General features: G+C 42.7%; 48 protein-coding genes (1 of these 48 running past the window's edge). 16 read left to right on the top strand and 32 right to left on the bottom strand.

Features of this window, described 5'->3' with window-relative positions; translation table 11 throughout:
- Positions 1-806 precede the first annotated feature (806 nt).
- Entirely contained in the window at positions 807-1301 is a 495-nt protein-coding gene (locus tag IEW93_RS06530) for a hypothetical protein (protein WP_188738173.1), read from the bottom strand.
- A gap of 347 nt (positions 1302-1648) precedes the next feature.
- On the opposite strand from IEW93_RS06530, the gene IEW93_RS06535 reads away from it, so the two are divergent.
- Together IEW93_RS06535 and IEW93_RS06540 are read left to right on the top strand one after the other, a co-directional pair.
- Positions 1649-2605 (top strand): IS1595 family transposase, encoded by a 957-nt coding sequence (locus IEW93_RS06535; RefSeq protein WP_188738175.1) that lies wholly within the window; start codon positions 1649-1651, stop codon positions 2603-2605.
- A 76-nt stretch (positions 2606-2681) separates the two neighbouring features.
- Positions 2682-3644 carry an integron integrase gene (locus IEW93_RS06540; protein ID WP_223418772.1) on the top strand — a complete coding sequence of 321 codons (963 nt, stop codon included), beginning with the start codon at positions 2682-2684 and terminating at the stop codon, positions 3642-3644.
- A gap of 115 nt (positions 3645-3759) precedes the next feature.
- Here the strand turns inward: IEW93_RS06540 and IEW93_RS06545 are convergent, their stop codons facing one another.
- The 12 genes from IEW93_RS06545 to IEW93_RS06600 all read right to left on the bottom strand — a co-directional run bounded on the left by IEW93_RS06545 (position 3760) and on the right by IEW93_RS06600 (position 16967).
- Positions 3760-4530: an ABC transporter permease gene (locus IEW93_RS06545; protein ID WP_188738176.1), complete on the bottom strand. Its 771-nt coding sequence runs from the start codon at positions 4528-4530 to the stop codon at positions 3760-3762.
- A complete protein-coding gene (locus IEW93_RS06550; RefSeq protein WP_188738397.1) occupies positions 4530-5465 on the bottom strand; it encodes an ABC transporter ATP-binding protein in 936 nt (311 codons plus the stop codon). The genes IEW93_RS06545 and IEW93_RS06550 overlap by 1 nt, the downstream gene beginning before the upstream one ends.
- 199 nt (positions 5466-5664) lie before the next feature.
- Positions 5665-6195, bottom strand: a complete 531-nt coding sequence (hpt, locus tag IEW93_RS06555) for a hypoxanthine phosphoribosyltransferase (protein ID WP_188738178.1) — start codon at positions 6193-6195, stop codon at positions 5665-5667.
- Between the two features lie 7 nt (positions 6196-6202).
- Positions 6203-6862 carry a flavin prenyltransferase UbiX gene (locus IEW93_RS06560; RefSeq protein ID WP_188738181.1) on the bottom strand — a complete coding sequence of 220 codons (660 nt, stop codon included), beginning with the start codon at positions 6860-6862 and terminating at the stop codon, positions 6203-6205.
- Between the two features lie 25 nt (positions 6863-6887).
- Complete coding sequence (gene mpl, locus IEW93_RS06565) at positions 6888-8282, bottom strand: UDP-N-acetylmuramate:L-alanyl-gamma-D-glutamyl-meso-diaminopimelate ligase (protein WP_188738183.1); 1395 nt, start codon at positions 8280-8282, stop codon at positions 6888-6890.
- Positions 8283-8374: 92 nt separating this feature from the next.
- On the bottom strand, positions 8375-8683 hold the full coding sequence (locus IEW93_RS06570) for an AzlD domain-containing protein (protein ID WP_188738185.1): 309 nt from the start codon (positions 8681-8683) through the stop codon (positions 8375-8377).
- Positions 8680-9468, bottom strand: coding sequence for an AzlC family ABC transporter permease (locus tag IEW93_RS06575; protein ID WP_373284883.1), 789 nt, complete (start codon positions 9466-9468; stop codon positions 8680-8682). Before IEW93_RS06575 ends, IEW93_RS06570 begins: the two co-directional genes overlap by 4 nt.
- A gap of 141 nt (positions 9469-9609) precedes the next feature.
- Positions 9610-10290 carry a Fe2+-dependent dioxygenase gene (locus IEW93_RS06580; RefSeq protein ID WP_188738187.1) on the bottom strand — a complete coding sequence of 227 codons (681 nt, stop codon included), beginning with the start codon at positions 10288-10290 and terminating at the stop codon, positions 9610-9612.
- A gap of 80 nt (positions 10291-10370) precedes the next feature.
- Positions 10371-12680 (bottom strand): TonB-dependent receptor, encoded by a 2310-nt coding sequence (locus tag IEW93_RS06585; protein ID WP_188738189.1) that lies wholly within the window; start codon positions 12678-12680, stop codon positions 10371-10373.
- Between the two features lie 260 nt (positions 12681-12940).
- Positions 12941-13327 (bottom strand): SMU1112c/YaeR family gloxylase I-like metalloprotein, encoded by a 387-nt coding sequence (gene gloA2, locus IEW93_RS06590; RefSeq protein ID WP_188738191.1) that lies wholly within the window; start codon positions 13325-13327, stop codon positions 12941-12943.
- Positions 13328-13474: 147 nt separating this feature from the next.
- Positions 13475-15538, bottom strand: a complete 2064-nt coding sequence (locus IEW93_RS06595) for a PhoX family protein (RefSeq protein WP_188738193.1) — start codon at positions 15536-15538, stop codon at positions 13475-13477.
- A gap of 181 nt (positions 15539-15719) precedes the next feature.
- Positions 15720-16967, bottom strand: a complete 1248-nt coding sequence (locus IEW93_RS06600; RefSeq protein ID WP_188738195.1) for a DEAD/DEAH box helicase — start codon at positions 16965-16967, stop codon at positions 15720-15722.
- Positions 16968-17070: 103 nt separating this feature from the next.
- Between IEW93_RS06600 and IEW93_RS21995 the strand changes: the two genes are divergently transcribed.
- A complete protein-coding gene (locus tag IEW93_RS21995) occupies positions 17071-17295 on the top strand; it encodes a hypothetical protein (protein WP_229706634.1) in 225 nt (74 codons plus the stop codon).
- Positions 17296-17342: 47 nt separating this feature from the next.
- Positions 17343-17513, top strand: coding sequence for a hypothetical protein (locus IEW93_RS06605; protein WP_188738197.1), 171 nt, complete (start codon positions 17343-17345; stop codon positions 17511-17513).
- On the opposite strand, the gene IEW93_RS06610 is transcribed toward IEW93_RS06605, so the two are convergent.
- Complete coding sequence (locus tag IEW93_RS06610) at positions 17510-18001, bottom strand: GNAT family N-acetyltransferase (protein WP_188738199.1); 492 nt, start codon at positions 17999-18001, stop codon at positions 17510-17512. The genes IEW93_RS06605 and IEW93_RS06610 overlap by 4 nt on opposite strands.
- 82 nt (positions 18002-18083) lie before the next feature.
- Here IEW93_RS06610 and IEW93_RS06615 point away from each other — a divergent pair, with 82 nt between their 5' ends.
- Positions 18084-18521, top strand: coding sequence for a DUF3429 domain-containing protein (locus tag IEW93_RS06615; protein ID WP_188738200.1), 438 nt, complete (start codon positions 18084-18086; stop codon positions 18519-18521).
- 45 nt (positions 18522-18566) lie between these two features.
- Here IEW93_RS06615 and IEW93_RS06620 read toward each other — a convergent pair whose 3' ends face one another.
- Positions 18567-21614, bottom strand: coding sequence for a transglycosylase domain-containing protein (locus IEW93_RS06620; protein WP_188738203.1), 3048 nt, complete (start codon positions 21612-21614; stop codon positions 18567-18569).
- Between the two features lie 214 nt (positions 21615-21828).
- Between IEW93_RS06620 and IEW93_RS06625 the strand changes: the two genes are divergently transcribed.
- From IEW93_RS06625 to IEW93_RS06635, 3 genes are all read left to right on the top strand, one after another.
- Entirely contained in the window at positions 21829-22734 is a 906-nt protein-coding gene (locus IEW93_RS06625; RefSeq protein ID WP_487250663.1) for a DUF72 domain-containing protein, read from the top strand.
- Between the two features lie 105 nt (positions 22735-22839).
- Positions 22840-23721, top strand: coding sequence for a 23S rRNA pseudouridine(2604) synthase RluF (gene rluF / locus IEW93_RS06630; protein WP_188738207.1), 882 nt, complete (start codon positions 22840-22842; stop codon positions 23719-23721).
- Positions 23722-24249: 528 nt separating this feature from the next.
- On the top strand, positions 24250-27654 hold the full coding sequence (locus tag IEW93_RS06635) for an EAL domain-containing protein (RefSeq protein ID WP_188738209.1): 3405 nt from the start codon (positions 24250-24252) through the stop codon (positions 27652-27654).
- An 84-nt stretch (positions 27655-27738) separates the two neighbouring features.
- Here IEW93_RS06635 and pyrC read toward each other — a convergent pair whose 3' ends face one another.
- Positions 27739-28776, bottom strand: coding sequence for a dihydroorotase (pyrC, locus tag IEW93_RS06640; RefSeq protein WP_188738211.1), 1038 nt, complete (start codon positions 28774-28776; stop codon positions 27739-27741).
- Between the two features lie 215 nt (positions 28777-28991).
- Here pyrC and IEW93_RS06645 point away from each other — a divergent pair, with 215 nt between their 5' ends.
- The 4 genes from IEW93_RS06645 (at position 28992) to IEW93_RS06660 (ending at position 32839) form a co-directional block, all read left to right on the top strand.
- Positions 28992-29996: a WD40 repeat domain-containing protein gene (locus IEW93_RS06645; protein ID WP_223418776.1), complete on the top strand. Its 1005-nt coding sequence runs from the start codon at positions 28992-28994 to the stop codon at positions 29994-29996.
- Between the two features lie 321 nt (positions 29997-30317).
- Entirely contained in the window at positions 30318-30599 is a 282-nt protein-coding gene (locus IEW93_RS06650) for a DUF134 domain-containing protein (RefSeq protein WP_188738213.1), read from the top strand.
- 45 nt (positions 30600-30644) lie between these two features.
- Positions 30645-31076: a transcriptional repressor gene (locus IEW93_RS06655; RefSeq protein WP_188738216.1), complete on the top strand. Its 432-nt coding sequence runs from the start codon at positions 30645-30647 to the stop codon at positions 31074-31076.
- Positions 31077-31129: 53 nt separating this feature from the next.
- Positions 31130-32839: an FAD-dependent oxidoreductase gene (locus IEW93_RS06660; RefSeq protein ID WP_188738218.1), complete on the top strand. Its 1710-nt coding sequence runs from the start codon at positions 31130-31132 to the stop codon at positions 32837-32839.
- A 95-nt stretch (positions 32840-32934) separates the two neighbouring features.
- On the opposite strand, the gene lysS is transcribed toward IEW93_RS06660, so the two are convergent.
- The 6 genes from lysS to ohrR form a co-directional block, all read right to left on the bottom strand.
- Positions 32935-34437: a lysine--tRNA ligase gene (lysS, locus tag IEW93_RS06665; protein ID WP_188738220.1), complete on the bottom strand. Its 1503-nt coding sequence runs from the start codon at positions 34435-34437 to the stop codon at positions 32935-32937.
- Between the two features lie 55 nt (positions 34438-34492).
- A protein-coding gene (gene prfB, locus IEW93_RS06670) for a peptide chain release factor 2 (RefSeq protein WP_188738222.1) occupies positions 34493-35591 on the bottom strand; the annotation gives its coding sequence in 2 pieces (ribosomal slippage) (positions 34493-35515 and positions 35517-35591; 1098 coding nt in all).
- Positions 35592-35806: 215 nt separating this feature from the next.
- The gene (locus IEW93_RS06675) at positions 35807-37471 is read right to left on the bottom strand and encodes a methyl-accepting chemotaxis protein (RefSeq protein WP_188738224.1); all 1665 of its coding nucleotides are present in this window, start codon (positions 37469-37471) and stop codon (positions 35807-35809) included.
- Between the two features lie 116 nt (positions 37472-37587).
- Entirely contained in the window at positions 37588-38739 is a 1152-nt protein-coding gene (gene chrA, locus IEW93_RS06680) for a chromate efflux transporter (protein WP_188738226.1), read from the bottom strand.
- A gap of 149 nt (positions 38740-38888) precedes the next feature.
- Positions 38889-40022: a 23S rRNA (uracil(747)-C(5))-methyltransferase RlmC gene (gene rlmC / locus IEW93_RS06685; RefSeq protein ID WP_188738228.1), complete on the bottom strand. Its 1134-nt coding sequence runs from the start codon at positions 40020-40022 to the stop codon at positions 38889-38891.
- A complete protein-coding gene (ohrR, locus tag IEW93_RS06690) occupies positions 40012-40479 on the bottom strand; it encodes a transcriptional regulator OhrR (RefSeq protein ID WP_188738230.1) in 468 nt (155 codons plus the stop codon). Before ohrR ends, rlmC begins: the two co-directional genes overlap by 11 nt.
- A 173-nt stretch (positions 40480-40652) precedes the next feature.
- On the opposite strand from ohrR, the gene IEW93_RS06695 reads away from it, so the two are divergent.
- Positions 40653-40844, top strand: a complete 192-nt coding sequence (locus IEW93_RS06695) for a cytoplasmic protein (protein WP_188738400.1) — start codon at positions 40653-40655, stop codon at positions 40842-40844.
- A 62-nt stretch (positions 40845-40906) separates the two neighbouring features.
- On the opposite strand, the gene IEW93_RS06700 is transcribed toward IEW93_RS06695, so the two are convergent.
- Both IEW93_RS06700 and IEW93_RS06705 read right to left on the bottom strand, forming a co-directional pair.
- The gene (locus tag IEW93_RS06700; protein WP_188738232.1) at positions 40907-41287 is read right to left on the bottom strand and encodes a SpoIIAA family protein; all 381 of its coding nucleotides are present in this window, start codon (positions 41285-41287) and stop codon (positions 40907-40909) included.
- Between the two features lie 137 nt (positions 41288-41424).
- The gene (locus IEW93_RS06705) at positions 41425-41979 is read right to left on the bottom strand and encodes a TMEM165/GDT1 family protein (protein WP_188738234.1); all 555 of its coding nucleotides are present in this window, start codon (positions 41977-41979) and stop codon (positions 41425-41427) included.
- 467 nt (positions 41980-42446) lie between these two features.
- On the opposite strand from IEW93_RS06705, the gene IEW93_RS06710 reads away from it, so the two are divergent.
- Positions 42447-43649 carry an aromatic amino acid transport family protein gene (locus IEW93_RS06710; RefSeq protein WP_188738235.1) on the top strand — a complete coding sequence of 401 codons (1203 nt, stop codon included), beginning with the start codon at positions 42447-42449 and terminating at the stop codon, positions 43647-43649.
- 134 nt (positions 43650-43783) lie between these two features.
- Positions 43784-45940, top strand: coding sequence for a S46 family peptidase (locus tag IEW93_RS06715; protein WP_188738237.1), 2157 nt, complete (start codon positions 43784-43786; stop codon positions 45938-45940).
- Positions 45941-45976: 36 nt separating this feature from the next.
- Here IEW93_RS06715 and IEW93_RS06720 read toward each other — a convergent pair whose 3' ends face one another.
- The 7 genes from IEW93_RS06720 to IEW93_RS06750 all read right to left on the bottom strand — a co-directional run bounded on the left by IEW93_RS06720 (position 45977) and on the right by IEW93_RS06750 (position 55733).
- Positions 45977-46678: a 23S rRNA pseudouridine(2604) synthase RluF gene (locus tag IEW93_RS06720; protein WP_188738240.1), complete on the bottom strand. Its 702-nt coding sequence runs from the start codon at positions 46676-46678 to the stop codon at positions 45977-45979.
- Positions 46679-46709: 31 nt separating this feature from the next.
- Complete coding sequence (locus tag IEW93_RS06725) at positions 46710-47354, bottom strand: DUF998 domain-containing protein (protein ID WP_188738242.1); 645 nt, start codon at positions 47352-47354, stop codon at positions 46710-46712.
- 180 nt (positions 47355-47534) lie between these two features.
- Positions 47535-48878, bottom strand: a complete 1344-nt coding sequence (locus IEW93_RS06730; RefSeq protein ID WP_223418780.1) for a Na+/H+ antiporter NhaC family protein — start codon at positions 48876-48878, stop codon at positions 47535-47537.
- A 596-nt stretch (positions 48879-49474) separates the two neighbouring features.
- Positions 49475-52669 (bottom strand): bifunctional proline dehydrogenase/L-glutamate gamma-semialdehyde dehydrogenase PutA, encoded by a 3195-nt coding sequence (gene putA / locus IEW93_RS06735; RefSeq protein ID WP_188738244.1) that lies wholly within the window; start codon positions 52667-52669, stop codon positions 49475-49477.
- Positions 52670-53037: 368 nt separating this feature from the next.
- Entirely contained in the window at positions 53038-53619 is a 582-nt protein-coding gene (locus IEW93_RS06740; protein WP_188738246.1) for a TIGR04211 family SH3 domain-containing protein, read from the bottom strand.
- 140 nt (positions 53620-53759) lie between these two features.
- On the bottom strand, positions 53760-55028 hold the full coding sequence (locus IEW93_RS06745) for an inorganic phosphate transporter (protein ID WP_188738248.1): 1269 nt from the start codon (positions 55026-55028) through the stop codon (positions 53760-53762).
- Positions 55029-55052: 24 nt separating this feature from the next.
- The gene (locus tag IEW93_RS06750) at positions 55053-55733 is read right to left on the bottom strand and encodes a TIGR00153 family protein (protein WP_188738250.1); all 681 of its coding nucleotides are present in this window, start codon (positions 55731-55733) and stop codon (positions 55053-55055) included.
- A 236-nt stretch (positions 55734-55969) separates the two neighbouring features.
- Between IEW93_RS06750 and IEW93_RS06755 the strand changes: the two genes are divergently transcribed.
- Complete coding sequence (locus IEW93_RS06755) at positions 55970-56953, top strand: CYTH domain-containing protein (protein WP_188738252.1); 984 nt, start codon at positions 55970-55972, stop codon at positions 56951-56953.
- A gap of 457 nt (positions 56954-57410) precedes the next feature.
- Here the strand turns inward: IEW93_RS06755 and katB are convergent, their stop codons facing one another.
- Positions 57411-57671, bottom strand: the final stretch of a protein-coding gene (gene katB / locus IEW93_RS06760; RefSeq protein ID WP_188738254.1) for a catalase KatB. 1200 nt of this gene lie beyond the right edge of the window; only the last 261 of its 1461 coding nucleotides appear in the window; its start codon lies beyond the right edge, outside the window; the stop codon is at positions 57411-57413.

Consider the following 57671-nt stretch of genomic DNA (forward strand, 5'->3'; position numbering starts at 1 on the left):
GTAGGTGAATAATATCTATTAGATCACAGGCATCGATACACCGCAAGCTCAAAAAACAACCAACTTGTTTTTTAGTAAATAGACGTTAAAAACGTCTATTTTGGAGAAATTCTACAGCCTCAACGCCCAATTAAGGGGTGAGCAACGCTACCACCCAACCTAAAGCACTGTTCCGTAACCACTAAAAATGAAGTAGAAGCAAAAATGCCAAGCGTTGGGAATCCCTCTTAAATTGTTTGTTATGTTTACCACAACCACATGATTTAATTGAGAAAGAACTGCGATTTATAACGTTTTTTATGAGCTAGACCACAACGCAAGAACCAACTTGACCGCCAAAGGCGATAAACCAGCAACAAGTAATGCCACTTCCCTGCCCAATGAGGCAACCCGCCGAAGTAACAACAAGCGCCCTTTCTTTCCAATCACAGCGCAAGACAATGGAAAATTGCCGAGGCAACTGCCAAGCAAATTGCTGATTGACCAAGAACCTCACAGCGACTTTAAGCCAGAGAACTAAAACCTAGCCAGCTCGACCTGAAAATGAAGCAACCCACGAATATTGGCATGTTTTACAGCCGAAGAAACTAAAGAACTTAGGCCGATAATGCCGATTTGCTGAGGCAACTCGGACGAATGGCCAAAGGGACAAAGAACAGAGTTCAAAGAGTTTTTAAGCCACTGAAATACAAGTAAACATAACGCCCCATTCAGGGGCTGATAATAGCTTGCTAAAATGTGAAGCGAAGCGGAACCGAGCAAGCTGTTAGCAGTCCCGTTACTGTAATGGCTTGTTATGTGGCTATTTATTTAAACCACTGTCCTATGTTTTCTTCATCAGCAGATGGGTGTGAAAATATACCTTCATCTAACGCTGCGACAAAATAATCAGCATCTTCTGGGTTTAAACCAGTATCAGAGTAATTTAACACTTTAATATTGTCGACCAACGCAAAAGGCTGTGCATTATACATTTGGTATAACTCCATAGGCTTTGACATCCCCTTAGCCCAAGCTTTGATAAAATAGACATCTTGCTTACTTCCGTTTTCAAGAGTTATTAATCCATCCTGCACATATGCCCAGCTATCGGATTTTTGCGATAAGGTGTTTAAAAATTCTTGTCCAAGAATAACCGCATTTTGCTGGGTGTCTGCTTCAAAGGTTTTAATTTCTCGGTTTTCACCTTGATAGTAAATAACTAAAGGAACTAATAATTCACCTTCTTGTAAATCACTGCCAATCAAAACACTATGTGCTAATACTAGACCTATAATTTTTCCTACTGCTCCAGATATCAACTTCTACTCCTTGTCACATAACAGCTTATTGAAGGGCAAAACAAAATTAAAGTCGCCCTTTAAGTTATTGATTATTAACATCCTACATTTACTATCTTATTGATGTAAAGCGATTTAATTTAACTCCACTGACAAATAAAAGCGAGCTTGCACGTTAAAAGTGGACTTAATATTCGTCAAAGATTAAAAGTGCATTAATTTCAATGCATTAAAAAATAATCAAATTATTTCCCGTACGACTTTAGTTTACTTATTAGCCGATTTAGCTTGAAAACACGTCAAAACCCATTATAACTGTATATAAACAAGGGCTATCCATTTAGCGCCACCAGTGTCAATATGTAGTAATGAAAACTTCATCGTATTTATTAAAAGCTGGCGTTGATTACCCTACAAGTTGGGACGAGTTTGTAGATTGGTTTCATGATGAACAATCTTGCATCAGCTACCTTTACGCACTTCGTTGGCCAAACGGATTCATTTGTCCAAGCTGTTCAAGCCATCAATCACCTTATCAGTTAAGTAATGGCAAGTTAAAATGTCATGCTTGTCGTTCTCAGTGTTCAGTAACATCAAGTACACTTTTTGACAAAACAAGAACCCCCATGAAAAGTTGGTTTGCTGCGGTCTGGTTTATTACAAATCAAAAAAATGGTGTCAGCGCTCTTGGAGTTCAAAGGCTATTAGGTCTTGGGAGTTATCAAACCGCTTGGTCATTAATGCACAAGTTAAGACATGCCATGGTTGATCCTGAAAGGGATAAGTTATCCGGCATCGTAGAGGTTGACGAAACACTAATAGGTGGCGTCGTTCCGCAATCATCTATTAAAAATCAACAGGGTAAGCGTAAGGCTGTAGTTTTGGTCGCTGTTGAGCTGCTATCACCCTCTGGATTTGGTCGGATACGTTTAAGGCAAGTGGAAAGTGCAACTAAAGAACATATCCATCAATTCATTCAAGATGTAATTGAACCTGGTAGTACAATTTGTAGTGATGGCTCTCAAGCATACAAACAAATAGACAAGAAAGGATATAAGCATAACCGAATAGTGCATTTAGGTTCATCTGTACCTGCACATGAAACAATGGCTGGGGTACATCGAGTCTCATCATTATGTAAAAGATGGCTTTTAGGTACATATCAAGGCGCGGTAAAGGCTAAGCAACTTGATTATTATTTAGATGAGTTTACATTTCGCTTCAACAGAAGAAAGTCAGATTCTCGGGGATTATTATTCTACAGGCTGCTTGAACAAGCAGTGCGTTCTAAGCCGATAACGTACCAATCAATTAAAGATCGATAACCACAATATATAGTGGTTGGTTGTGCTAAGTGGATAGCCCTTATATAAACACAGTGCAGGTAACATAAAGGGGGAAATGATGGCAGGAACTGGATATTTAGAAGCGATTAGACAACAAATTAGAGTACGGCATTACAGCTATCAAACTGAAAAATCTTATTTGTATTGGAATCGATATTTTATTCGCCATTTTCGTTTTTCGACGGCAAAGCAAATTTCCCCTAGCCATATTGAACAATTTTTATCATTTTTGGCAAACAATAAACACGTATCAAGCAGTACACAACAGCAAGCCCTTTGCGCCCTTGTTTTTGCGTTTAAACATGTATTAGCTATCGATACTGATAATTTACAGTTCCCATATGCTAAACCTCCAAGTCGTATTCCGCAGGTATTAAATGATGTTGAGGCCAAACAGGTCATTGATAATTTACATGGTAAATACCAACTGATTGGCTGTTTATTATATGGCGCGGGGCTAAGATTAACTGAAGCGTTAAGTATTAGACTTAAGGATATCGATTTTGAAAATCGCACACTTTTTGTATTTAGAGGTAAAGGTAAAAAAGATAGAGTTTGTATTTTACCTAAAATGACCATTGACCCCATACAGCAGCAGATGCACCTTGTGCGAGAGACTCATGCTCACGACTTATCTCAGGGATTAGGGATGGCTTCTTTGCCTCCTAGCTTACTCAAAAAGTTTGGGACAAGCGCCAAACAATTACATTGGCAATATCTTTTTCCTTCGATTCACTGTGTGTCACATCCTGTTAATGACTATAGATGCAGACATCATATTGACCCAACAACATTTAGAAAGGCATTAAAAAAAGCAGTTCAGAAAACGACTATCACTAAACGCATTACCGCTCATACTTTTAGGCATTCCTTTGCAACAAACTTACTGAGACGTGGTCACGATATAAGAACCGTGCAGGAATTACTCGGCCATAATGATGTAAAAACAACCCAGATTTATACCCATGTTGCAGGTTTGCACCAAACAGGTGTACAAAGCCCAATGGATTACAGTTAGCAATAATAATTACTTAGTCCGAGATAAAACCTATTGAGTAAATCCCTGTTAAATAACGCCCACAAAAAAAGGCCCTTCCGAGCCCTTTATCAATGCTTTTTGTGCTTGGTATGTATTAACTTCGTAAACCAATCCCACGAGATATAAGATAATACGCCAGCGTCCATAGGCTGGCACAAAAGCCCACCATAATGGCGATTGATAATGGCACACTAATGTCGGCAAAGCCTAAGAAGCCGTAGCGAAATACGTTAATCATATACACAACAGGGTTAAGCGCTGACACGCCTTGCCAAAAGTCTGGTAATAACGATAACGAATAAAAAACGCCGCCCAAATAGGTCAGTGGCGTTAGAATAAATGTAGGGATAATACTAATATCGTCAAAGCTTTTAGCAAACACCGCATTAATTAACCCGCCCAGCGAAAACAACACTGAGGTTAAAAATACTGTAAGTATGACTAAACCTACATGGTGTAGAGTGATGTTCACAAACAACATCGCCACTAGGGTTACGATTAAACCTACACACAAACCACGAGCAACACCACCGCCAACATAACCGGCAATTAACACGTAATGCGGGACAGGCGCGACCATGATTTCTTCAATGTTGCGTTGAAATTTGGCACTGTAAAACGACGATGCCACATTAGAATATGAGTTAGTGATAACCGACATCATGATTAAGCCTGGTGCGATAAACTCCATATATGACACGCCGCCCATTTCACCGATCCGGCTGCCAACTAGGTTACCGAATATTAAAAAATACAAGGTCATGGTGATAGCTGGCGGTACTAACGTTTGCACCCAAATGCGGGTAAAACGGTTAATTTCTTTGGTTAAAATACTTTTAAAAGCCACAAAATACAGACTATTCATTATTTTGACTCCTTGGCTTTTTCAACCAGCTCTACAAATAATTCTTCTAGGCGGTTGGCTTTATTGCGCATTGATAACACCTCGATGTTTGCGGCGCTCAATTGAGCAAATAGCTCATTAATATTGTGCGATTTAGCCACGTCCACTTCTAAAGTATGACGGTCTGTTAAGCGGCAATTCATATTAGCCAATTGCGGCGCGGTCTCTAAGTCATGGCGCAAATCTAAAATAAAGGTCTCCACATCAAGCTTGCTGAGTAGGGCTTTCATGGTGGTGCACTCCACCAGCAAACCTGTGTCAATAATGCCAATGGTGCGGCACAGCATTTCGGCTTCTTCTAGGTAGTGAGTGGTTAAAATAATGGTCACACCTTGCTGATTGATTTGCTTTAAAAAATCCCACATTGAGCGGCGCAGTTCAATGTCTACCCCTGCGGTTGGTTCATCTAAAATAAGCAGTTTGGGCTCGTGCATTAACGCACGCGCAATCATTAAACGACGCTTCATACCGCCCGATAACTCGCGGGCTTGGGCATTGCGCTTTTGCCATAAATCAAGTTGAGTTAAGTATTTTTCGGCGCGTTGTAATGCCACATCTTTAGGCACACCGTAATAGCCTGCTTGGTTAACCACTATTTGTTGTACGGTTTCAAACTGGTTAAAGTTAAACTCTTGCGGCACTAATCCAATACACAGTTTGGCTTGTTCAAGCTGCTTGTCGATATCAAAGCCAAATACAGACACAGAGCCAGAGGTTTTTTGCACTAACGAGCTGATAATGCCAATTGTGGTCGACTTGCCAGCGCCATTTGGGCCAAGCAGGGCAAAAAAGTCGCCCTGCTTTACCGTCAAACTGATCGACTTAACCGCTTGCACGCCGCCTTTATAGGTTTTTTTAAGGTTTTCGATCACCAATGCATTGTTGGTGTTACTCATTGCCATACCTCTAATCCATGAATTGCGCATTAAACACTTCTTATTACGTACTGCTAAAGACGTTATAAAAATGAAAAAAGATGCAAAAATCTTTAGACACTTAAAACAATACTCCCGCCGAAAAGCGGGAGTGTATACCCAATTAACCAGAATATGCTCGATGTTGGCAAGTATGGATAGGGAATGTAAAAAGCCCCACTTAATCTAGCGGCACCACTTTAGCAATGTAAGGCAGATTGCGATATTGCTCGGCATAGTCGATACCGTAACCCACAATAAACTCGTCAGGAATGGTAATACCGATAAAGTCGACTGGCACATCAACTTCGCGGCGCTCTGGTTTGTCGAGTAACGTGCACAGCGCAAGACTTTTTGGGTCACGCAGTAGTAGCATCTCGCGTACTTTGTTTAGGGTGTTGCCTGAGTCAATGAGGTCTTCAACTATAAGTACATCTCGGCCTGCAATATCAGATTGTACGTCTTTAAGTACCTTAACATCGCGCGAGCTACTCATGCTGTTGCCGTAGCTAGACACAGACATAAAATCGATTTCAACATGACCTTTAATACGACGACACAAATCGGCCATAAACACGACAGAGCCTTTTAGCAGGCCAACCATTAATAAGCGCTCGCTGTTGGCATAATGTGCATTAATACGCTCAGCTAGCTGGTCTAACGTTTTATTGATTTCTTGCTCAGAAATCATCATTTCAATTGTGTGCTTCATAAATATCTCAATTGTCGATGTCGTTTGGCTGGGTGTGTCCGTATCCCCAGCGACTCGTTAAGTCGTGCTCTATACCCAAATGATCTAGGATCCGGGAAATCATGAAGTTTACCAGATCTTCTACCGATTGGGGATTATGATAAAAGCCTGGTGCTGCTGGCATAATGGTGGCGCCATTGCGGGTTAGGCTTAGCATATGCTCTAAGTGTATGGCGCTAAACGGAGTTTCTCGCGGAACTAAAATCAATTGCCCCCGCTCTTTTAGTACAACGTCTGCTGCTCTTTCGAGCAAATTATTGCTCATACCTGTTGCCACTGCCGCTAACGTACCCGTTGAACACGGGCAAATCACCATTTGTTTTGGCGCAGCGCTGCCTGAGGCCGGTGGCGAAAACCATTCATCTTTACCCAGCACCACCAACTCACCTTTAAGGGGAGCATCTGGGGTATCAAGCTGTTCAAGCAATTGCGCTTTGGCTTTGTCTGGGTTGGCGCTAAGTTGTAAACCATGCTCGGTGGCCAGTACCACTCTCGCGGCACTGGATATCATTAAAAATACCTGGTAGTCGTTCGCCAGTAAGCATTCAAGTAGCTTAATACCATACGGCGCACCTGAGGCACCGGTCCAGGCGAGACTTATTGCTTTGGCTTTTTTGGCGTAGGCCATCTTGTATCCTCTATTGCATTGACGTTTACGCTAATGCCTTAATGATTTTTTGATGAATACCATTAAAACCACCATTACTCATTATCACCACGGTATCACCTTGATTTGCCGTGTCGGCAACAGCGTTAACGATGTCGTCGATGCTGTGGTATACAGTTGCGGGGATTGGAGCATTTGCCATGCTGGCACTTATATCCCAGCCAATATTGTCTGCTTGATATAAATATGCCACATCGGCTAACGCCATCGAATTGGCTAAGGTGTCTTTATGCACACCGCTTTTCATGGTGTTGGAGCGCGGCTCAAGCACGACAATAATCTTCCCCGCAGCATTGGTATCAACGCCCACTTTGGCACGTAAACCTTGTAAGGTGGTGGCAATCGCTGTGGGGTGATGGGCAAAATCGTCGTACACGCTAATATCGTTAACCGTATCAAGTAATTCTAAACGACGTTTTGGCGGGCTAAATTGCGCTAATGCCTCAATGGCGTGATTAGGCGCAACCCCAACATGACGAGCGGCAGCAATGGCCATTATGGCGTTTTCAATATTGTGCTGACCAATCAAGCCCCAACTCACAACGCCTTGCGTTTCACCGTTAAACAACACTTCAAACTCGTGACCGTCGTCGGCAATCGTACGCGACTGCCAGGCGCTTGGTTCAGTTGTTGTAGCGTGTTTAGAATAAGTTTCTTGCTCGCTCCAGCAGCCCATATCAATCACTTGTTTAACAGCGTCAACGTCGCGTGGCCAAATCACTTTCCCCTCACCTGGTACGGTGCGAATAACATGATTAAATTGACGTTGAATGGCGGCCAGATCGGCAAAAATATCGGCATGATCAAACTCTAAATTATTGATTACCAGCGTGCGCGGACGGTAGTGAACAAACTTAGAGCGTTTATCAAAAAAAGCGCTGTCGTATTCGTCGGCTTCAACCACAAAAAACGGTGAATTACCTAAGCGCGCTGACACACCAAAGTTTTGTGGTACGCCACCAATTAAAAAACCCGGCTCATAACCGCAATACTCTAACACCCAGGCGAGCATACTTGAGGTTGAGGTTTTACCATGAGTGCCCGACACAGCTAACACCCACCTGTTTGGCAATATATGTTCTGATAAAAATTGCGGCCCTGAGGTGTATTTCATGCCACGGTTTAATACCGCTTCAACACAAGGATTACCACGACTCATGGCATTACCAATCACCACTAAATCGGGTTGATTCTCGCCTTCTTTACCCAGTTGGATTGGGTCAAAACCTTGTATTAGTTCAATGCCTTGTTGCTCAAGCTGAGTGCTCATTGGCGGGTAAACGTTGGCGTCGCTTCCGGTCACTTTATGGCCCATTGCGCGGGCAAGCAGGGCTAATCCGCCCATAAAAGTGCCACAAATCCCTAAAATGTGTACGTGCATGATTTCACTCTACTGATCCATTATATGGCGCTTATTCTAATCTATTGCGCCAGTGAATGTCAGTTAACAATTATTGAGAATCATCAATGGGATTAGGGCGAATATAAAAAGAAAAATAACCCCATGCTCAGCACAGTGGTAAGTAAGGTGTTGCGGGTAATATAAGCCAGCACCGTAGCCACCAGCGCACAGGTTAAATAAGGGTTATGCATGCTAATGGCCAGTTTACCCTCTGGTACAAACACAATAGGGGCGAGTATGGCCGTTAAAACAGCAGGAGCAGAGTAACTTAAAAAGGTTAAGGTGTTTTTACTCAACCGAAGTGGGATTTTGGGTTCTAATAACAAGTGCCGACTCACAAACACCACCGCTGCCATTGATAAAATAATCAACCATGTCATAGGTTGTCCTCCTTGGTGGGCGTGATATCAGCACCGGGGGTATCAGTAGTTGCAATGCCTTCATTGGTGAATTTGGCATAAGCCATACCCGCAGCCATGCCCGATATGGCGGCAATCAATAAACCAGCTTGAATGGCAAACACGGCGCACACCACCGCTAAGGTGAGCGACACTAATACACTCACTAAAATTGACGGCTTTTTCACTGTGGGGACCACTATGGCGATAAAAGTGGCAGCAATGGCAAAGTCGAGCCCAAGCTCACCTAAATTATCGATAGACTGGCCAGCGACTATGCCGAGTAAGGTGGCTATGTTCCAGCCAATATAAAAGGTTAAACCGCCACCCAGCGCATACCAGCGATCAAATTGATGCTGTGCAGACGTTTGGCCGCCATGAGTCTGGTTTGAAATAGCAAATAACTCGTCGGTGAGTAAAAACCCCAGCCCTAGCCGCCATTTAAGGGGTAATGGGCTAATGTGACTGCGCATGGCCATGGCATAGAGTAAATGCCTTGAGGTTATGAGCAAGGTGGTGATTAAAATGCTGCCAATACCAATACCGGTTTTTATCATCCCGAGGGCGACCAATTGCGCACTGCCTGCAAAAATAATCGCCGACATGGCCTGGCTTTCTATCGCAGTGAGGCCAATCTCTAGTGCGAATGAGCCGGCTAAAATGCCCCAGGGGATGACTGCAATGGTTAATGGCATCACCGCTAAGGCACCTGCAAAAAATGATTTGGTTTTATTGGTGGATCGAGTAATAGATTCGGCAGTGCTCACATCATCTCCTTATGCGCTCAGTTGGCAAGAAGATTAGCTTAATCTGAATAATGCAGTAAAGCGTTATGAGTATTTCATTTTTTTACGCGGTGAGTAAATCAAAGGGCGTATATTGACAAAATACACGCCCTTTTTGTCGTATTATAGCTGGGTAAATTGTCTAATTAAGTTGTGATACACATTGTGTAAATTGTCGAGTTCGGCGCGATCGGTTTTGTTGGCGTTAATCAGCTTTTGAATACTTTGGTCAAGTTGATACAAGGTTTGGCGTAAGTTTGTATCTGCCACCATGCTTTGCATCCAGGTAATAGCAGCAACACGCTGGCCACGAGTGACCGCGGTAACTTTATGTAAACTGCTTGATGGATACACCACTGCATATCCGGCTGGCAATTTAATTTGTTGCTGACCAAATTCAGTAGAGATAACCAATTCACCGCCGTCGTATTCTTCTGGCTCGCTTAAAAACACCGTCATCGACACGTCGCTGCGGATCACTTCACTCGTGCCCGGTATCCGCATAATTGCGGCGTCGACATGGTAGCCATACTCTTCGGTTTCACTATAACGATTAAAACACGGTGGGAAAATTTTATGCGGTAATGCCGCGGAAACGATTTTAGGCGTATCACCAATGCACCCTAAAAGCTGGTTAGCCAGCTGGCGAACGTTGGTATCTTGTGCATCGGCTTGATTGTTATTTTTTACTGAAGCTGCCATCCCCATTGCGGTTTTACGGCCATCGCCCCATGGACATTGCGCTAACTGCTGACGATAAGCGCTGACTTGCTCTTTGCTGAGCACTTTTTCTATAACAACCATGCTTATTTCCTGTTTTTTAAAATCAAAAAACCAACGCTTAACGAGAAGTTAAGCGTTGGTGTTATCGGTAAATCGCTCGATTAAAATTCGTATGTCATCGACAGTCTTGAATTACGAGCATCACCAAGGTACATAAATGAACCTGAACGATATGCCGCTGTCCAGTATTCTTCGTTTAACACGTTACCCACGTTAATGCGGAATGTTAAGGCTTCAGTAGCATTGTAACTCGCAAATAAATCAACCACTTGATAGTTAGGCACTACGATGCTGTAACGCTCATTAGTCGTGTCATAACCTGCCGCAGTATCTGGTTGGCCGCCGTACATTTCGCTTTGGTAAGTGTAGCTACCACCAAATACAAATGAGTCTGATATTTGATAACGTAATTGTAAATACGCGCTTTCATCTGCAAAGTTACTTAACGCTAAGCCAATGTTTGCTGGGTCGTAAGAATCTAATATTTCTGAATCCATTTTAGCGGCAGAGAATTGAATGCTGAGCTGTTCAGTAATGTTACCCACCATACCAAACTCAATCCCTTTTACGCGGTTTTCACCTGTGTTGAGCGTACCTAAGGTTGAGTAGCTGTCACCAACGCTTTCCATTACATCACTTTTTGTGATTTGGAAAATCGATGCTGAGAACATCATTTTGTCATCAAATAACATCCACTTGGTGCCAAGTTCGATGTTTTCAACGATTTCAGCGTCGGCTTCTGTGGCTTGCTCTTCAGTACCACAAATACCGCCATAACCACAGTTTGCTCCTAGGTCAGACTCGCCACCATTGATGTTGGTAGCCGTGCTGTAGTTAGCATAAATGTTAGCGTCTTCATACAAGTCGTAAACCAAACCGAAGTTGTAGTTATACATGGTGTCTGAATATTCATAAAGCGCATTGGTTGTGTCGTTGCTGTAGTCAAAGCTGTCGAGCCTTAAACCGTAAAACATAGACAATTGCTCGGTTAACTCAACGTTATCCATCATATACGCCGACACAGTTTCAATGTCGTATACTGCATCTGAGCCGCCATCAACATAACTGCGCCCCATAAGTTGGCTGATGTTATCAACCGTATTACCATCACCATCGATAATACAATAAGACTCAGACACACCGCGACGACCATTGGTAGTACAGTTTGTCGGGTTGTTATTGGTAATAGTGTACACACCGTTATCGACATTTTCGTCTGTGTATTCCAAACCAAACACTAACTTATTATTAAAACCAAAGATTTTAGTGTTCCAGAATAAATTGAACTGAGTGCTAACATAATCCACATCTTGATTACCCTGGTGAGTACTTAATGTTAACGTACTTGCGCCTGGTGCTGTGGCATCGGTATCGGCACGGGTTGTACCGCCCATCCCCGTTGTAATATAGCCGTTTTCGGTATGGCCAACTCGCGTGGCGTTGTACAGGGTAATGTCGCTATTAAGCTCGTACTCTGTGCGCAGAGTAAAGGTGGTCACCTCTGAGTCTAAAAAGTCGCCTTCTTGTGCATATACCGGAATATCTTCTAATGGCTTACGAGTGGTTTGATCAAAATAGCTGCCTAAATCGGGCACATCTTCTGCTTTAATATGATACACATCGGCAATAAACGATAAGGCATCTGTGGTTTCATACACACCCGATAATTGCACACCATTACGGTCGCGACTAATACCCTCGCGGCCAGGCTTATCTTCTTGTGCAGTTAAACCGTTTAGGCGCACAGCGACTTTTTCTGATAATGGTAAGTTGTAGTCAATGGTTACGCGGCTGTGGTCGTCACTGCCTACCCCAACATCTACTCGGCCAAAGTCATAGGCAACAGAGGCTTTTTTGGTTACGCTGTTAATGGCACCGCCCGATGAACCACGGCCAGCAAATGTTGAGCTTGGGCCTTTAGTAATTTCAACGCGCTCAGTGGCAAAACTTTCGCGGGTTGTCATGCCTGGGTCACGAAGGCCATCAACAAACACGTCGCTGCGGGCTTCGTGACCACGAATAATGTAACGGTCACCAAATGCGTTACCGTTTTCACCTGTACCAAGAGTTACACCTGCTTGAGCAGATAAAATGTCTTTAAGGTCGGTGTTTCCTGACTCTTGGATTTGATCTTGGGTTAATACCGTGATGACCTGTGGCGTATCGACTAACTCAGCCAAACGGCGTTTGTCGGCCGAACTGTTAAACATGTAAACTGAATTTTGTACACCATGAACACGAATGCGCTCAATAGACTCGTCTGTTTCAGCTGGTTTACATTTAGCTAATATATCCTTATCGCAAGTTTCATTGTTGGTATCTGCAGCATAAACCGCAGGACTACCAAACACTAACGCAGCAGCAACAGCTTGGGCACCCAATGATAACTTACTGTAACGGTTCGATTTCATGTCTAACATCATCCTTTTATTAATTAGCGTTTATGAAAGTGCTTTTATGTGACGCACTTTACACAAACACAACGAAGATCACAAATACAAATCATTATCATTTGTGTAAAGATTGTAGTTAGCAATGTATATTTGCGCTGCATTAGATGACAGCCAGTAACAAATTAAAGATGTCGTTGACACTAAATGTACAGCCTATTTCAACATAGAGGCTGCACAAACTTGGATGAGGTTAAAGATTAACGGTGAGTAAAACGCTATTAAGTGGTTTGGTATAGCTCGAGTGGCAACCCATCTGGATCACTAAAAAAGGTGTATTGCTTATTAGTGTACTCATCGACTCGAATGGGCTCAACCTCTACATCATGCTGTTGTAAATGCTGTACCACTTGCTTGATATCGTCGACTTTAAATGCCAAATGGCGTAATCCTTGTGCCTCAGGAAAGCTCGGTCTTGGCGGGGCACCATTAAACGAAAACAGTTCTATTTGACTGCCGTCGGGCAAGGCTAAATCCAGTTTGTAGGAATCGCGCGCTTGGCGATAATTTTCGGCAATAATCTTAAGCCCTAATACCTGAGTATAAAATGCTTTTGAGCGAGGATAATCGCCACAAATGATGGCTACATGGTGGATGCCTTTTAGCATAACGTTCCTGTTATTAATAATACGCTAATAAATAATAAAACCCTGATAGCACAAGTCTATCAGGGTTTTAATCAGCATGAAAAGTGGTTACAGCTTAAGGTAACTCATGAATTATCTTGCAATTGGCTCTGAGTCACCTACAGCCTATTAAACACCCACTGCGCCACCATCATCTTTACGAATAATCACAGTGGCAGCGCGTGGACGCACACTAACCCCTGCTGGTGTAGCTTCATCAGCTTTATCTGAATAAGGCCAATTGTCTGGATGCTGAATGTTGGCAAATACCGTGGTGTAATCAGGCGTAATGGCAAAACCTGTGACTTCGCAGCCGTTAGGCCCAACAAAGAAACGTTTAAGTTGTGTTTGATTGTCGGCGCCAACCACTTGTTGATTGCCGTCAGCATCAAGCATAGTTGAAGGCACAATGGCTAGCATTTGGTCGTTGGTTTCTTCACCTACTTCAGATGCGCCATTATCGGTTTGTACCCATAAAATACCACGGGCATCGAATGCTAATCCGTCTGGGCTGGCAAACTGGTTAAGGTCGGTTAAGCCAGATAAGTTGGTTTCTGCATCGCCATCATCTGGCGAGCCAAAAACAAAGATATCCCAGCTAAACTCTGTTGCCGCGTCGCCTTCATCCCAACGGATAATATGACCAAAGTTGTTATTTAAACGTGGATTAGCAGGGTTAGTGCTCTCAGTACGTCGACTGTTATTGGTCAGTGTCAGGTAAACCGTGCCAGTAAATGGGTCAACCGCTGCCCATTCAGGGCGGTCCATTGGGGTTGCGCCCACTAAATCAGCTGCACCAGCTGTGTTTAAAATAATCTCTTCTAATGAGCTAAAGCTATCTGCTAATGTGCCGCCGTCAGTTGTCATGCCGTCAAGAGTTAACGGTAACCACTCACCTACTCCGTCTTCGCTGAATTTTGCTACATACAATGTGCCAGCATTCATGTATTTGTCGCCCATGCTTAAGCGGTTACTGCTGTTAGCATCTGCGGCGTCCCACACTGCGTCTGACACAAACTTGTAGAGGTATTCAAAGCGAGAGTCATGCCCAGAATAAAAAGTCAGCGGCTTGCCTTCTTCAAGTTTACCAAACACACAACCTTCATGACGGAAACGGCCTAATGCTGTGCGCTTAACTGCACGAGAGTTAGGATTGTATGGATCTATCTCAACAATATAACCATGACCATTGGCTTCGTTACGGTAATCGTTCGCTGCACTTGTGCCGGTTGGTGTCATGTCAAAACGTGCAAACTCGTCTAGGCGCTCTTCGTCATGACCTGCTAGATGATTCCAGCCATAACGCGTGTCAGTGCTAGGAATACCAGTGCGTGATTGCTCTTCAGTCCGTTCGCCTTTATTGACAAAGTATTCTGGCCAGTTTTCTTCACAGGTTAAATACGTGCCCCAGGGCGTGTAACCATTACCACAGTTATTTAAGGTACCGCGCGCCTGGCTGCCGTCTGGCGAGTAGCGTGTTTCCAGGTATGAGCTATAGGCTAGTGGACCGGCAATATCCATAACACTTGCACCGGTAAAGCGGCGGTTATAGCTATCGTTTTCAACCACTTGCCACATGCCAGACACTAACTTAATCCGTACAACTGACACGCCATGGGCGTTGATTTCTTTGCGCACCTCGTCGATGACACTGCGTTTGCCATCGGTGTCATACGTTGGGCCTGTAGGGTGTAAGGCATCTTGGTCAATGTATTCGTGGTTAATACATAGTAAGCCATCATCACCTGCATCATTAAGCGGGAAAAAATGCATACCGTCATGATGCATACCCACTGAGTTTGCTTGATCATCTGCAGTGTTACTACCGTCATCTTTCCATGCTGCGGCTTTTGAGTTAAGAGGCGTACCCCATGGTGCTAATACATAAGCAGAATAACCCGCAGGAATGGCCACTGCGTCTGTTAACGACCCAGGGATTGACTCAAACCCTAATACCGCAGAACTTTTAGTTGGCGCAGTTGGTGTTGTCGGAGTGGTTGGTGTTTCTGTGGTGCTGTCATCATTATCAGAACCACAGGCACTTAGCCCAAAACCGCCAAAGGCAGTCAGGGCACTTAGCCCTAAACCACGCTTAACAAAGTTACGACGTGACAGGTGTTTTTCCATCACTTCATTAAAAGGAGTGTTATTACTGTTATTAAAACGAGTTGGGTTAAACGTCGCCTTGCTCATATATTGTCCTTAAGTATGCTCACAAAATAACTGCTTCAATCTAGGTATGATTATTCGACAATTAAGATAAGCATCAAATGTGACAACAAGGTTCAAAAAGCGTGACAAAAATGTGGCATTTAAAAGACGGTAATGACAATAGGAGAATAGGCCACTCCCATTATGAAGTGGCCCTAAGTGATTATTTTTTATTACGTGATGGGCGTTGACCTAAGGCTTTTTTGCGGGCTTGCTGCTTTAACGCGCTTTTGGTCGTTTTACGAGTAGTAACAGCAAGTTGAGTTAAATCAGGCTCAAACCCTGTTAACCATTGTTGCGGTAGGCGGCGATCTAAAAAGGCTTCGAGTTTTATCAGTATTGGCTCATCATCAACACTGAGAAACGTGATCGCCTGGCCTTGATTACCTGCACGACCTGTACGGCCAATTCTATGGACATAATCTTCTACTTGAAACGGTAATTCCATATTAACGACATAATTAAGCTCGTTTATGTCTAGGCCTCTGGCTGCAACATCTGTAGCCACCAATGCGGTTAACTCGCCATTTTTAAATTGGCTTAACACTTGCTCACGCAAGGCTTGCGATAAATCTGCATGAAACACTTCAGCACTCACGCCCTCGTGCTTCATTTGTTTAACTAAAGCATCGGCACCTTGTTTGGTGCGGCTAAAAATCAAGGTTTGTTGCCATTTTTCTGCCTTGATTAAATGACACAAGGCGGCACACTTTCGGTTGCTATCGAGGTTATAAACACGCTCAACAATGCTTGCGGCAGTGGTATTACGCTTGGCCACCTCAATGACTTTAGGCGACTGCAATAAACGCTTACTAAAACTAAAAATACGATCATCTAAGGTGGCCGAAAACAACAGCGTTTGCCGGGTTTTTGGCACTTGTTTTAACACATCAATAATTTCGTCTTTAAAGCCCATATCTAACATACGATCGGCTTCGTCAAATACAAGGTGAGTTAACTGCGATAAAGACAACGCTCTTTTACGCAGCAAATCCAATAAACGCCCAGGTGTTGCCACTAATATGTCTGAGCCACCAGCAAGCTGGCGAATTTGCGCGCCAATACTTACACCACCGTACACCATCACACTGGTAATGCTGCTGCCGTGGGCATATTGCTCAATACTGTGGTGAACTTGTTGTGCAAGCTCGCGCGTAGGTACTAATACCAGCGCGCGAATGGCGCTAAAATTATTATGAGGATTAAGCGCTTGCTGGCTCAAAATGGCATGCAAAATGGGTAATGCAAATGCTGCCGTTTTCCCCGTGCCGGTTTGTGCCCCTGCCATCACATCTTGACCGCTTAATATCACTGGAATGGCACTTAATTGTATAGGGGTGGCTTGCTGGTAATCTAATTCAGCCAATCGAGATAATAAGCTTGGGTGTAACGATAATTCTGCAAAAGACATAAACGCTCCAATAACTAGAATTTGTATTTTATACCAAATCCATAACCGCAATCACGTAAATGATCTGCTCATCAAAATACTTAATCTCAACTCAGGTTGAGAGATGAATAAAACCTTGAAAGATCAACAGACCCTAACAATAACGCCATACGATACATTCAAACTTGAAGTTTGCGCTGATAACGTTATCGGTGCAAAGAGCTGTTTGATATACATTTATTATCCAGAGTTGGGGTTACTTATCTTCGCTAAACAGTGCGATGCGCCACATATGGCTAAATTACAACTAAAAGCACTTGACTCGTTGAAAAAGAGGAATACAATTTAAACATGTAAAATATTTATATGTTTAAATAATCATCTCGAGGCATCATCATGAGTTTTTCAATTAGCGGTATTTTTAAACCAGCCAAACAAACTGAACCTGTTAGCCATGTTGCGCCTAAAGCTGAACAAACCAACAGCGCACCGAAAACAGACACGCCACAGAAAAAACAAGGCAATGGTGGCAGTTGTTGTGGTGGCTGCGGTGGTGCTGGTCATTAACTTTTAACGCTATCACGCTTAAATATTAATAAACTCTCTTTAATATACAGCGACGGGTATTGTGCGGTCACATTCACAAACCCGTTGGCCTGAGCCACCCTTAACGAGCCTTGGTTCTGCCCATCGATATAGGCAAAAACTGGGCCTGTGATAGATTGTTTTAAAAACAGTGCTAGCGCCTGAGTAGCAATGCCCTTCCCCCAATATTCACGCCCAATCCAATAGCCTATTAAGCGTATTTCAGGTTCATTAGGCGTGGTTAGATCAGCATTAACCCACGATACTAAATGACCAACTAACAGGTTATTTTGCCAAATCCCTTTTGCCAAGCTGTGCTTATTTGCAAAAATATTCTGCTGCCAATGCTGATAAAAAGCTTCGCGTTCACGCGATGGCACATCTGCCATTTTGTTAGCAATGGGGTCATACTGAAATGCAAATAACCTCTCTAAATCATGCTCACACACATCTTTAAGATAAATATCCATTACGTTTTGCTCACCTATAGGCTGTACAACCAAGATCAATTATATTGGTTCTAGGGTCTTCATTTGTCGTTAAGGAAACACCATGAAACATATTAGAACCTGGCAATGGCTTGGATTTGCTGGCTTAATCCCGTTTGTTACACTCAGTTTGCTGGCCTTTAATCACAGCCTGTTATCACCCGAGCATACACTACTGGGTTTTATCAGCTATAGCGCGATTATTTTAAGTTTTATGGCGGGGGCATTATGGGGCAAAGCTGTAGCACTGGATCTCGATGACGGTATCGCTAAATTATTGATTATCAGTAATGTTATTGCGCTAGGTTGTTGGATTGCATTATTAACGCCGTTTGAATTGTCGGCATTAATCTTACTGGTCAGTGGTTACGTGTATTTGCTGTATATCGAGTTTAAAGCCAAACAATTATCTGCGACCACCAGCTACATTACTCTGCGCACAATCCTCACTAGTGTTGTTGCTGTGTGTCATATTGTGGTGATGCTCAGCTTGTATCAATAAGTAAAACCTGCCAAGCCCATAGTGTATCTATGGGCTTGATGCCAGTTATAATCCGGCCTGGCACTGCTCTTGATAATTAATCATTGGCGATAAAATTGGCATCATGCCTTTTAATACCTGTAATGGCAGTGCAGAGGTAAAGCTAAAGTCGTCGGCTTTTTCACCTGGTACAAACGCGGTTAACGTACCAAAGTGATGGTCACCTAAATAAAATACAAAGGTGGCGGTGCGGTTTATTGCCGTTGACGACACCTTACGACCGTTTCGGATCTCGGTCGCAATACGGTTGTCACCAGTACCTGTTTTACCGCCCATGATGATCAATTGGCCGTTGGCATCTAATAAGCTGCCGTTTAGTCGTCTGGCTGTGCCATTTTGTACGACATTGCCAAGTGCACGCTTAAGCGCTCTAGCGACTTCTTGATGCATCACTCGTGTGACCATTTGCTTATTATTAGCAAGCGTCACCTCGTAAGGGGTGTCTTTAGCAAATTGCAGTTCATCAATGCGCACCGTTGGGAACCGATAACCGTCATTTTGAATAATGCCCATCAGCTCGGCTAATGCTGCGGGCCTGTCACCCGAGCTACCTAATGCAGAACCTAATGACGGCACCATGTATTCAAACGGATACCCCATACGTACCCAGCGTTGGTGGATACTCAAAAACGCTTCAACCTCAAGCATAACCTGGATCCGCACATCGCGGGCATTTTGATGACGAGTTTTAAACAACCAACGATACACGGCTTGCAATTGTGGCTGAGCATCGTCTAATACTTGAGTTAAGCCCGTTTCTGGGTAGTCATTTAAATACCGTAATACCCATAACTCCAACGGGTGAACCCTGGCAATATAACCCTGATCGGCCAAGGTAAACTTGTCTTCGCCGTACTTGTTATAAAGCAAGTTAATTTGTTTGTCGGTAAAACTTTTAGTTGGCAAACGGGCAGCTAAAAAGGCGTTAAGTTCACGTTCGCCATCGTAAGGTTTTAAATAACGATATGCTGCCGTTAATTTATGCTCTTGTTGCGCGATACCATCAAATAACACGTCTAAACGTTGCTCAGGAGCAAGCTGGCGATATTTGCGATAAAAACGTTTTACAAACGAGCTACCTTCGCGTTTAGCAAAGGCTTTTAGGTATTCTTCGCGGCGCGGGTCTTTGTCATTACGCAATAATTGCGACACACTGCCTTCGCTATTGTAACTACTGCTGTAACTGACAATATCGCGCATTAAGCGCACAAACGGTAAGTTAATAGACTCTTGCAGCGCTTGATATAAAGTCGGTATGCGGCTGTTTTCTTTTTTATTGAAGTTATTAAATACATGCAAACCGCCGCCAGTAAAAAAGCGCTCTTCTGGTGACGCGGAATATTCGCGCTGCAAAGCTGCGTCAAGCATACGGGTTAAGTTACGGTCGCGGGTGGTGATCAAATAATCCACCACCCAACGGGTAATATGATCTTTGCGCTCAACATCGACCTGACGCAAATCGGCTACCGTCATTGCCGAAAAACGCTGTTGCAGTTCGGCAATAATGTCTAAGTAGGTGGCTAATACGCGCAGTTTTGCGGTAGAGCCAAGCTCCAGTTTACTGCCTTCGTTAATATCAAAAGGTTGATCAATACTGTCGGTTTGAATACGCACGCGGTTTGCGCTGTCGGTACTTTCATACAAGGTAAAGCTGTAAAGCACCTTATCTAACTGCTCGGCAGACAGTAAACGCTCGCCCAACAAGCCAACACGCTCTGCGGCGCCAACCTGAGATAAGCTGCGTAAGTAATCACTCACTTTTTGTTGTAACTCACCATGATAAGTACTGTTAATGGCTAAATCATAGCGGTCTAGGTCATATAAATTAACATCCAGCATGCCTGCTGTGCGAATGCGCACAGCATTAACCCCTTTGTTGTTGGCTGGGTTAGTCATTGCTGACTTAGTGGTATCAAACTTTAACGTTTGCTCTAATGCCGACACCATTAACTGGGTATCAATTAAGCCATCACGGCCTAATAAACGTAAATAGCTGTCAACCAATGACTCTAAATCATCATGGCCTTGCAGTAGGTAATAAGATGGCCGGCGCTGGGCTATCATTAACGCCACTATTTCTCTAAATACTTTACCGCGCTGGGCTGCATTTTGCTGAGTATGACGGCTAAGCAATAGCTGGTTTGCTTGAGCAAAATCAGTTTTAAACCACGCCCATAAACCATCGCCAATACCATGCACCTCACCAAACCCCGGAGCCGACGAGAGGGGGACAGTATTAAGATAATCTTGCACAATACGTTGGCGCGCCTTAACGGTACTTTCGCCTTGTTGATACACCCTAATAATGGCTGAACCAATTTGCAGCAACTTGTCTTTGATACTTAGCGTTAACCCATGGTTAGAGTGCCTGAATTTTTCAATTTGAGTGGCTAATGTACTGCCACCGGCCTTTGACATATCGACACCGGCAATTTCTGCAACTTGGCTGGCAGCGGCCAACACAAAACGGGGCCAATCGACCACAGGATTATATTTTTCTTCAGGGCTTAGCATTTCGCGGTTTTCAATAAACAACAAGGTGCTGATAACCTGCTGCGGAATGGTATCTTGATCTTGATAAACACGTTTAGGATAGGAGAAATCAAACACTGTCATGGCCCGGCAGTCTTTAATTAGAAGTCCTGACTGGGCTTTTTCGTGATATGGCGGAAAGAAACCCATTTCGGTGTAATCCATCAACATAGGCGAAAATGCCACTTGTTGAGTAATTTGGTAATTACGCTCCATTAAACGTTCAATTTTCTTAGGCAACTGGCTGTAACCATGACGGTCATCAAACGGGCCATATTTAGGATAAATAACCGCGTCGCTGGGATAGTCACGCAATTGATAAGTTAACTTGGTGGCGTATTTGTGTAAAAAGTACGATTGGTAATACGATGTTCTTACTTCAAACTCAACCAAATAGGCTGTGGCTAAAATAAGAATAATCATGAGCAAACCAGCTTTACTTTTACGGGCTTTAACTGGCTTTACCTGTGACTCTTTTGGGCGGTAATTATCAAACTGACGTTCAGTATGCTGACTCGACACAAACACTCCAACTAACGCATAACACCAATATAATGCATATTTTATTTTTTGACTGATATGATAGACAGGTAGCATATCAAATGAAGCTAATTTTATCAGATGGATAAACTGATTAGATATAGACAAAATAACTAAATATTACTTTTTAAGCCGTTAAAACCATTTTTGTCATCAACAAGGCAAAAACCGTTCTTATCTAGAGGGCATTTTGACGATACATACACTTAATTCAGCCCAACTATCCCCTCCTATAAGACTGGGGCTAGCCATGTGGTCACAAAACCATTGGCAACACAGTGTGTATGGCAATAATGACCCCAGCCAACGTTTAAGTCGTTATGCTGACATTTTTAATACGGTTGAGGGTAATACCACCTTTTACGCTACGCCATCGATAACACAGGCCAAAATATGGCGCGCCGCTGTCAATCAAGATTTTCGCTTTACCTTTAAACTACCTAAACACATTACACACGAGCTAAAACTGCACAATGCAGGCCCCGCATTAACACAATTTTTCTCGGTAATGGCGCCATTACTCGACGTAACAGGCATGTGGAAAATTCAATTACCGGCCAGTTTTGGTCCACAACATCTGCCCGTATTAGCCCAGTTTTTAACACAAGTGCCTCAAGGGTTAACCTATGGCGTAGAGGTTCGTCACCCAGCTTTTTTTGCCAAAGGCGATGCTGAGCGAGACCTTAACCGCTTGCTTATTAGTCATCAGTGCAACCGCATTATTATGGATACTCGGCCAGTATTTGCTGCGCCGCCAACATCCGAAGCCGTTATTGATGCCCATCAAAAAAAGCCCAAAGTGCCAGTGCATGCCATCGCCACGGCTCAACATCCGGTAGTACGCTTTATTGGTCACCCGCAAGCTGAAGCCAATGTGCATTTTTTTCAAAATTGGCTGAAAAAACTGCCATTATGGATAGCTCAGGGCAAACAGCCCTACTTGTTTATTCACACCCCAGACAATCACCATGCACCTCAATTAGCCGTCGATTTATATCGGTTATTACAGCAACAGCTGATCGATAGCCCCACCCCACTTAACGACATCAACTTACTGGCACAACATCAAGACGCGACCGCGCAAATGGGCTTTGATTTATAGCCATTAATGCTAGGGTTTCAACAGACAAAATAAAACAGTTTATGCTATTATCTGCGCCGATTAAGCCTGCCATTGCAGCGCGTTTATGTTGATAAAGGAACCGCTATGAGTGAATCTGCAACCCGTTTAAATAAATACATCAGCGAGAGCGGGATCTGCTCGCGCAGAGAAGCCGATCGCTTTATAGAGCAAGGTAATGTATTTATTAACGGCAAACGCGCAAAAATTGGCGACACGGTAAGTTTTGGTGACAAAGTAAAAGTGAATGGCCAGGACATTGAACCGCGTGACGAAGCAGATTTAGTGTTTATTGCCTTAAACAAGCCTGTCGGTATTGTGAGCACAACAGAAAGCACCGAGCGCGATAACATTGTCGATTTTGTTAACCACAGCGAACGGATTTTCCCGATTGGTCGTCTAGATAAAGACTCGCAAGGGTTGATATTTTTAACCAACAATGGCGATTTAGTGAATAAAATTTTGCGCGCGGGCAATAACCACGACAAAGAATACGTGGTTACCGTTAACAAACCTATCACCGATGATTTTATTAAAGGAATGGCCGCTGGTGTACCGATATTGGGTGTAGTGACCAAAAAGTGTAAGGTTGAGCAGGTTTCAACCTACGCCTTTAAAATTGTGTTAGTCCAAGGCCTTAACCGCCAAATTCGCCGCATGTGTGAATACTTCAACTATGAAGTCACCAAGCTTGAACGCCAATCGATTATGAATGTGTCACTTAAAGGATTACCCATTGGCGAATGGCGCGATTTAGACGAGCAAGAGCTCAGCACCTTAATGAAATTAATTGAGCATTCATCTTCTGAAGTGAAAAAAGCCCCTCAAAAAGCCAAAAAGAAACCTTTAAAAAGTTTGCGCGACAAAATTGAAGGCCCTGAACACTTTATGCAAGGCAGAGGCAGCAAACCTAAAAAGCCAACAACCAATAAAGGCAAGCCAAACCATTCTCGTAAACCCAAACGCTAAATGACCATTTGGCATGACTTAATTTGCACAGCAGCAATATTAGGGCCGTGTTGATATTTCAAGGGTATTTTTGCAGCGAAATGTTGTTCCATTAGGTAAGGCTGAGGCATTAAACCAGAACAACAAATACCACCATAAGGTTTCGTCTAAAAACGGATTCTGCTTTGTTGAGTGGTCTTTACTTCACTCAAGGTGTTTATACCAGCACAAGAATGCGATCATTCTTACTGGTTAAAAGCGATAATCCAGCTGATGTTAATAACAAAGGTAGCCTACGCTACCTTTGTGCCTTTATCCTCACTGCTCGTACTGTAAACAAAAGCTTTACTGGCATGACCATACGTAGCAATATCGATAAATAAATTTGCTGATTTCATGTTAATAATCATTTTACGGCTACACTCAATAGATAGAGCTCGGCGTAAATCCAGAGAGAGGGTGAATACGGAGCAAGAACATTATTAGTGAATTAATATTGGGTAAATTTAAGTGTAATGGATGGCACACCCTTTTACTTGCGGGGAACAAATGGAGAGTTTTTTTAGCTTAATGAATAATGCAGTGCTGCTGCTCGCACTCGTTGTTATCTTCGACGCTGTTAGAATACAAAATTTTGCTTCCGCGCGGTATAAGTCATTCTTTAGTGGCATTTTCATTGGCATTATTGCAATAAGCGTTATGAGTAACCCTTGGGAACTTCGCCCAGGGGTGTTTTTTGATGCTCGTTGGATCCTACTGAGTTTAAGCGGGTTATTTTTTGGTTTTGTGCCAACACTAATAGCCACTTTGCTGACCATGAGCTTTAGGCTGTATCTTGGCGGTGATGGCGTTTATGTTGGCAGTTTAATTATTGTCACCAGTGCGTTGGTTGGTTTGTCCTGGCGCTATTGGTTAATGCAAACTAGCACTAAGCTTAATTGGAAAAACATTCTCGCCATGAGCTTTATTGTTGAAGTCATGGTGATTTGCTGCTTGTTATTAATGCCAACTGACGATCGATACACTATCGTTACCACCATCAGCCCAACACTATTAACGGTTTTTACTGCGATGTCCTTTTTATTAGGATTATTACTTAAACACCGTATCGACAGTCAAAAACTCGCGCAAGAATTATTACGCCATAAACAGTTACTCGAAACTGAAAAAAATCTACTGCAAAATATTATTGATGGCATACCCGACTTCATTTTCTATAAATCGACCGAAGGCAAATACTTAGGTTGCAATAAAGCATTTGCTAACGAGTTAACACTGACTATTGATCAAATCAAAAATCGTACTGACAATGAGTTATTTACACACGCACAAGCCGCGAAATTTATTGCCGATGATAAACAGGTTTTACAGCTTAATAAGACCGTGGTGTATGACGAAAAAATTTGCAGCTCCGACGGAATTGAACATATCTATCGCACCCAAAAAACACCGTTTACGAATATAGAGGGTGATATTTTAGGTGTTGTAGGCGTCAGCCGAGATCTAGCAGAAATACTGAATATCGAAAAACAATTACAGCGTAGCGAATCGACATATAGAAACATAATTAGTACCGCCCAAGACGGCTTTTTTATTGCGTCACTTGAGGGGAAGATAGTAGAGGCTAATCAGAGCTTTGCAAGCATGACGGGCTACAGCATATCTGAGCTTAATAACATGTTTGTCAATGAAATAGAAACCAATACAAAACACCAGTTCTCGGCTAATAACCTCAATATTGCAAAAAACCAAAAACGTTTAAATTTCACCTCAATGCATAGGCATAAGCAAGGGCACCTTTATCATGTTGAGGTTAGCGTAAGTTACTGGGATGGTGATAACGGCATGTTTTTCTGCTTTGTAAAAGATATCTCTGAGCGTATTGAAGCAGAAAAAAAACTATTACTTAGCGAATCTAAATTTAGGCATATTTTTGAACAAATCCCGGCAATTTCAGTTCAAGGATACGATAAAAATAGAACCGTTATTTTTTGGAATAAAGCCAGTGAAAACCTTTACGGCTTTACTAAAGAGCAAGCTTTGGGTAAAAAACTTGAAGACTTGATTATTCCTGAACCTTATCGGCAAGACGTTATCGACAATGTTAATGCATGGATAGAAGATGGCACCCCGATCCCTGCTGAAGAGTTATTACTAAAACACGCCGATGGCACTATGGTGCCTGTTTATTCCTCACACACATTAATCAACAATACCGACAATGAAACCGAAATGTATTGTATTGATATTGATTTAAGCGCCCAGAAACAAGCCGAAGAGCAAGCGCTAACGTTATCGCAAGCCATTGAGCAAAGTCCTATCTCGATGATTTTAACCGACACCGACAGTAAAATTGAGTACGTTAACGCCGCCTTTGAGAGAACCTCGGGCTACAGTGCCGCCGAAGTCATAGGGCAACCCACTAGCATGCTTAAATCAGGACTCACACCAAAATCCTTATACACCGAATTATGGCAGGCCATCGCTGATGGTAACGCTTGGCAAGGCGAGCTGCAAAATAGAAAGAAAAATGGCGACATATTTTGGGAGCACGCCCATATTGCACCTATTTTTGATAACGCAGGAGTGACAAAACATTATTTAGCATTGAAACAAGACGTTACTCAATATAAGCAACAAGAAGAAAAAATCCTCCACCAAGCCCACTACGACAGCTTAACAGGATTACCTAACCGTTTACTTTCGCTCGACAGGCTGGCTCATATGCTTAAACAGGCAAAACAGGCCAATAACCAAATCGCTGTATTATTTTTAGATTTAGACGACTTTAAAAAAGTAAACGACACCTTAGGGCACTCTGTGGGTGACGAGCTACTAATTCAAGCAGCCACCCGTCTGCAAAACACCGTTCGCAGTGATGATGTTGTTGGCCGTCTCGGCGGTGATGAATTTATTATTTTACTGAGCGACATCCACCAGCAAGCCGATATTGAAATAGCAGCAGATAAATTATTACAGCAATTTTATACACCTTTTAAACTCGGGAGTCGCGAGCTGGTATCTACCATCAGTATTGGTATTGCGCGCTACCCTAACAGCAGTGTTGATGCAAAAGAGTTGCTAAGGCAAGCAGATGCGGCCATGTACCACTCAAAAGAACAAGGCAGAAATACTTACACCTTCTTTACCCATAAAATGAATAATGATATGCACCGCCGCCTTCAACTTGAGGAGCAATTGCGTAATGCATTAAAAAATAACAAGCTAGAAGTGTATTTTCAACCACTGGTTGATATTAGAAACCGTAACATCGTTGGTGCAGAGGCCTTATTACGCTGGCACAACCCAGAGCTTGGCAATGTTTCCCCAGACGAATTTATCCCTATTGCTGAACAAACAGGGTTAATCATACCCATTGGACAATTTGTCATCGAGCAAGCTTTTTCTGCATCTCACCATTGGCAAAGCCACTTTATGAGCCAATTTAAAATAGCCATTAATGTGTCTCCCAAACAATTTAGAGAAGACAAATTTGTTGATTTACTTACATCATTGTTAGCCCAATACCACATCAACCCTAGCAGTGTAGAACTCGAAGTCACCGAAGGGGTATTGCTCAGTGGCGACCAAATAATCAACAGTAATTTAAGTGCCATTAACGATATTGGCGTTAGCATTTCTATGGACGATTTTGGTACAGGTTACTCATCTTTAAGCTATTTGCGTAGTTACCCATTTGACACACTAAAAGTGGATAAAAGCTTTATTAACGACATTACCGTCGACCCAGGAGATCTAGAGTTGGTAGGCGCAGCTATTGCGATGGGCCATGGGTTAAATTTAAGTGTAGTGGCAGAAGGAATTGAAACAGAAGAGCAATATCAATTATTAAGTGCATTAAAATGCGATTACGGCCAGGGCTATTTATTTAGCAAACCTCTACCTAAAGCTGAATTTGAAGCGCTGCTAGACGCACAACACAAACCTGAATAATACTGCCTACCCTTTACCCATAACGCAACGGCTAACCCAATTGGGATTAGCCGCTGCAATAATGCCGGTAAATGCTAACAGCAATTAAGTGTTTTTCACTTTCCAATTAACGGTTTGCCCAGCAAAAAATGGCACTATTGGATTACCGTTTGGCAGAATAATTTCTTCTGGCACCGTCCACTCTTGTTTTACTAACGTGACAGTACCTGTGTTACGTGGTAAACCATAAAAGTCCGCGCCATGGAAACTGGCAAAACCTTCAAGCTTATCTAGCGCGCCTAGATTATCAAACACTTGGGCGTATAACTCTAACGCACTCCAGGCGCTGTAACAGCCAGCACAACCACACGCTGACTCTTTACGGTGTTTTTCATGTGGCGCTGAATCTGTACCTAAAAAGAACTTACTTGAGCCCGTTGCTACCGCAGCTTGCAACGCCTGCTGATGAATATTGCGCTTTAATACTGGTAAACAAAAGTTATGTGGACGAACCCCTCCCACTAATAAATCATTACGATTTAACAGTAAATGCTGCGGTGTAATGGTGGCGGCCACATTGGCTGAAGATTCAGTAACAAACTCAGCAGCTTCTTTGGTGGTGATGTGCTCAAACACCACTTTAAGCTGAGGTATGGCCTCAACAATGCGAGATAAATAGCGGTCAATAAACAGCTTTTCGCGATCAAAAATATCAATGTGCGACTCGGTCACTTCACCGTGCACTAGCAGCAACATACCTTGCTGTGCCATCACTTCGAATATTGGAAATAACGCATCTAATGCTTTTACTGCAGCATCAGAGTTAGTCGTGGCGCCTGCTGGGTATAACTTAGCCGCAACCACACCGGCAGCTTTAGCGTCGATAATATCTTGGGCGCTAGTGTTGTTGGTTAAAAACAGCGTCATTAGCGGTTCAAAGTCACTGCCTTGAGGGCGCGCTGCTAAAATACGTTCACGGTATGCCACTATCATGCCTGCATTGGTCACAGGTGGCACTAGATTTGGCATTACAATCGCACGTTTGAACAACCTTGCAGTAGCAGGTACGGTTTCACGCAGCATATCGCCATCACGAAAATGAAGGTGCCAATCGTCTGGCGTTGTTAGGGTTATTTGCGTCATGTGGGTTCCTAGTGCTACTACCAAAATTGCCGCTATTGTGCCTGAATTCGCTTTTTCTTAATAGATGCATAATTTGAACGCAGACTTTTCTATATCAAAAAATCATGCCATTTTTAATATAAAGTCGCGCTATTCATGTAGCGACAGACCATTAAAACCAGCGGTAACCCTCTATGTTATTATGTTGAAAGCATCTTTCTTATAGGGGAATTAAATTGTTAGCTAATGCCGGTTCTAGATTACTAATCAATGTGTACTTTATTACCGTAATCACGATAATGATGACTGCCTCTGGCTGCAATCAAGCTGAGGTGATGAAAACCTCCGACAATATTCAACCACTTGTTCAAGAAACGCTAATTGATGGCGTACTGTCTAACGATGCCAGTATGGCTATTACATTAGGCAGAAGCCGTACATTATCAATTTGGGATGTGGCAACAAGCCAACTATTACATCAATGGTCTGACGATGACTTTGATGAAACCAATTATCTGCTGGCGTTATCAGGTAACAAACAATTCCTTGCGACTGCTGGCAAACAAAAAATATCCATTTTTAACCTTGGGACAGGCAAATTAGATATCCGTTGGCCCGCTCAGGGATTCAATCCCGACGCCAGTATTTCGAGCCTTTCTCTAAGCCAAACAGGCAGCACTATTTTGGTGGGGATGAATGATGGTTCAATTACAGTGATACAACGAAGTAGCATGACAATGTCATTATTTAAACAACACAGCGCCGCAGTTAATCATGTTGAACTCTCGGGCTTTGAGCAGCAGGTATTATCGACTGGGCTTGATGGTGATGTACATATTTGGGCTGCTTATAACGGTAAGTTGATCAGCAGTTTCTCACGTCCTCAGCAAATCACCAGCGTGAGTTTTGATGACGTTAATCGGCGCTTATTTATTGCCGATGCACTCGATAACAATGTCATTATCGATACCCAAACAACGCAGTCAGTAAGTCATCTAGATTACCTTGAACGCTATCGCTATTTTCGTCAGGCGTTATTCGTCAATCACGGCAAAAACTTAATTACCGCAACGTCAAAACAAAGTGTTATCTATTGGGATGCCTCATCAGGAAAAGAGCTTTCTCATTGGGATATCACCGCCTATAACGCTGGCACCACGGTATTTTCAATGGTAATGAAACCTGATGGTAAGCTATTAACCTTAAGCTCAGATGGCGCACTTGAGACGTGGAGCTTATAAGTTTATAAGCCACCGTTATAATTAAAATCATTACCGCATTATTTGATTTGTTAGTGTGGCGGATTGGTAATTGGCGCCTCATAGATGCTTGCAATGTTTGGCGTAAAATAATCTCGGATAGAATCAATATCATCACTAAGCCATCACTAACACTCCCAATGCCAGCTTGATTTAGCACAGTGATAAAATCAGTATCGTAGAGTTGTCAGATTTATGGGCTAGATCAAAGATCTGTTTGTATCTCAAACTCTATAAACAATAGAGCTTGCATGTGTGAACCACATTCAGTATATATAGCATATGCTAAAAATGAGGTGTCAAATGGCAAGACCTAAAATACCCCGAAACATATGCGGACAACCAGCCAACATTTGCTTTAAACCTAATGGTATTCCAATGACGCAATTGGAACAGGTGCCTCTAGCAGAGGACGAAATGGAAGCATTACGCTTAGTTGATTTGCTCGGCATGCAACAACAAGAGGCGGCTAAGTCGATGGGCGTATCTCGTCAAACACTGGCCAATTTAGTGAAAGCCGCAAGGCTCAAGGTGGTTGATAGCTTAATTAATGGCAAAGCATTGATGACAAAAAGCATCAACTAAATCAGCAGTACAGTAAACATGTAATGGCGTGAATAGGTAAGGCTAATGCAAGCAGTATTAAAAGACTCTGGCCTCAAAGTAACTCATCAAAGATGTAAATTGCTCGAATTTATCAACCAAGTTGATGAGCAGCATTTAACAGTAGAGAACATCTATCAAGGTATTAACGCACAAGGTGAGAGCATTGGACTCACCAGTGTTTACCGGATGATGTCTGATTTTGAGCAAGCAGGCCTTGTGACTCGTCGTTTGCTTGAATCTGAAAAAACGATTTACGAGCTCAGCAATAAACCACGCCATGATCATTTAATTTGCCTAACTTGCGGCAAGGTCATTGATTTTGTCGACCCGCTAATTGAACTGCGTTTAAGCTTAGCTGCTGAGCATCATGGTATGAGCATTCATCACCACAGCCTTAATATGTATGGCCAGTGCTTTGAGTGTCAAAAAGCACATCAAAACGAATCGATTACCTAAAACCTATTGCGCATTATACATCGGTTTTATGACTTGATTTACTGGAGAAAAGCATGACAAAAATAGTGATTATTGGTGGCGTTGCCGGTGGTGCATCTGCAGCAGCAAGAGCAAGACGAGTATCTGAAACTGCTGAAATTATTATGTTAGAACGTGGCGAGTTTGTATCATTTGCCAACTGTGGCCTGCCTTATCATATTAGTGGCGAGATAGAATCAAGAGATGCGCTATTACTGCAAACGCCCGAAAGCTTTAAATCGCGCTTTAATGTTGATGTGCGAGTATTAAACGAAGTGATCACTATTGATCGCCAGGCTAAACAACTGACAGTACGCAATCTTGCAACCAATGAAACCTACCAAGAATCTTATGATAAATTGCTGCTAAGCCCTGGTGCCTCACCAATTAAACCGCCACTGCCAGGGATTGATAGCCACTTTGTTCATAGCCTGCGTAATATTCCCGATATGGATAAAGTCCTATCCACCTTAATGTTGCATAAGCCCAAACATGCCACGGTTGTGGGTGGTGGATTTATTGGTTTAGAAATGGTCGAGGCACTACGCCATGTTGGTTTAGAGGTCAGTTTACTTGAACTTGCCGACCAAGTTATGGGCCCCGTAGACCTTGAAATGGCCAATATGCTGCACCAAAAGTTAGTGGATAACGGCGTTGATTTACGTTTAAAAACCGGGCTAGCTGCCATAACAGAATGCCCTATTCAATTGACTGAATCAGACAACACGGATGACTACGATAAACCTTTATCACCACATTTTCATTTGCAATTAGCCTTAAGTGATAACACAACACTCGCCACCGACTTAGTGATTTTAGCCATTGGTGTTAAACCAGAAACCAGCCTGGCGTCGGCATGCGGCCTTGAGTTAGGTCTGCTCGGTGGTATTCGAGTTGATGACGAAATGCGCACCTCAGACGCCGATATTTTTGCCGTTGGTGATGCCATAGAGACCGCTGACTTTGTCACTGGTAACCCAACGTTAATCCCACTTGCGGGGCCCGCTAACCGACAAGGGCGTTTAGCAGCCGATAACATGTTAGGTGCAAATATAAAGTATCGCGCCACTCAGGGTACTGCTATTTGTAAGCTATTTGACATGGCCATAGCGTCTACTGGACTCAATGAAAAGACCTTGCTCAAAAAAGCCATTCCATTTGAAAAAATTTATGTGCATACCGCCAGCCACGCCAGTTATTACCCTGGCGCTCACCCTATTACGTTGAAACTGTTATTTAGCCCAGATAATGGCACAATTTTAGGCGCTCAAGCGGCAGGATTAGATGGCGTAGACAAGCGAATTGACGTGCTAGCCGTGGCGCAACGTGCTGGTATGACAGTATATGACTTAGCCGACCTTGAGCTGACCTATGCACCGCCATTTGGTTCGGCGCGCGATGTGGTTAACCAAGCGGGTATGGTGGCTGCAAACGTATTGTTAGGTGATGAACAGATTTGTCACACTCAAGATTTCGTTAACTTAAGTGCAAATCAAATCATCGTCGATATTCGCAATCCTGGTGAATTAACCACTGCAGGGGCTATTGATGGCGCGATGAATATGCCACTGCCACAACTGCGTGACCGACTTAATGAGCTTCCAAAAGACAAAGAGTTATTGGTATTCTGTCAGGTTGGTTTACGTGGACATGTTGCTTATCGCATGCTCACTCAACACGGCTTTAAGGTGCGTAACCTCACGGGCGGTTACAAAACCTTCCAAATGGTCAACGCTCGCTTTTAACTTAAGAGTCACTAAAACAAAAGCAGCAACAAAAAACCAGCCCGCAGGCTGGTTTTTTATTATTACTCAATATTGGCCCAAGCCAACAAGGGCGATTACGCTTGTGGGCGCATCGCTGGGAATAAAATCACGTCACGAATGGTATGAGTGTTAGTGAATAACATCACTAAACGGTCGATACCAATACCTTGACCCGCTGTTGGCGGTAAACCGTGCTCAAGGGCTGTGATGTAATCTGCATCGTAGAACATAGCTTCGTCATCGCCTGCATCTTTTGCATCGACTTGTGCTTTAAAGCGGTTGTCTTGATCTTCTGCATCGTTAAGCTCGCTAAAGCCGTTAGCCACTTCACGACCACCAATAAAGAACTCAAAACGGTCGGTAATGAAATCGTTGTCATCGTTACGACGTGCAAGCGGTGAAATGTCTGCTGGGTAACCGGTAATGAACGTAGGTTGCATTAACTTAGGCTCTGCGGTTTCACCAAAAATTTCTTCTAGTAACTGGCCACAAGTCCAGAATTTTTCTAGCTTGATGCCTAAGCTCTTCGCTAAATCACGCATAAACTCAACGTCTTTCACTTGCTCGTAGGTCATTGCTTGAATGGTAGCGTTATCTGGATTGTACTTTTGAATGGCTTCTAACATGCTTAAACGCGCATAAGGGCCACCAAAGTCAACAGTGTGCTCACCGTATGGCATTTGTGCACTGCCTAATAATTCAATGGCGATTGAACTGAGCATCTCTTCAGTTAGGTCCATTAAATCTTTGTAATCAGCGTACGCCATATAGAATTCCATCATGGTGAATTCAGGGTTATGACGTGGTGATAAGCCTTCGTTACGGAAGTTACGGTTAATTTCGAACACACGTTCAAAACCACCAACCACTAAACGCTTAAGGTATAGTTCTGGCGCGATACGTAAATACATGGCCATGTCTAACGCGTTGTGATGAGTGACAAATGGACGTGCAGATGCACCACCAGGAATAACATGCATCATTGGGGTCTCAACTTCCATGAACTCTTTTTTGATCATGAAGTTACGAATAGCAGCAACCACTTTAGAGCGCATAACAAATGCATTGCGCGAGTCTTCGTTAACAATTAAGTCAACATAACGCTGGCGGTAACGTGTTTCTTGATCAGTTAAACCGTGGAATTTTTCAGGTAATGGACGCAATGCTTTTGTCAGCAGTTGGTATTCTTCCATATTGACGTACAAGTCGCCTTTGCCAGATAAATGCAACTGACCTTTAACACCAATAATGTCACCAATATCTAAACCTTGGTAACGTTCTTTTAAATCACCCTGTACTGATTTATCCGCATACGCTTGAATACGGCCAGACACGTCTTGAATCACTAAAAATGGACCACGCTTAGCCATAATACGGCCAGCTATACTGGTTTGAAAACCTAGCGCTTCTAGTGCTTCTTTAGTTTGCTCACCATATTGCGCCTGAAGCTCAGCCGCTTTATGGCTACGTTGCCATGTATTTGGGTGAGCATTGGCTGGGCAGTCTGTGCGGATGTGTTCTAATTTAGCGCGACGCTCTGCAATCAGTTTGTTTTCATCTTGTACGTGTTCGGTCATGTTATATTCTCGCGTTTACTCGCCACACTGTGATGCATGGCGAAAAAGTTAATTGTTAAAGTCCTGATTTTAGGCTGGCTTCAATAAACTTATCTAAATCACCATCCAACACAGATTGAGTATTACGATTCTCAACCCCTGTACGTAAATCTTTAATGCGTGCATCGTCTAATACGTATGAACGGATTTGACTGCCCCAGCCAATGTCTGATTTAGCATCTTCAGCGGCTTGTTTATCGGCGTTTTGCTTGTGCATTTCTAACTCGTATAACTTAGCTTTTAATTGCTTAAAGGCTGAGTCACGGTTTTTATGTTGCGAACGGTCGTTTTGACATTGCACCACGGTATTGGTTGGCAAGTGAGTAATACGCACCGCAGAATCGGTTTTGTTAACGTGCTGACCACCCGCACCAGAGGCGCGATAAGTGTCAATACGTAGATCAGATGGGTTGATCTCGATTTCAATGTCGTCGTCAATTTCTGGGTAAACAAACACCGAGCAAAAAGACGTATGACGTTTACCTGATGAGTCAAACGGCGATTTACGCACTAAGCGGTGTACGCCCGTTTCGGTGCGCATCCAGCCAAATGCATACTCGCCATTAAATTTAATGGTTGCGCCTTTAATACCCGCAACATCACCATCGGTAACTTCCATTAATTCTGGGCTGTAACCATGGGCTTCGCCCCAACGCAAATACATGCGCAATACCATATTGGCCCAATCTTGAGCTTCAGTACCGCCAGAACCAGATTGAATATCCAAGTAGCAATTTGAGGCGTCATTTTTACCTGAAAACATCCGACGGAATTCTAAATCAGCTAAACGAGCATCTAGGGTTTTTAATTCAGCGGCTGCATCGTTGAAGGTTTCTTCGTCGTCTTCTTCGATGGCTAATTCAAGCAGCCCTTCGATATCTTCAAGGCCTGCATCCATATCATCAATGGTTTTAACAACGGCTTCAAGTGCAGCGCGTTCTTTACCTAAAGCCTGGGCACGCTCAGGCACGTTCCATACTTCAGAACTTTCAAGCTCTCGACTGACTTCTTCTAAACGTTCACTTTTAGCAGCGTAGTCAAAGATACCCCCGAAGTAGCTCAGTACGTTCAGCAAGCTCTTTGATTTTGAATTTTACCGGATTAACTTCAAACATGAATATTCAACTTAAATTAGCGGTTAACAAAAAGGTGCAACGGCGCATTTTACCCCATGACACGCGCTAAACCTAGACCGAAAGGCCGATTATTAACAAACAAATGACGAATAAATTTCAGCAACCCAATCGTTTTACCAACCCGCTTTTTTGCATAAAAAATGAACTCACCTGGAGTTCATTTTTGTGTGCCATAAACCCTATGTGTTATGACATTAAATTTTAAACTGGCCTACCAACTTAGCTAAGGTTTGCCCTTCATTGGCAACATCTTTACAGGCTCCAGAAGCGTCTTGACTGGCGGCTAATAACGAGTTAACAATTTCTTGTACTGAATTGACATTGCGATGAATTTCTTCTGTCACAGAACTCTGCTCTGTCGCCGCAGTCGCGATTTGAGTACTCATATCACTAATACTGGTAACCGATGAGGTGACCGCGCCTAGGCTTTCAGAGATTGCACGTGACGATTCAACCGAACTTAAACAGCTGGTTTGACTATCTTGCATGGTCTGCACTGCTTTGGTCATTAATTTATGCAATTGCGATAACATATCGTTAATTTCTACCGTGCTACTTTGTGTGCGGCTAGCGAGGTTTCTGACCTCATCAGCAACAACCGCAAAGCCACGCCCTTGCTCACCGGCACGGGCCGCTTCAATGGCAGCATTTAACGCCAGTAAGTTAGTTTGTTCAGCAATGCCACCAATCACACTTAATACCGAATTAATTTTTTGCGATTGCTCACTTAACGATTTTACGTCTGCTGCGGCATTGTCGATTTGCTTCATTAGGTTAGACACTTCAGTTAATGAGGTATCAACACACTCTTGCGCCTTGGTAACATTGTTTGATGCTGTATGCGTTGCATCTGCCACCATACTAGTATTGTGGGCAACATCATTTGCTGTTGCCGACATTTCAGTAATTGCGGTTACAATTTGATCAATTTCATTGTTGTGACTGTATAGTTGCTCAGTCATTGAAACCGTTTGACCACTGATACTTTGCGCACCGTGCTTAACCCTATCTGTCGCACCAGCAACATCACTAATAATATGCTGCAGCTTGTCGACAAATAAATTAAAAGCGCTACCTAGCTGGCCAATTTCATCTTCACTGGTCACATCTAAACGCTTGGTTAAATCGCCTTCACCTTTAGCTATGTCGTTAAGGGAATTAGCCATATTTTGGATCGGCACAACTAGCTTGTGCGCCATAACAACAACCACAAATGCGGTAATACCTGTTAAGCCGAGCGCCATCAGCAAAAACATCAACGCCTTGTTATTCATGCGCTCTGCTTTTTCATCATGAAACTTGGCAATGGCTTGCTCTATATCGTCAATATAAGCACCAGTACCCAACATCCAGTTGGTATTAGGCACCATAACGGCATAACCCAGTTTTTCGATTAACTGTTCAGTGCCTGGTTTTTTATAAAAGTAGGAAAATATGCCATCACCAGATTTTGCAGCATTTAATAACCCAACAATAATTTTGGTGCCATTGGGGTCAGCCATATCGATTTTATTTTGGCCTTCGAGCTCAGGCATAGTGGCATGGAAAATATTTTTTCCAGTATCATCGTATATAAAGAAATAACCTGCGCTACCAAATTTCAAACCGCGTAATGCTTGGTTAACGTCACCTTTGCTACCCAAGGCGAGTTGATACTCAACAACGCCTTGGGCTATTTCAGTTGCTTCTGCGAGTTGGGTTTTTCTTTCTGTAATTAACTCCCCACGAAATTGAGCAATATCATTTTCTAAAGACTTGCCTTCATTCACATAAAATAGACCCAACAATACAGCTAAAATTAACGACAAAGGGATTAATGACAACCCCAAAAGTTTATTGCGAAGGGAGGATTTGGGCATAGCAGTCAGCCTTTTGTTGTAATAATCTATTCAGTATAGATGTTTACAACATCTAGCCAAACTTTGCACATGAATTAAGTGAAACGTGTCGCAAAAACAACCACATTAAAATAACACTATATCAATGTGAGTATGGCGCCCAAAGAGGCAAAACCGATAACAAGCCAAACAATACCCAGCTTAAACACTTTTAATATACTAAAGCCAATAACCACCATGGCCATATCTACAGGCATTTTCACCGCACTGGTAAATACTGGCTGATACAAGGCAGCTAGCAATAGCCCGACTACGGCGGCATTGACCCCAGCTAATGCACCAGCAATGTGAGGACGCTGACTGATTGAATGCCAACTTTTTAGGCCTACTAACATGAGTAAAAAACCCGGTAAAAATATCGCCAAGGTAGCCACAATAGCGCCGAGTATAGGAGATTCTAGCCACATGTCTGCACCTAAAAAGGTGGCCAGAGTAAACATAGGCCCTGGTATGGCCTGAGCAAGCGCATAGCCTGTCAAAAATCTATCTGGGGTAATGTATTCGCCCACGCTGGCTTCTAGTAACGGCAGCACCACATGACCACCACCAAACACGAGACTACCAACTTGAAAAAACTGCGCAAAAACTTGCCACAAACTGTCATCTTGGCCAATTAAAAACAGTGAACTACTTAAACACAAAATAAACAAAATAAGCCAGGGGTAATCAAGCGAGATGGGTGGGTTTTCTGGGACAATATCTTCACCGCGAGTGAGGACTATGACCCCCACTATGGCCGCCACAATTAATACGCCAATTTGCATTAGCATTGATGGCAAAAGCATAATGGCAACCGCTGTGGCTGCCATTAACACTTTAGCGGTTTTACGCTGACAAAACTGACTAAACATGGACAATGTCGCGTCTGCCACTACCACAACTGCAAGCAATTTTAAACCGTGGATCAATCCTTGTACTGCGGTAATCTCTAACCATTGTGCACTGGTAACGGCCAACAAAAATAACAGTAAAAAAGACGGTAAGGTAAAGCCTAAAAAGGCCGCTAAGCCGCCTAATAAGCCACCCTTATGATAACCAATAGCAAAACCAACCTGGCTAGACCCTGGCCCAGGCATAAACTGACTTAAGGCGACAAAACTGGCGTATTGCTTGCCGTCAAGCCACTGTAAATCGTCAACAAATGCTTTTCTAAAATAGCCAATATGTGCAGCCGGACCACCAAAACTGATTAAGCCTAACGCTAAAAAACGACTGAATATCTGCCACATTACCCGCATCCTTTTTATATAGAAAAATCATGTTATGACATAAAAGTGACAATTTTATGAACAAGGCCATTAGGCTAAGACGTTGTGTTGCCTTTATAAACGTCGATAACGCCAAAAAGCATGCTCAACCTAAAACATTGATTTTTTACTTACAACTTTTCTAGCATGACTAATACTTCAAAATGGTCCGTGTGCGCAAACATATCAAATAGCTGCACCTTGGTGATTTGATACCCTGAAATTAGCGCCAAATCACTGATCAATGAGTTAGGGTTGCAACTCGAGTAGACTATAGCCCTAGGCGCAAATTCGCTTAATGAACGGCACAACGCCTCACCTAAACCGCGTCTAGGGGGGTTGACGATAATTAAATCTGGTTTATCTTGCGAAGCTTGCCCTTGAGCAAAGGTTGTTGAGTCTAGTGCACTGAAATCAACATTGGTTAACCCCATTTTTGCAGCCGACATTTTAGCGCATTCAATCGCCTCGGCCTCTATTTCAATACCCGTTAAGCGTATATGTTTGTCGGCACAATGCAGACCAAATCCCCCCACACCACAAAACAAATCCCATATATAGCTTGGGTTAAATTCTGCCACCCATTCACGGGCGGTTTGATATAGCTGTGATGCTACCTCTGGATTGGTTTGAAAAAAGCTCTTAGGGCGTATATACAGCGGTACATGATTAAATTGCTCTTCTAACCGCGTCGCTTCAGTTAAAAAGATTTCTTGCTCGCCTTCTAATATCGCCATATGCACAGGTTGTATATTAACAGACACCAACGCTATAGCTGGAAACTCCTGTAAAAGCTGCGGTAACTCGCGTTCAATCCTAGCTATCGCTTGTTCGCTGCGCATCACAAAGCGCAACATAAACTGCCCTTGTTTTTGGCTGCGTGTCAGTAAAATATACTTAAGTTCACCCTTGGCTTTGTCTACCCGATACGGCGGTAGCCCTGCTTGCTGCACAAAACGCTCTAATCGATGCAGCAGCGTTTGCATATCATGCGGATACAAGCTGCAATCACATAAACTAACAGCCTCACCTTGTGGGTTAACCAAACCTAAAATGGGTTGATGTGCTGCACCTAACGCCACCATTTTTGCCTTGTTACGAAAACCAGACTCAGCGCTCAATACTGGCGGCAGCCATTTTTGGACCTTTAACTCACCAAACAACTTAATAAGATGCTGTTGCTTTGTGTCAATTTGCTGTGCCATTGGCTGCACAATATTACGACATGATAAGCAATCACCTCGTTGAAAATATTCACATTTCACAGCTTGTTGCCTCACCTGAGTTAAGCATGGCAAAAGCGTGATCACACAATTGTTTTAATTGCGCTAACTCCTCCAATGTCCCCCCGACTTTACAGCGCATTTGCTCAGGAATGGATAACGCCTGTTGGTGTAATTGTCGGCCAGCATCTGTCACGTGCAATACCCGCACTCGCTCATCTAATTCACTGCGGCCACGACTAACTAACTCTTTTGTCTCTAATCGCTTTAGGAGTGGCGTTAAGGTACCAGAATCAAGATGCAGTTTTTCACCTAAGGTTTTTACGCTAATACCTGGCTCTTGCCATAACACCATCATCACGAGGTATTGCGGATAGGTCAGTGATAACTCATCGAGCAACGGCCGATAAGCTCGGATCATTGCATTAGTGGCACTATAAAGTGAAAAGCACACTTGGTTTTCTAGTGCTAATGGGTTGGCAGCATTTTTAGTAGACATTGGCTTTACTCAACTAACAAATAATCATAGCTATAGTTTATTAAGCATGAATTATATCACACATTAATTGCGCGCAATGTAATACCTATCAATATGCGCTATAATTCTTAATGTTCAAGTTTTGCTCAATGGTGCCGATAAAGGTAAACGACGTTAAAACTAGAGGATAAATGATGTCAATCAGTGTAAATGCTCCATCATCAATGCCAACAACTATTGATTCAGGTAACAGTTTGAAAGTAGCTGTAATGGCAAAAGAACAGCAAAAAGTAGAAGGCCAAATGGCGCTACAATTAATTGAAGCAGCTGCGCCTGCACCACAGCCCGTAGGTAATAGTGGTCATAACATTAATACCACCGCATAAAGAAAACATGCATAAAAAACCTAACAATTAATGCTAGGTTTTTGTTTTAAATAAATTTAAGTTTAGTAACGTAACCACTTTAGTGCATCATTTTGGTCTTCAAAATACTTCATTTCACCTGACATAAACCAGCTGCCCATTTTGGCCGCCCACTCTTGCCAGTGTTTATTACCTAAAACAGCAACACGTTCAAATTCGGACTGGTGTTTTAACCCTAATTGCAAGTCGTCCCATGCAGCACGTAGCTCCCAACCTTCAAGCTCAGTGGCATCTAACAATAAGCTCACTTTAGGCTGTTCAACTTGGCTAAGGGCGCCTTCAAGCATTGGCGTAATCACCAGATAATCGTCGTGGGTTAAGGTTCCTACGGCTTTTATCGTCACAAAAAAGACATTCTCGATACGGTTTATGCCTATCGATAAACCGTGTTTTTTAATACTCATACCCACTCCCTAGTAAAAAACCAACACCTGAGTTTATATTTTAACCAATACGAGTATGTAGAATGTGGTTAACTGCACAAAATATTCAATTAACAAACAAAACGGTGCTACAAAATAGCAGCGAAAATGGGCATGACTTAATAGATTAATGTTGCAATACCAAGCAGTGCAAAAATCAGCGCACAACCTCGATGAATAAGTGCCATAGGTAACTTGTTCGCACTAAAATGCCCTGCTAACACCACAGGCACATTGGCAATGAGCATACCTAACGTAGTGCCAATAACAACCCAGGTCAGCGACTGATACTTTGCCGCAAGAACCACTGTGGCAATTTGGGTTTTATCACCCATTTCAGCAATAAAAAACAAAATAAATGTGGCGCCAAATGCCCCAAGTTTATAAAAACGATTATCGTCATCGTCGATGTTATCTGGAATAAGCACCCATAAAGCAATAGCAAAAAAACAACCTGCTACAACATATTGAGACCATTGAGGATCTATCCAGTCTATCGACCACTGACCAAACCATGCAGCAATAAAATGATTAATTAAAGTCGCAAGTAAAATGGCACTAATAATGGCCGATTTATTGCTAAAACGGATAGCGAGAAGCAATGCGAGTAATTGTGTTTTATCGCCGATTTCAGCAATGGCAACAGAGAAAGTAGAAGTGAGTAATGCGTCCAATGAAAATATCCCAGGGGTAAATGACAACTAAGCACAAGCCTCCGCATACCCCTTGATGCAGTGATCGTGCTTAGGTCTCGCTGGGTAAACATCACCAATTTACAGTGTGTTACTGTCTGCACCATGGCATGAGGCCAATTATGTTGATACAGACACCTTGCATACGGCATTACGCACGGCAAGATTAGCTACTCCCCTAAAACGAAGGGCATTATAACCGCTTGAACAGTTTGTTCAATCAAGATTTTTTACATTGTAAATTTAACGACCCAATTAAAACACACCGACAGTAACGCCGTAATGCTACACTATTGCAAAAATGACGTGTAAAATAGTTTAGCTTAATGTTATGTAATTGTTTATAAACACAGCTGTTAGCCTTTAACTATCGAAGATCCTTGCCTGCTCTGTCACCCTTCTGCTAATGTCCGACACTATTAAAATAATAATTAGGCAGGACATTTGTCGTGAAATTAAAAACCTTAGGTTCTATTTCTATTGTTGCGGGAACCGCTATTGGTGGAGGCATGCTCGCTTTGCCTTTGGCTACTGCGGCACTAGGAATTATCCCCGCATTAATATTGTTAGTCGTCATTTGGGCTATTTCAGCGTATACCTCTTTACTAATGCTAGAAATAAACCTACGTAGCGGTGTCGGTGATAACGTGCATGTAATTACCGGTAAAACCTTAGGCAAAGTTGGACAACTTATTCAAGGTGGCTCATTTTTAAGCTTATTATTTGCCTTAACTATGGTTTATTTGATGGGCGGTTCATCTTTACTTGAAACCCGCTTAGAGCCTATCGGCATTAATATGAGTAACCAGGTTGCGGTAATATTATTCACAGTGTTTTTTGGTGGTCTAATCGCCATTGGCGTTAAATGGATTGATAAAATATCGCGTATTTTATTTACCGCTATGGTGTTGTTATTGGCTGTCGTTGTCAGCTTTTTGCTGCCTGATGTTAATCTACTTTCAGCGCTAAATAATTACTCAACAACTGTTGCCTCAGGCGATGCTCTGCAGCAACTTTGGTTAGCAGCCATACCTGTGGTGTTTACATCTTTTGGTTTTCATGTGTGTATTGCAACCATAGTACGTTACCTTGATGGTGATGCTGTATCGTTAAGAAAAGTACTCCTGATTGGCTCTACTATCCCTTTAGTTTGCTATGTTTTATGGTTACTGGTTACTCTAGGCTCTTTAGGCGGTGAGGCGGTGCATAGCTTTGGTGGTTCACTGCCTAAATTGGTGGCGGCATTACAAGGTCTTGTTCAATCTAGCATTATTAGTCAGGCCATTGATCTGTTTGCTAACCTTGCATTAATTACCTCTTTTTTAGGGGTAACCATGAGCTTGTTTGATTATGTCGCTGAACTCACCCGTGCCAGAGATGACGTTGCTGGCCGCGCTAAAACCTGGTTAATCACTTTTGTGCCACCACTTTTATGCGCGCTTTACTATCCAGATGGCTTTTTCCAAGTACTTGGGTTTGCGGCTATACCACTTGTGGTGATGATTATCTTTTTACCCATCGCCATGGCGCTCAAACAGCGCGCTCAATTATTGGGTGGTTACCAAGTATCAGGTGGTACATTCGCACTAACCATTACCGGATTATTAGGCGCTCTTATTGTATTTGCACAGCTTATGGTGGCGCTCGGTTAACCCAAGCGGTTAATGATTTGTAAGCGAGTTTTTCAGCCGCTATCATGCAGTAACAACTTTTGTTAAAGTCAGGCCTTGCCTGACTTTTTGCTTTTATGCATCACCATAACATACCGAAAAATGGACTAAATATAATGAAAAAATGGTTATTAACTGCCGCCATCGCCGCCAGTTTTGGCGCTTCTGCTGATGAAGGGATGTGGCAACCACATCAATTACCAGCCATGGCTGACGAACTGAAAGCAAAAGGCTTAGAAATAAGCGCAGACTCTATTTCAAAACTAACAGAATTCCCAATGAATGCAGTAATAAGCCTAGGTGGCTGTACCGCATCATTTGTTTCACCTAAAGGGTTAGTTGTCACCAACCACCACTGTGCTTATGGCGCAATTCAGTACAATTCAACGCCAGAAAAAAACCTGCTTAAAGATGGTTTTTTAGCCAAAACATACGTAGAAGAATTACCTGCCACACCTGGCTCGCGAATATTTGTCACTGAAGAAGTCACCAATGTGACTGACAAAGTCACCGCAGGCCAAATGGATAAAGTCGGCAATGACTTTTACAAAGGTATTGAGCTGCAACAAAAAACCTTAGTGGCTGAGTGTGAACAACAAGAAGGTTATCGCTGCCAGGTGTATAGCTTTCACGGCGGTTTAGAATATTACCTTGTCAAACAGCTTGAAATTCGCGATGTGCGTTTAACCTATAACCCTGCAGCCAGCGTAGGCAAATACGGCGGCGATATCGATAACTGGATGTGGCCTCGTCATACCGGTGACTTTTCATTTTATCGTGCTTATGTATCTAAAGAAGGCAAACCGGCTGACTTTAGCAAAGACAACGTCCCATATGAGCCAAAAAGCTTTTTAAAAGTGTCAGCCAAAGGCGTGAGTGAAGGCGATTTTGTGATGGTTGCAGGTTACCCTGGTCGCACTAACCGTTACCGCACAGCAGATGAAGTAAGCAACCAATTTAACTGGGCGTACCCTGAAGGGCAAGTGCTACAAGCGCGCATGATCGACATTATTAAAGACACTGCACCAGAGGGCAGTGACGAGCGCATCAAGTACGAAAGCTTAATCGCTGGTTTAGCTAACTATGCTAAAAACTTCACTTCTATGATTGAGTTTTATGGTAAATCAACCATGTTAGCCGATCGTCAAAAAGTGGAAAGCGACCTTGCAAACTGGATAAGCAAAGATACCAAACGCCAGCAACAATATGGTGAAACCTTAGCAAACCTTGAGCAACTCGTTGCCAAAAGCCAACAAAACCAAGAACGTGACATTCTCCTTAGTTATATTGGTTACACCACCATGGTGCCAACAGCCCGAAGCTTGTACCGTTTAGCCAATGAAAAAACCCTAAACGATATGGCACGTGAACCTGGTTATCAAGATCGCGACATGACAAACTTTACCTCAAGTATGGAGCGAATCGACCGTCGATACGCTGCCAGTGTTGATAAAGCGTTATTAGCAGATTTACTGACTCGCTATGCGGCATTACCTGCAGAGCAGCGCATTGCATCATTAGATAAAGCATTTGGTATTACCGATAAGTTTGATGCCAAAGCCTTAGCGAAAACCCTCGACAAAATGTATGCAAAAACCAAACTTGACGATAAAGACACTCGTTTAGCCTGGATGAATAAATCGGTTGCTGATTTTAAAGCATCAAACGATCCCTTTATCCAATTTGCAGTACAAACCTATGACGCTGACATGGCGCTAGAAAAAGCCAAAAAGCAATTAGAAGGCGATTTAATGAAAGTGCGTCCACAGTACATGGATGCCATCATTGCCTACAACCGTGAGTTAGGTAAACCCGTTTATGCTGACGCAAACTCAAGCTTACGAGTAACTGTAGGTAACGTAAAAGGATATATGCCACAAGATGGTTTACAGGCCGTACCTTTTACTCGCCTAGAGGGCTTATTAGCTAAAGATACTGGAGTTGATCCATTTGATGCACCAGCTAAACAACTTGAACTGATTAAGCAAAAGCAATATGGCGATTACTACGTTAAAGCCATTGACTCTGTACCGGTTAACTTTTTATCGACCCTCGATACTACAGGCGGTAACTCGGGATCACCTACCTTAAATGGTCGTGCTGAACTTGTTGGATTATTGTTTGATGGTGTTTATGAGAGCATTATTGGTGATTGGGGTTACGACGCTCAAAGCAATCGTTCTATTCAAGTAGATAGCCGCTACATGCTATGGGTGATGAAATATTTAGATAATGCTGACAACCTATTAGCTGAAATGGATATCGCTAAATAGCCCTTTTATCAACTCAGCGACGTTAACCGAGTTGCTTTAACTAAGTTGCTGTAAACTCAATAACTCTGCGGCCGATACTGGCCGCATTGTTTTTTCTGGCAAATCATCTAAACACACTGTCATGAGCTTTGTTCTCAGTAAATCAATCACCTTAAATCCCAACGCCTGACACATTCGGCGTATTTGACGATTTAGCCCTTGAGTGAGCACAATTTCAAAGGTTGTAGGGTTAATTAAGCTTATGCTACATGGCCTTGTTTGCACCTTGCCATAACTCACCCCTCTGGCCATATCATTTAAAAATTGGCTGGTTAACGGTTTATCGACCTGCACTACATAGGTTTTTGTGTGATGAAAATCTGGGTGCATTAAGGCTTGAGTAAGCTCGCCATCATTGGTTAACAGTAATAAACCGCGTGAGTCTTTATCTAAACGCCCAGCAGGATACAATCTTGGCGAGTGAGGCAAGACGTGGATCAAACTGCTTGGATCGTTAATCAATAACCGGCAATCCACACCTACGGGCTTATGATACAACCAATATTGCTTTTCTTGCTGCGCCAAAATAGGCTGCCCATCAACACAAATATTGAGATCCAACAGCGGATCGACTCGCTCAGTATGCGTGGCAAGATGCTGATTAATCGTCACACGGCCGGCATCAATCAGTCTAGCCGACTGACGTCGTGAAGCCACACCACACAAAGCCAGATAGTGACTAATACGAACTAATGCCATCGCTAAACATATGCCTTACTATAAAAAGTTATCAGTAGTTTTCTAACCAGCTATAGGCCACTTTTTGTTGCTCTTTGATGGTTTTCATCATGTGAAAACTCAAACAAACACACCATAAAATATTGGCCTGCGTTAATGACCACATAGCAAGAGAAACCGAACAAAAGTGAGGAAAAGGATTTAAACAGGCTGGAAAGTCGAGCTGGCTCCAATCTAATAGCGCCATTAACGCGCCGCCGCTTATTAACGCCAATACGGTTAACATCAGCATACGCCTACTCATGGTGCTACCCGGTTTGAAGTAGTCCAATACACACACACAATGCAGCAAAACAGAACTGAATAAATAGAGTGTGGACACTTTACGATGAGTGTCTAAAAAATTAACTGGGAACACTCCCATTAAAATAATGCTGAGGCCAACCACGAACCCCACAACAGCCAAATAACGGCTTAGACCATCTTGATAGGTATTAAACACCGCCACCATGGCTAACAACAAACATGAACCACCCGCCAGTAAAGACAAATTAAAAACCACGGCTAAGGGTGAGTTCATATAATCGCCTAATGTGTCTGGGCGGATCATTAACATATTGAGGCTAAAACCACCGGTTTCGGCCAATAACGCACTGCCAACACCAAATGAACAAATCATCGCTGTAGCTAAAGACATAAACACGATTACAAGGTGTAAATCATAATTTCGAGTTTTTGATATCACCTGAACACGCTTATGCTAAAAAAGGGATGCAAATGTTAACCTGTTATCGGCTAAATTTAAAGCATAACAACATGCCCAACCGTTTGGGGTTGGGCATGCTTGTATTAATTATAAAATGAAACTTGTTACTTATTACGTTCGCTTACGCAAAATCACAATTGCCACGGCCGTAACGGCTAACACCATGCAATACCATGCGTTTGAGATTGCAGTTAATGGGCTAATGGTAAATACCGATGCTATCAGCAATGCCTGGGCACCATGAGGGATTAACCCTTGAATAATACAGGCAAAAATATCCAAAATACTGGCAGCGCGTTTAGGTGTTACGCCATGTTTTTCAGCGAGCTCTTTAGCAATATCACCCGTAACAACAATCGATACCGTATTGTTAGCCACACAGGTATTCGTTGCGGCAACAATGGTCGCCATGCCTAATTCTGCAGCACGACTTGACGCCTCACCGTTGGCTTTTGAAAATCGACGAATTAACTTTTCAATTAATTGGCTTACAAATGTTAAGCCACCTTGCTGTTGCATCAACGCAGCTAAACCACCGACCAACATCGACAGGATAAAAATTTCCTGCATGTTAGTAAAACCGGTGTAAATATCGTTACCCATTTGAATAACGGTATATTCTGAAGTGAACACGCCTGTTGCGCCGGCAAGAACAATCCCCAAAGACAACACAACAAATACGTTAAGCCCGGCAACAGCAAGCACTAAAATCGTTAAATATGGAACCACTTTCAGCAAATCAATATCTTGAGCAACAATGTCGGCCTGCCCCTGACCGGCAAGGGCAAATAACACCAAGGTGATGATTGATGCTGGAATAGAAAAGACTAGGTTTTCACGAAACTTATCTTTCATATCACAACCTTGTGTGCGAGTTGCCGCAATGGTGGTATCTGAAATAATCGATAAGTTATCGCCAAATAACGCACCCGACATCACAGCACCTGCCATTAATGCGTAATCAATCTGAGCCTGATCTGCAACACCTAAGGCTACTGGCGCAACGGCTGCAATAGTGCCCATTGAGGTACCCATAGAAGTGGCAATAAATGCTGCTATCACAAAAAAGCCCGGCAGTAACAAATTTGACGGAATAAATGATATGCCTAACGCGACGGTAGCATCTACACCACCGGTGGCTTTGGCCACGGCTGCAAAAGCCCCCGCAAGCAAATAAATTAAACACATCGCAATGATATTGCTGTGGCCAATGCCTTCAATAAAGGTTTCAATGGCCTGGTTAATCTGCTGTTTAGACAGCAATACCGCCAGCACGATTGCCGGTAAAATTGCGATAACACTTGGTAATTGATAAAACGCATAATCAACACCCTGGCTTTGAAAATACAAGCCAGCGCCAATGAATAAACCTAAAAATACAAATAAGGGTAATAACGCCACAAACGAAGCAGGACTTTTAGCAACTGTCGTAGGTGATTGATTTGTTGTGGTCAAAGTAATCTCTCTTTATCTTAACGATTAGGGGTTGTCGGATGAGAAAAGCGAGTACGACACAATCTCGGTCATGGTTATAATTTAGTGGCGCTAAGGCACAAACTAAATACTGCAGTCACATCATAACAAGTTGTGGCAAGAATAAGAGAACTTATTAACCATGTCAATCTAGACGTCTAGACTTCTTTGCTGCCATGATAAAATTTAGTCTAAAAGCGAACAATTGCTACAACTTTGCTACATTTATTTATCCAGTTAACGCCATTTTCAGACAATAATGTGATTAATACCAATAAGTTTAGCCAGCCTTCCTTATCAGCAAGCAAGTAACGCCATAAACGATGCGTAGGCCACATACTCTTACGAGGTGTGTTCTGAAAAGTGATTAAACTTAATCGACGCTGAAATTAATTAGTCAAAAGCAGCTATAGCCTAAGGCGTGATACCTAATAAGGCATGAGTTGATTCGGCAAAATGGGGACTAAAATCAAACAAGGCTTATAACAACATCAATTTCCTTTACCGCATTAATAAATCTCAGATCTAGATAACAAAAAGCCCACATAACAGTGGGCTTTTGTTACACAATCAGCTTATTACTCGTCGGCATCACCTAACGACAACAAGGTTGCATTACCACCGATAGCGGTAATGTTATTGGTGCGTGTTTTTTCAGTGACAAAACGGGTTAAATAGTGAGGGCCACCCGCTTTTGGCCCAGTACCAGATAAACCTTGACCACCAAATGGCTGCACACCAACCACTGCACCAATTTGGTTACGGTTAATGTACACGTTACCCACATTCACTTTATCGGCTAACGATAATGCATGGCCTTCATTGCGGCTGTGGATCCCTAAGGTTAAACCAAAACCTGTACTGTTGATTTCATCAATCACTTTAGCTAAATCGCCAGCCTTGTAACGAATCACATGTAAAATAGGACCAAAGTGCTCTTTTTCAAGTAACTTAATTGAGTCGATCTCAACCGCAGTAGGCGCCACAAAGTGACCGTTTTCAGTGCCCTCTGGCAACTCAAGCTTGTTAATCAATTTACCTACCTGGGTAATATGATCAATATGCGCATTTAAGTTCGCTTTGGCCGTTGCGTCAATCACAGGGCCAACATCGGTTTTCACTGAGCTTGGGTCGCCAATGGTTAATTGCTCCATGGCGCCTTTCATCACTTCAATAACGCGATCTGCTATATCTTCTTGTAAAAACAACACACGTAACGCTGAACAACGTTGGCCTGCACTGGTAAATGATGACGAAACGACATCGTTAACCACTTGCTCTGGTTGTGAAGTAGAGTCAACCACCATGGCATTTTGGCCGCCCGTTTCAGCAATCAATGGAATAATGGCACCATCACGATTTGCCAAAGTACGGTTAATTAATTTAGCCGTGCCTGTTGAGCCAGTAAAACACACACCACCAATGCGTTCATCAGCAGTAATCGCAGCCCCAACAACCGCACCGGTACCTGGTAAAAATTGCAATACATCGACAGGAATGCCCGCCTCATGTGCAAGCTGTACGGCACGGTAACCCACTAAACAGGTTTGCTCTGCAGGTTTAGCAATCACGGTATTACCTGCAGCAAGCGCTGCTGATACTTGACCTAGGAAAATAGCGAGCGGGAAGTTCCATGGGCTAATGCACACAAAAATACCGCGCCCCTGTAAAAATAGCTCGTTTAGCTCGCCTGTTGGGCCAGGAAGCAATTCAGGCTTGCTCATCATCTTTTTAGCTTGTACAGCATAGTAACGACAAAAATCGACCGCTTCGCGCACTTCATCGATACCGTCTTGAATGCTCTTACCTGCTTCACGGGTACACAGTGCAATTAACTCTTCGCGGTTTTCTTCTAATAAATCAGCTAATTTTTGTAGTGCGTTAGCGCGGGTTTCAACTGGCGTACGAGCCCAACCAGCAAATGCAGCGTCAGCGCTTGCAATGGCTTGCTCGATAGCATTAGCATCTGCAAAAGCAACTTTACCCACAGTTAATGATGTATCAAATGGGCTCACAACAGTTTGAACCTCACCGGTTAAGGTGCTGCCATTAACTAATGGACCTGCTGTCCACTGAGTATGACTAAATTTATCTAGTGCAGCAAAAAATGGCCCAGACTCAGAAATAATGTTCATATTTAATCCTTTAGAGTTTTTACGTTCTGCACCAAAAATATCAGCAGGCTTGACTATGTGTTGATTCGCTAACGATTTGTAACCTAATAACGTCACCAGTGGATGTACGACTAAGCTTTCAATTGGCGTGTTGGGGTCTACAAGTTTGTGCACAAACGAGGTATTAGCCCCGTTTTCAAGTAAGCGACGCACTAAATAGGGTAATAAGTCTTTATGAGCACCAATAGGCGCATAAATACGTACTGTTTTAGCGCCGCTTTCAGCAAGCATGGTGTCGTAAAGCTCTTGACCCATACCGTGCAAGCGTTGGAATTCATAAAGACGATCACCTGCCATCGCATCAATACTGGCAACCGTTTGCGCGTTATGAGTAGCAAATTGCGGGTAAATAGCACCACGAGTAGCGTTGGATAACAAATATCGTGCACAAGCAAGATACGACACGTCAGTACCGGCTTTACGGGTATAGAGTGGGTAGCCACCCTCGCCTGCTTGCTGCGCCCATTTCAGCTCACTGTCCCAATAAGCTCCTTTTACTAACCTAACTGGTATTTCATCACCTTGATCTTTCGCCAAGCGCGTTAACCAGCACAATACAGGTAAACATCGTTTAGAATAGGCCTGCACCACAATGCCTAATAACCCCCAACCTTTGGCGGCATCAGACTGATATAACTGCTTAAATAGTTTCAGCGATAACTCAAGGCGATCCACTTCTTCAGCATCAATGGAAATACCAATATTTAGCTCACGGGCCTGTACGATAAGCTTAATGACAGTGTCGTATAATTCGCTTAATACACGGTCTTGGTTAGCCACTTCATAGCGTGGATGTAATGCCGATAATTTGATGGAAATAGTAGGTCTTGGCGAGTCAGATATATCGTATTGTTGCGCACCTAAATCACGTATTGCGTTGCTGTAATCGTTAAAATATTTTTGCGCATCGCTTGCCGTCAGAGCCGCTTCGCCTAGCATGTCATAGCTATGGGTGTAACCTAACTTGCGTTTAGCTTCACTATTTTTAAGGGCTTCAGTTACGTTTTGGCCAAGCACAAACTGCTTGCCCATGATTTTCATTGCAGCCAGCATTGCCTGGCGGATCATTGGCTCGCCGACACGGTTAACTAAACGCTTAATTAAGTTACTTGGCGTACCATCAAGGTTACGATCTAACTTTACAATTCTACCTGTTAACATTAAGCCCCAGGTAGAAGCATTCACCAATAATGAGTCACTCTGATTTAAGTGCTCATCCCATTTAGCACCCGACAATTTGTCTTGGATTAAAGCATCAGCAGTGGCAGCGTCAGGGATCCTTAATAAGGCTTCTGCCAAACACATTAAAATAATGCCTTCTTGGGTTTCTAAACTGTATTGCTGCAAAAAGGCATCAATACCAACCATCAGGCCTTTTTTTTCAAACTGACGAACCTTACTCACGAGCTCATGAGCCCGACGGGTAACCTGTTCAATGTCTTGTTCAGACGATGGTACAAGCTTAATTAATTCAGACAGGTATTGCTCTTCATCAACAATGTAGTTGTTAGTCACTGCGGTAAACAGTTCATCAAGGGTGGCATTGTCGTAGCGGCCGTCTAGTACTTCACTCGCTTTGAACATAGTATTCGCTTCCATCGGGTCAGGTTAAAGATGGTTATGTTGGTGGATAAATGGACACTGTATTCACGAATATTTTATTTTGTATACAATGTACAATGTGATTTTCGACGATTATACATTCAAAATGTGAACTTGCACACATTAGTTGAATCGCTGTGACTGAATGTTTAATTAATCAGGTTAAAGCCCACAAAAAAACCTTGTCTAAATCATTTTTTTACACCCAAAAACAAACATAAAGCATTGATTTAAAACAAATTAACTATCAACCACCAAAATATTAATCTATGAGAAAAATTCATTATAAAAAACCATAAAAAAAGGCCAACGTTTAAATCGTTGACCTTTTATTAGCTATAATTTAGCAGAGAATCGCGATAAGTTTACATCCAGCGATTCTTCTTACGACGCTGTGGACGAGGTAAATACACTAAAATAATACCAACCAGTGCACCTAAGCCGCCAATTAACCCGCCTTGCTTCCATAACTCATAGCGTTGATCATCTTCAGCCTGAGTTATGTTGGCTTGGGCTTCGTCGCGTTGCTTAATCGCAAGCGCTAAAGAGGCTGTCAACTCTGCGACTTTCTCATTAGCCAGCTTTAAATATTCTTCATTATTATCTGTGCTAAATGACTCTTTATTGAGTTGCTCATTCGCTTCTCTTAATTGGGCCTCCATTTCAGGAAAACGCACTCTAAAACTGGGTTTATCAGTCACTAAGCTGGCTAAAACCCAACCTTCTCGACCTTTATGATCAATTATTTGGGTAAAGTCATTTTCTGTGTTATCTAATAGCGTCACAGGCTGACCGGCTTCAATACTGCCGATGATACGAAACTCTGTTCCTGGGCCACCATGAAGATAGGTAAACACATCATCAGAAATATAATTTGGTTCTGCTGGTGCAGCAAAAACACCACTTGGGGCAAGCAGTAAAATAAAAATTGAAAGCAGTCTTAACACGGTAATTTTCCAAACGCTGTAAACTTGTTGTCATGCTATTTATTAAATGCTCTGAATGCAAGAAGGAAGTCATATGACTTCCTTCTTAAATGCATTTAACCATTCATATTTTTACGAATGTGCGCTGCTCAACCGATAATTTAATTAAAGATTGCTTTGATAATGTAGAAAAACACTATCGATAATGCTGCACCAGCAGGTAGAGTGACCACCCAAGACACAACAATATTACGCACCACGCCAATGTTAATTGCCGCAATACCACGCGCCATACCCACACCTAACACCGCACCAACAAGCGTTTGCGTTGTTGAAATAGGTAAACCGGTACCCGAAGCCAATACAACCGTTGAAGCCGCAGCTAACTCAGCAGCAAAACCACGACTTGGCGTTAAGTGAGTGATGTTTTTACCAATAGTTTGCATTACACGTTGGCCAAAAATAGCCAAACCTAACACAATACCCGTAGCGCCTAGTGGTAAAATCCACCAGCTTAATACGGCTTTAGAACCAATAACACCGCCGCTTTCTACCACAGAAACTACCGCTGCTAATGGGCCAATTGCGTTTGCAACGTCGTTTGAACCATGGGCAAATGCCATACAACAGGCTGTTACAACCATTAATATCGCAAATACTTTTTCAACGTTACCAAATTGAGTTTTAAGATCTGCCTTATCACTCATTTTTAAACGGCTAATGGCAACTTTACCAAATACACCAACAGCTACGGCAACCGCTATAGCCAACATGTAGGCTTCAGTTGTTGAAAAATGTAAACCAACGTGTTTTAAACCTTTAGTAATGGTCACGAGTGACATTACAAAACCCGCTAAAGCCATATAAAAAGGCACATAACGCTTAGCATTGGTGAGTGGATCTTCCGTATCAAAAATCAGCTTTTGCACACTTTGGAAAATAATATATGCAATAAAGCCCGAAATCGCAGGCGTGACCACCCAAGAACCCACGATGCCACCTACAGCACTCCATGCAACTGAATCTACGTTTACACCCACCGCGGCAAAACCAACAATCGCACCAATAATTGAGTGTGTTGTCGATACAGGCCAGCCTAATGCAGAGGCAACCACTAACCAAATACCAGCAGCAAGTAATGAACCAATCATACCGTAAACTAATAACTCAGGCGTGTCAGTGAAGAAACTTGCGTCAATAATACCTTTACGGATAGTACTGGTCACTTCGCCACCGGCTAAGAACGCTCCGGCGAATTCAAAAATCATTGCAATAATGATCGCTTGTTTAATAGTAATGGCATTAGAACCTACTGAGGTTCCCATGGCGTTGGCTACGTCGTTTGCGCCAATACCCCATGCCATCAAAAATCCAAATGTTGCCGCAAGCATAATAAGCATTGGGCCATTGGTGACTAATACATCAACCATGTTGTTTCCTTGATAACCTTGTGATTAATTACGAGCTAACATTAGCTCTAGGCGGGAACCGACACGCTCAGCAAGATCTGCTAAACCTCCAACCCATTCGATAATTTTATACATGAACATCACATCAACAGGATTCAAACCTTCTTCTAGTGCATATAACTGACGACGCACTTGAATTTGTAAATCATCTGAATCTTCTTCGATAATATCGAGTTCATTGATCATTTTGGCAACCAACTCAACTTCACGACCACGGAAACCGGTTTCGAGTAAATCGTCGAGCTCGTTAATAGCTTGCTTAGCTAAAGACACGGCATCTAAACAACGTTTAAGATAGGCATCGAAAGCAGCTTGTACAGGCTGAGGAAGGACTAATTGACGGCCGATAACACGACCAGAGATATCTTTTGCAGTGTTCGCAATTTTGTCTTGTTGAGTTAATAACTCAAGCAAGTCAGTACGCTCAACTGGCATGAACAACCCACCTGGTAAAGTGAGGCGGATTTCGCGCTTAAGAGAATCAGCATCTTTTTCCAACAAACTAATTTGTTTGCGGATCTTTATCGCTTCATCCCAGTCACCTGAGGTCGTTGCGTCAAAGAAAGGAATAAGAAGTGAAGCACACTCATTTACTTTGTCGATATGCAGTTCTAAAGGCTTAAGAGGTGATTTTGCAAACACACCTAAAATAGAGTTTACTGGCATTGCCGTTTACCTATTTAATGAATTCCAGTTTGGAAAAAGCGGGCGCATGTTAACCCAAGCGTCCGCATAATGAAACTGTGTTTTTCAATTTATGTCACACAGATTCTCAGTTATCGTTGCTCATTATATATGAAGCGAGCAAGGCTATCCTAAGATATTTTTATTACAACAATGTGACATTATGAACATATTATGACGCATTAATGAACATTTGATGACAATCAGGACAAAAATAAATGGCCGCAGAAATAGAGTTAAAACTTTTTATTCAAAAACAAGATCATGATTTATTGGTAAAAATATTGGATTCATTACCGCGTTCGTCACCTCAAAGACACATTAAACTGACCAATGGATATTTTGATACTCATGACTTACAACTGCGTCGTTGGGATATGGGATTACGTGTTAGAGGCTTTGATGAGCAGCTCGAACAGACCATAAAAACAGCTGGTAGCGTAGTTGGAGGTATTCATTCACGCCCAGAATATAATGTCAGCATTGATCAAAAAAGGCCAAATCTGTCACTTTTCCCGAATGAAATTTGGCCTGTTGGATACAATATTAACGAGGTTAATTCCGCGCTTGAATGCATCTTTGAAACTAACTTCAACCGTCAAACTTGGCACATCAACACGCAAGACAGCATTGTTGAAGTGGCGCTAGATATTGGTGAAATTGTTGCAAACGGCAAAAATGAACCCATTTGCGAACTTGAATTTGAATTACTATCAGGCCAAGCATCCTCTTTATTGCCTTTAGCTATTGAGGTCGCTAAATCAGTTCCTGTGCGTCTCGGTAAAGCCAGTAAAGCACAGCGAGGCTATCAGTTAGCCGGTAAATCTCCAGCCGTTGCAACTTCACCTTTAGACAAGATGCCAACACAAGATGTTAACCAGAACAAAGAGACAATAAAGCATACACTTGCCAATGCTTTAGAGTGTTGGCAACTCATTGAGCAACGCTTAGCCGTGTCATCATTGACACAGCAAGCACCACTTTGGGTACAACTACTTGAGTGTATTGAATTAGTTAAGAGTTCTTTAACGCAACTCCATCACAGTGACAATCAACTTGATACGCTTGTTAATCCGGTTTTAGCTGCAGTAAAAAATGCTGCCGCAGCGTCAACAAGCTCCTCATTGCCCGTGTTATGGCGTCAGCCACAATATGGCCAATTACAATTAGCCATTGTGGCGATGTTATACCAATTCCACTAATTATCTGGTCATTCAGCGGGAATTCTGTGCATTCTAGGCAAGTAATAGGATTGTAGGCATAGTTGCTCTACGTCAAAATCCTATTAAGCAGCATAGAAGGCACAGAAACCCGCCTTGTAGGAGGCGCTCAGACAGTCCATTTCTTTGTTGCATTGCCTTAGAAGGGAATAACCATTATTTCAACAATGCGCCTCAAACTAAACAGTCTGAGCGACTCTGATTGGTCACATAATTAATGGAAGTGGTATTAATGCATTAACCAAGGGCCAGCCTCCTCTACTGGTTAATTTTATAAAGACAAAAAAACAGGAAGGTAAGCCTTCCTGTTTTATGGGGTTATATCAATGTCTATTTTAACCTGAACTCGGAGTGATAGATTAACTCATACTATGAAAAATCAGTATGTTAAACCCCATCACTTTTAAGCTTGAAATACATTTATTATCCAGAGCTGAGGTTATTTAGCTAACGCTTGTTTTACCCGTAGCCCGTAATCTGCATCAGCTTTGGTAAAGTGATCAACCATAGTTTGCTGTACCGCTAGTGTTGCCTGGCTTAAGGTGCCTGCGATGGTATCAACCAAACGGGTTTTCTCTTCTTCACTAAACAGACGATATAAGTTGCCTGCCTGAGTAAAGTCATCCTGATTGTAACGGCTATAACGTGCAGCTTCACCGTCTAAACGTAATGGTGGTTCTGCAAAATCAACATTTTCTGT

The sequence above is a fragment of the Shewanella inventionis genome (assembly GCF_014641855.1).
Classification (GTDB): Bacteria; Pseudomonadota; Gammaproteobacteria; order Enterobacterales; family Shewanellaceae; genus Shewanella; species Shewanella inventionis.

What these genes read in the sequence shown, in the direction of transcription:
- IEW93_RS06675 (WP_188738224.1), bottom strand. Translation starts at nt 37,471, where the DNA reads ATGCCCAAATCCTCCCTTCGCAATAAACTTTTGGGGTTGTCATTAATC.
- IEW93_RS06745 (WP_188738248.1), bottom strand. Translation starts at nt 55,028, where the DNA reads ATGGTTGATGTATTAGTCACCAATGGCCCAATGCTTATTATGCTTGCG.
- IEW93_RS06700 (WP_188738232.1), bottom strand. Translation starts at nt 41,287, where the DNA reads ATGAGTATTAAAAAACACGGTTTATCGATAGGCATAAACCGTATCGAG.
- IEW93_RS21995 (WP_229706634.1), top strand. Translation starts at nt 17,071, where the DNA reads ATGAATAAAACCTTGAAAGATCAACAGACCCTAACAATAACGCCATAC.
- lysS (WP_188738220.1), bottom strand. Translation starts at nt 34,437, where the DNA reads ATGACCGAACACGTACAAGATGAAAACAAACTGATTGCAGAGCGTCGC.
- mpl (WP_188738183.1), bottom strand. Translation starts at nt 8,282, where the DNA reads ATGCACGTACACATTTTAGGGATTTGTGGCACTTTTATGGGCGGATTA.
- IEW93_RS06560 (WP_188738181.1), bottom strand. Translation starts at nt 6,862, where the DNA reads ATGGCCTACGCCAAAAAAGCCAAAGCAATAAGTCTCGCCTGGACCGGT.
- IEW93_RS06580 (WP_188738187.1), bottom strand. Translation starts at nt 10,290, where the DNA reads ATGGTTGTTATAGAAAAAGTGCTCAGCAAAGAGCAAGTCAGCGCTTAT.
- chrA (WP_188738226.1), bottom strand. Translation starts at nt 38,739, where the DNA reads ATGTGGCAGATATTCAGTCGTTTTTTAGCGTTAGGCTTAATCAGTTTT.
- IEW93_RS06655 (WP_188738216.1), top strand. Translation starts at nt 30,645, where the DNA reads ATGCAAGCAGTATTAAAAGACTCTGGCCTCAAAGTAACTCATCAAAGA.
- IEW93_RS06535 (WP_188738175.1), top strand. Translation starts at nt 1,649, where the DNA reads ATGAAAACTTCATCGTATTTATTAAAAGCTGGCGTTGATTACCCTACA.
- ohrR (WP_188738230.1), bottom strand. Translation starts at nt 40,479, where the DNA reads ATGTCTACTAAAAATGCTGCCAACCCATTAGCACTAGAAAACCAAGTG.
- IEW93_RS06585 (WP_188738189.1), bottom strand. Translation starts at nt 12,680, where the DNA reads ATGAAATCGAACCGTTACAGTAAGTTATCATTGGGTGCCCAAGCTGTT.
- gloA2 (WP_188738191.1), bottom strand. Translation starts at nt 13,327, where the DNA reads ATGCTAAAAGGCATCCACCATGTAGCCATCATTTGTGGCGATTATCCT.
- rluF (WP_188738207.1), top strand. Translation starts at nt 22,840, where the DNA reads ATGAGTGAATCTGCAACCCGTTTAAATAAATACATCAGCGAGAGCGGG.
- IEW93_RS06545 (WP_188738176.1), bottom strand. Translation starts at nt 4,530, where the DNA reads ATGAATAGTCTGTATTTTGTGGCTTTTAAAAGTATTTTAACCAAAGAA.
- IEW93_RS06755 (WP_188738252.1), top strand. Translation starts at nt 55,970, where the DNA reads ATGGCCGCAGAAATAGAGTTAAAACTTTTTATTCAAAAACAAGATCAT.
- IEW93_RS06550 (WP_188738397.1), bottom strand. Translation starts at nt 5,465, where the DNA reads ATGAGTAACACCAACAATGCATTGGTGATCGAAAACCTTAAAAAAACC.
- IEW93_RS06615 (WP_188738200.1), top strand. Translation starts at nt 18,084, where the DNA reads ATGAAACATATTAGAACCTGGCAATGGCTTGGATTTGCTGGCTTAATC.
- IEW93_RS06605 (WP_188738197.1), top strand. Translation starts at nt 17,343, where the DNA reads ATGAGTTTTTCAATTAGCGGTATTTTTAAACCAGCCAAACAAACTGAA.
- IEW93_RS06695 (WP_188738400.1), top strand. Translation starts at nt 40,653, where the DNA reads ATGTCAATCAGTGTAAATGCTCCATCATCAATGCCAACAACTATTGAT.
- pyrC (WP_188738211.1), bottom strand. Translation starts at nt 28,776, where the DNA reads ATGACGCAAATAACCCTAACAACGCCAGACGATTGGCACCTTCATTTT.
- hpt (WP_188738178.1), bottom strand. Translation starts at nt 6,195, where the DNA reads ATGAAGCACACAATTGAAATGATGATTTCTGAGCAAGAAATCAATAAA.
- IEW93_RS06595 (WP_188738193.1), bottom strand. Translation starts at nt 15,538, where the DNA reads ATGAGCAAGGCGACGTTTAACCCAACTCGTTTTAATAACAGTAATAAC.
- IEW93_RS06635 (WP_188738209.1), top strand. Translation starts at nt 24,250, where the DNA reads ATGGAGAGTTTTTTTAGCTTAATGAATAATGCAGTGCTGCTGCTCGCA.
- IEW93_RS06600 (WP_188738195.1), bottom strand. Translation starts at nt 16,967, where the DNA reads ATGTCTTTTGCAGAATTATCGTTACACCCAAGCTTATTATCTCGATTG.
- IEW93_RS06610 (WP_188738199.1), bottom strand. Translation starts at nt 18,001, where the DNA reads ATGGATATTTATCTTAAAGATGTGTGTGAGCATGATTTAGAGAGGTTA.
- putA (WP_188738244.1), bottom strand. Translation starts at nt 52,669, where the DNA reads ATGGAAGCGAATACTATGTTCAAAGCGAGTGAAGTACTAGACGGCCGC.
- IEW93_RS06715 (WP_188738237.1), top strand. Translation starts at nt 43,784, where the DNA reads ATGAAAAAATGGTTATTAACTGCCGCCATCGCCGCCAGTTTTGGCGCT.
- IEW93_RS06720 (WP_188738240.1), bottom strand. Translation starts at nt 46,678, where the DNA reads ATGGCATTAGTTCGTATTAGTCACTATCTGGCTTTGTGTGGTGTGGCT.
- IEW93_RS06660 (WP_188738218.1), top strand. Translation starts at nt 31,130, where the DNA reads ATGACAAAAATAGTGATTATTGGTGGCGTTGCCGGTGGTGCATCTGCA.
- IEW93_RS06570 (WP_188738185.1), bottom strand. Translation starts at nt 8,683, where the DNA reads ATGACATGGTTGATTATTTTATCAATGGCAGCGGTGGTGTTTGTGAGT.
- IEW93_RS06750 (WP_188738250.1), bottom strand. Translation starts at nt 55,733, where the DNA reads ATGCCAGTAAACTCTATTTTAGGTGTGTTTGCAAAATCACCTCTTAAG.
- IEW93_RS06540 (WP_223418772.1), top strand. Translation starts at nt 2,682, where the DNA reads ATGATGGCAGGAACTGGATATTTAGAAGCGATTAGACAACAAATTAGA.
- IEW93_RS06725 (WP_188738242.1), bottom strand. Translation starts at nt 47,354, where the DNA reads ATGTCTTTAGCTACAGCGATGATTTGTTCATTTGGTGTTGGCAGTGCG.
- IEW93_RS06650 (WP_188738213.1), top strand. Translation starts at nt 30,318, where the DNA reads ATGGCAAGACCTAAAATACCCCGAAACATATGCGGACAACCAGCCAAC.